At 35.4% G+C, this 57,671-nt stretch carries 55 protein-coding genes and 1 pseudogene (1 of these 56 only partly in view); 38 read left to right on the forward strand and 18 right to left on the reverse strand.

The genetic code is table 11. The annotated features are described in order from the left end of the window. From KI338_RS08240 to cbpA, 3 genes are all read left to right on the forward strand, one after another. Positions 1-664, forward strand: the 3' portion of a protein-coding gene (locus KI338_RS08240; RefSeq protein ID WP_212920520.1) for a DMT family transporter. The gene continues 272 nt to the left of window position 1, outside the view; only the last 664 of its 936 coding nucleotides appear in the window; its start codon lies beyond the left edge, outside the window; it ends in the stop codon at positions 662-664. Between the two features lie 279 nt (positions 665-943). After that, the gene (locus tag KI338_RS08245) at positions 944-1,450 is read left to right on the forward strand and encodes a YiiG family protein (RefSeq protein ID WP_212920521.1); all 507 of its coding nucleotides are present in this window, start codon (positions 944-946) and stop codon (positions 1,448-1,450) included. A 260-nt stretch (positions 1,451-1,710) separates the two neighbouring features. Further along, positions 1,711-2,337: a cyclic di-AMP binding protein CbpA gene (cbpA, locus tag KI338_RS08250; RefSeq protein WP_212920522.1), complete on the forward strand. Its 627-nt coding sequence runs from the start codon at positions 1,711-1,713 to the stop codon at positions 2,335-2,337. Between the two features lie 68 nt (positions 2,338-2,405). On the opposite strand, the gene KI338_RS08255 is transcribed toward cbpA, so the two are convergent. Continuing rightward, positions 2,406-2,786 carry a reverse transcriptase-like protein gene (locus KI338_RS08255; protein WP_212920523.1) on the reverse strand — a complete coding sequence of 127 codons (381 nt, stop codon included), beginning with the start codon at positions 2,784-2,786 and terminating at the stop codon, positions 2,406-2,408. 439 nt (positions 2,787-3,225) lie between these two features. Here KI338_RS08255 and KI338_RS08260 point away from each other — a divergent pair, with 439 nt between their 5' ends. Beyond that, positions 3,226-4,356 carry a M20 peptidase aminoacylase family protein gene (locus tag KI338_RS08260; protein WP_212920524.1) on the forward strand — a complete coding sequence of 377 codons (1,131 nt, stop codon included), beginning with the start codon at positions 3,226-3,228 and terminating at the stop codon, positions 4,354-4,356. Between the two features lie 45 nt (positions 4,357-4,401). Next, positions 4,402-5,511 (forward strand): o-succinylbenzoate synthase, encoded by a 1,110-nt coding sequence (menC, locus tag KI338_RS08265; protein ID WP_212920612.1) that lies wholly within the window; start codon positions 4,402-4,404, stop codon positions 5,509-5,511. 97 nt (positions 5,512-5,608) lie between these two features. On the opposite strand, the gene KI338_RS08270 is transcribed toward menC, so the two are convergent. Continuing rightward, positions 5,609-6,712, reverse strand: a complete 1,104-nt coding sequence (locus tag KI338_RS08270) for an N-acetylmuramoyl-L-alanine amidase (protein WP_212920525.1) — start codon at positions 6,710-6,712, stop codon at positions 5,609-5,611. A 643-nt stretch (positions 6,713-7,355) separates the two neighbouring features. Between KI338_RS08270 and KI338_RS08275 the strand changes: the two genes are divergently transcribed. The 7 genes from KI338_RS08275 to KI338_RS08305 all read left to right on the forward strand — a co-directional run bounded on the left by KI338_RS08275 (position 7,356) and on the right by KI338_RS08305 (position 12,273). Further along, positions 7,356-7,799, forward strand: a complete 444-nt coding sequence (locus tag KI338_RS08275) for a hypothetical protein (RefSeq protein ID WP_212920526.1) — start codon at positions 7,356-7,358, stop codon at positions 7,797-7,799. Positions 7,800-7,814: 15 nt separating this feature from the next. After that, entirely contained in the window at positions 7,815-8,591 is a 777-nt protein-coding gene (locus tag KI338_RS08280) for a hypothetical protein (RefSeq protein WP_244853474.1), read from the forward strand. 74 nt (positions 8,592-8,665) lie between these two features. Continuing rightward, the gene (locus tag KI338_RS08285) at positions 8,666-9,124 is read left to right on the forward strand and encodes a hypothetical protein (RefSeq protein ID WP_212920527.1); all 459 of its coding nucleotides are present in this window, start codon (positions 8,666-8,668) and stop codon (positions 9,122-9,124) included. A 97-nt stretch (positions 9,125-9,221) separates the two neighbouring features. Further along, the gene (gene lepB / locus KI338_RS08290) at positions 9,222-9,758 is read left to right on the forward strand and encodes a signal peptidase I (RefSeq protein ID WP_212920528.1); all 537 of its coding nucleotides are present in this window, start codon (positions 9,222-9,224) and stop codon (positions 9,756-9,758) included. 187 nt (positions 9,759-9,945) lie between these two features. Continuing rightward, the gene (locus KI338_RS08295) at positions 9,946-10,728 is read left to right on the forward strand and encodes a basic amino acid ABC transporter substrate-binding protein (RefSeq protein ID WP_212920529.1); all 783 of its coding nucleotides are present in this window, start codon (positions 9,946-9,948) and stop codon (positions 10,726-10,728) included. A 119-nt stretch (positions 10,729-10,847) separates the two neighbouring features. Then, on the forward strand, positions 10,848-11,546 hold the full coding sequence (locus KI338_RS08300; protein WP_212920530.1) for an amino acid ABC transporter permease: 699 nt from the start codon (positions 10,848-10,850) through the stop codon (positions 11,544-11,546). Positions 11,547-11,550: 4 nt separating this feature from the next. Continuing rightward, complete coding sequence (locus tag KI338_RS08305) at positions 11,551-12,273, forward strand: amino acid ABC transporter ATP-binding protein (RefSeq protein WP_212920531.1); 723 nt, start codon at positions 11,551-11,553, stop codon at positions 12,271-12,273. A 39-nt stretch (positions 12,274-12,312) separates the two neighbouring features. Here the strand turns inward: KI338_RS08305 and KI338_RS08310 are convergent, their stop codons facing one another. From KI338_RS08310 to KI338_RS08325, 4 genes are all read right to left on the reverse strand, one after another. Then, the gene (locus KI338_RS08310; RefSeq protein ID WP_212920532.1) at positions 12,313-13,290 is read right to left on the reverse strand and encodes a proline dehydrogenase family protein; all 978 of its coding nucleotides are present in this window, start codon (positions 13,288-13,290) and stop codon (positions 12,313-12,315) included. Positions 13,291-13,375: 85 nt separating this feature from the next. Next, on the reverse strand, positions 13,376-14,167 hold the full coding sequence (locus KI338_RS08315; protein WP_212920533.1) for an SDR family oxidoreductase: 792 nt from the start codon (positions 14,165-14,167) through the stop codon (positions 13,376-13,378). A 78-nt stretch (positions 14,168-14,245) separates the two neighbouring features. Then, the gene (locus tag KI338_RS08320) at positions 14,246-14,506 is read right to left on the reverse strand and encodes a DUF3006 domain-containing protein (protein ID WP_212920534.1); all 261 of its coding nucleotides are present in this window, start codon (positions 14,504-14,506) and stop codon (positions 14,246-14,248) included. 16 nt (positions 14,507-14,522) lie between these two features. Continuing rightward, positions 14,523-15,731: an MBL fold metallo-hydrolase gene (locus tag KI338_RS08325; RefSeq protein ID WP_212920535.1), complete on the reverse strand. Its 1,209-nt coding sequence runs from the start codon at positions 15,729-15,731 to the stop codon at positions 14,523-14,525. Between the two features lie 292 nt (positions 15,732-16,023). On the opposite strand from KI338_RS08325, the gene KI338_RS08330 reads away from it, so the two are divergent. Continuing rightward, complete coding sequence (locus KI338_RS08330) at positions 16,024-16,401, forward strand: DUF3006 family protein (protein ID WP_212920536.1); 378 nt, start codon at positions 16,024-16,026, stop codon at positions 16,399-16,401. Positions 16,402-16,478: 77 nt separating this feature from the next. Here KI338_RS08330 and KI338_RS08335 read toward each other — a convergent pair whose 3' ends face one another. From KI338_RS08335 to KI338_RS08355, 5 genes are all read right to left on the reverse strand, one after another. Then, positions 16,479-17,345 carry a YitT family protein gene (locus KI338_RS08335; RefSeq protein ID WP_212920537.1) on the reverse strand — a complete coding sequence of 289 codons (867 nt, stop codon included), beginning with the start codon at positions 17,343-17,345 and terminating at the stop codon, positions 16,479-16,481. 437 nt (positions 17,346-17,782) lie between these two features. Further along, complete coding sequence (locus tag KI338_RS08340) at positions 17,783-19,384, reverse strand: esterase/lipase family protein (RefSeq protein WP_212920538.1); 1,602 nt, start codon at positions 19,382-19,384, stop codon at positions 17,783-17,785. 85 nt (positions 19,385-19,469) lie between these two features. Continuing rightward, positions 19,470-20,420: a magnesium/cobalt transporter CorA gene (gene corA, locus KI338_RS08345; RefSeq protein ID WP_212920539.1), complete on the reverse strand. Its 951-nt coding sequence runs from the start codon at positions 20,418-20,420 to the stop codon at positions 19,470-19,472. A gap of 259 nt (positions 20,421-20,679) precedes the next feature. Then, the gene (locus KI338_RS08350) at positions 20,680-22,416 is read right to left on the reverse strand and encodes a sensor histidine kinase (RefSeq protein ID WP_212920540.1); all 1,737 of its coding nucleotides are present in this window, start codon (positions 22,414-22,416) and stop codon (positions 20,680-20,682) included. Further along, positions 22,413-23,123, reverse strand: coding sequence for a response regulator transcription factor (locus KI338_RS08355; RefSeq protein WP_212920541.1), 711 nt, complete (start codon positions 23,121-23,123; stop codon positions 22,413-22,415). Before KI338_RS08355 ends, KI338_RS08350 begins: the two co-directional genes overlap by 4 nt. A gap of 230 nt (positions 23,124-23,353) precedes the next feature. Here KI338_RS08355 and KI338_RS17735 point away from each other — a divergent pair, with 230 nt between their 5' ends. The 4 genes from KI338_RS17735 (at position 23,354) to KI338_RS08370 (ending at position 26,490) form a co-directional block, all read left to right on the forward strand. Beyond that, positions 23,354-23,578 carry a hypothetical protein gene (locus KI338_RS17735; protein ID WP_244853476.1) on the forward strand — a complete coding sequence of 75 codons (225 nt, stop codon included), beginning with the start codon at positions 23,354-23,356 and terminating at the stop codon, positions 23,576-23,578. A gap of 140 nt (positions 23,579-23,718) precedes the next feature. Beyond that, entirely contained in the window at positions 23,719-24,546 is an 828-nt protein-coding gene (locus KI338_RS08360) for a DUF418 domain-containing protein (RefSeq protein WP_244853478.1), read from the forward strand. A gap of 71 nt (positions 24,547-24,617) precedes the next feature. After that, on the forward strand, positions 24,618-25,544 hold the full coding sequence (locus KI338_RS08365; protein WP_212920614.1) for an ABC transporter ATP-binding protein: 927 nt from the start codon (positions 24,618-24,620) through the stop codon (positions 25,542-25,544). Next, on the forward strand, positions 25,537-26,490 hold the full coding sequence (locus KI338_RS08370) for an ABC transporter permease (RefSeq protein ID WP_212920542.1): 954 nt from the start codon (positions 25,537-25,539) through the stop codon (positions 26,488-26,490). Before KI338_RS08365 ends, KI338_RS08370 begins: the two co-directional genes overlap by 8 nt. 152 nt (positions 26,491-26,642) lie before the next feature. Here KI338_RS08370 and KI338_RS08375 read toward each other — a convergent pair whose 3' ends face one another. Then, on the reverse strand, positions 26,643-27,107 hold the full coding sequence (locus KI338_RS08375; RefSeq protein WP_212920543.1) for a YndM family protein: 465 nt from the start codon (positions 27,105-27,107) through the stop codon (positions 26,643-26,645). Between the two features lie 144 nt (positions 27,108-27,251). Between KI338_RS08375 and KI338_RS08380 the strand changes: the two genes are divergently transcribed. After that, on the forward strand, positions 27,252-27,515 hold the full coding sequence (locus tag KI338_RS08380) for a YciI family protein (RefSeq protein WP_212920544.1): 264 nt from the start codon (positions 27,252-27,254) through the stop codon (positions 27,513-27,515). 45 nt (positions 27,516-27,560) lie between these two features. Here KI338_RS08380 and KI338_RS08385 read toward each other — a convergent pair whose 3' ends face one another. After that, entirely contained in the window at positions 27,561-28,022 is a 462-nt protein-coding gene (locus tag KI338_RS08385; RefSeq protein WP_212920545.1) for an SRPBCC family protein, read from the reverse strand. Positions 28,023-28,452: 430 nt separating this feature from the next. Between KI338_RS08385 and KI338_RS17840 the strand changes: the two genes are divergently transcribed. From KI338_RS17840 to KI338_RS08395, 3 genes are all read left to right on the forward strand, one after another. Beyond that, on the forward strand, positions 28,453-28,584 hold the full coding sequence (locus KI338_RS17840) for a hypothetical protein (protein WP_280530740.1): 132 nt from the start codon (positions 28,453-28,455) through the stop codon (positions 28,582-28,584). A gap of 322 nt (positions 28,585-28,906) precedes the next feature. Continuing rightward, positions 28,907-30,760, forward strand: a complete 1,854-nt coding sequence (gene asnB, locus KI338_RS08390; RefSeq protein ID WP_212920546.1) for an asparagine synthase (glutamine-hydrolyzing) — start codon at positions 28,907-28,909, stop codon at positions 30,758-30,760. Between the two features lie 329 nt (positions 30,761-31,089). After that, on the forward strand, positions 31,090-32,130 hold the full coding sequence (locus KI338_RS08395; protein ID WP_212920547.1) for a C39 family peptidase: 1,041 nt from the start codon (positions 31,090-31,092) through the stop codon (positions 32,128-32,130). 143 nt (positions 32,131-32,273) lie between these two features. Here the strand turns inward: KI338_RS08395 and KI338_RS08400 are convergent, their stop codons facing one another. Then, positions 32,274-33,137: a Cof-type HAD-IIB family hydrolase gene (locus KI338_RS08400; protein WP_212920548.1), complete on the reverse strand. Its 864-nt coding sequence runs from the start codon at positions 33,135-33,137 to the stop codon at positions 32,274-32,276. A gap of 328 nt (positions 33,138-33,465) precedes the next feature. On the opposite strand from KI338_RS08400, the gene KI338_RS08405 reads away from it, so the two are divergent. The 4 genes from KI338_RS08405 to KI338_RS08420 all read left to right on the forward strand — a co-directional run bounded on the left by KI338_RS08405 (position 33,466) and on the right by KI338_RS08420 (position 37,860). Continuing rightward, positions 33,466-33,732, forward strand: a complete 267-nt coding sequence (locus KI338_RS08405; RefSeq protein WP_212920549.1) for a DUF4190 domain-containing protein — start codon at positions 33,466-33,468, stop codon at positions 33,730-33,732. A gap of 939 nt (positions 33,733-34,671) precedes the next feature. Next, on the forward strand, positions 34,672-35,172 hold the full coding sequence (locus KI338_RS08410; protein ID WP_212920550.1) for a hypothetical protein: 501 nt from the start codon (positions 34,672-34,674) through the stop codon (positions 35,170-35,172). Positions 35,173-35,259: 87 nt separating this feature from the next. Beyond that, entirely contained in the window at positions 35,260-36,135 is an 876-nt protein-coding gene (locus tag KI338_RS08415) for a chemotaxis protein (protein WP_212920551.1), read from the forward strand. Positions 36,136-36,516: 381 nt separating this feature from the next. Beyond that, a complete protein-coding gene (locus KI338_RS08420) occupies positions 36,517-37,860 on the forward strand; it encodes an FAD-binding oxidoreductase (RefSeq protein WP_212920552.1) in 1,344 nt (447 codons plus the stop codon). A gap of 54 nt (positions 37,861-37,914) precedes the next feature. Here KI338_RS08420 and KI338_RS08425 read toward each other — a convergent pair whose 3' ends face one another. Beyond that, positions 37,915-39,948 (reverse strand): LuxR family transcriptional regulator, encoded by a 2,034-nt coding sequence (locus KI338_RS08425; RefSeq protein WP_212920553.1) that lies wholly within the window; start codon positions 39,946-39,948, stop codon positions 37,915-37,917. Positions 39,949-40,123: 175 nt separating this feature from the next. Between KI338_RS08425 and KI338_RS08430 the strand changes: the two genes are divergently transcribed. The 13 genes and pseudogenes from KI338_RS08430 to KI338_RS08495 all read left to right on the forward strand — a co-directional run bounded on the left by KI338_RS08430 (position 40,124) and on the right by KI338_RS08495 (position 54,088). Continuing rightward, complete coding sequence (locus KI338_RS08430; protein WP_212920554.1) at positions 40,124-40,318, forward strand: alpha/beta-type small acid-soluble spore protein; 195 nt, start codon at positions 40,124-40,126, stop codon at positions 40,316-40,318. 220 nt (positions 40,319-40,538) lie between these two features. After that, positions 40,539-41,249: a gamma-glutamyl-gamma-aminobutyrate hydrolase family protein gene (locus KI338_RS08435; protein WP_212920555.1), complete on the forward strand. Its 711-nt coding sequence runs from the start codon at positions 40,539-40,541 to the stop codon at positions 41,247-41,249. 17 nt (positions 41,250-41,266) lie between these two features. Further along, a complete protein-coding gene (locus tag KI338_RS08440; protein WP_212920556.1) occupies positions 41,267-42,211 on the forward strand; it encodes a dipeptidase in 945 nt (314 codons plus the stop codon). 203 nt (positions 42,212-42,414) lie between these two features. Continuing rightward, a complete protein-coding gene (locus tag KI338_RS08445) occupies positions 42,415-44,331 on the forward strand; it encodes a beta-N-acetylhexosaminidase (protein WP_212920557.1) in 1,917 nt (638 codons plus the stop codon). A 19-nt stretch (positions 44,332-44,350) separates the two neighbouring features. After that, a pseudogene (locus tag KI338_RS08455) lies at positions 44,351-45,384 on the forward strand (lactonase family protein). A gap of 313 nt (positions 45,385-45,697) precedes the next feature. Further along, the gene (locus KI338_RS08460) at positions 45,698-47,311 is read left to right on the forward strand and encodes an extracellular solute-binding protein (protein ID WP_244853481.1); all 1,614 of its coding nucleotides are present in this window, start codon (positions 45,698-45,700) and stop codon (positions 47,309-47,311) included. A 218-nt stretch (positions 47,312-47,529) separates the two neighbouring features. Beyond that, the gene (locus KI338_RS08465; protein WP_212920560.1) at positions 47,530-48,453 is read left to right on the forward strand and encodes an ABC transporter permease; all 924 of its coding nucleotides are present in this window, start codon (positions 47,530-47,532) and stop codon (positions 48,451-48,453) included. Between the two features lie 12 nt (positions 48,454-48,465). Continuing rightward, complete coding sequence (locus KI338_RS08470) at positions 48,466-49,362, forward strand: carbohydrate ABC transporter permease (protein ID WP_212920561.1); 897 nt, start codon at positions 48,466-48,468, stop codon at positions 49,360-49,362. Positions 49,363-49,397: 35 nt separating this feature from the next. Continuing rightward, a complete protein-coding gene (locus KI338_RS08475; RefSeq protein ID WP_212920562.1) occupies positions 49,398-50,015 on the forward strand; it encodes a YesL family protein in 618 nt (205 codons plus the stop codon). Between the two features lie 89 nt (positions 50,016-50,104). Continuing rightward, positions 50,105-51,202, forward strand: a complete 1,098-nt coding sequence (locus KI338_RS08480; RefSeq protein WP_212920563.1) for an amidohydrolase/deacetylase family metallohydrolase — start codon at positions 50,105-50,107, stop codon at positions 51,200-51,202. Continuing rightward, positions 51,189-52,316, forward strand: a complete 1,128-nt coding sequence (locus KI338_RS08485) for a DgaE family pyridoxal phosphate-dependent ammonia lyase (RefSeq protein ID WP_212920564.1) — start codon at positions 51,189-51,191, stop codon at positions 52,314-52,316. The genes KI338_RS08480 and KI338_RS08485 overlap by 14 nt, the downstream gene beginning before the upstream one ends. Before the next feature lie 38 nt (positions 52,317-52,354). Continuing rightward, on the forward strand, positions 52,355-53,371 hold the full coding sequence (locus KI338_RS08490; protein ID WP_212920565.1) for a sugar kinase: 1,017 nt from the start codon (positions 52,355-52,357) through the stop codon (positions 53,369-53,371). Positions 53,372-53,377: 6 nt separating this feature from the next. After that, positions 53,378-54,088: a GntR family transcriptional regulator gene (locus KI338_RS08495; protein WP_212920566.1), complete on the forward strand. Its 711-nt coding sequence runs from the start codon at positions 53,378-53,380 to the stop codon at positions 54,086-54,088. Positions 54,089-54,486: 398 nt separating this feature from the next. On the opposite strand, the gene KI338_RS08500 is transcribed toward KI338_RS08495, so the two are convergent. The 3 genes from KI338_RS08500 to KI338_RS08510 form a co-directional block, all read right to left on the reverse strand. Continuing rightward, positions 54,487-54,906, reverse strand: coding sequence for a peptidase M56 BlaR1 (locus KI338_RS08500; RefSeq protein WP_212920567.1), 420 nt, complete (start codon positions 54,904-54,906; stop codon positions 54,487-54,489). A gap of 15 nt (positions 54,907-54,921) precedes the next feature. After that, positions 54,922-55,398 (reverse strand): hypothetical protein, encoded by a 477-nt coding sequence (locus KI338_RS08505; RefSeq protein ID WP_212920568.1) that lies wholly within the window; start codon positions 55,396-55,398, stop codon positions 54,922-54,924. Between the two features lie 239 nt (positions 55,399-55,637). Further along, positions 55,638-57,035, reverse strand: coding sequence for an MATE family efflux transporter (locus KI338_RS08510; protein WP_212920569.1), 1,398 nt, complete (start codon positions 57,033-57,035; stop codon positions 55,638-55,640). Between the last annotated feature and the right edge of the window lie 636 nt (positions 57,036-57,671).

Genomic DNA, 57,671 nt, shown 5'->3' on the forward strand with positions numbered 1-57,671 from the left:
CTCCTTACAATATTTCTTTTTTTATAATGGTTTAGCGAATGTATCTGGAATGAAAGGAGCAATATTAAATTCAGCAGGCACGTTTTTTACCGTAATTCTGGCACATTTTTATTATCGTAGTGATCGGATGAATTGGCAAAAAACCGTGGGGCTTCTTACGGGATTTATGGGAATAATTGTTGCGAATTGGGGGAAGGATTTTGGAACTACCTTCCAGTGGGACGGGGAAGGCTATATGATTTTATCTGGTCTAACCGCTGCCATTGCAACAATTATGGCAAAAGAACTAGCTTCTGGCATTCACCCATTCGCGATTACTGGATGGCAATTATCGTTAGGTGGCCTTATCATGTTAATGGTTGGCGTACCCGTTATGTCTAAGGGTGCTATTATTTTTACGCAGTTTGGCTTTGGATTGTTTATCTATTCGGCACTACTATCCTCTGTAGCATTTACGCTTTGGTATTCATTACTAAAATACAATCCTGCGGGTGAACTAAGCATGTATAAATTTATCGTTCCTGTGTCAGGAGCAGTGATGTCTGCTATGACTATCCCAGGAGAAGAGCTAAACTTTTTCATAATCGCTTCTATCGTATTAGTTGCTATCGGAATAATTGTTGTCAATTATCATGGAAAGAATAATATAGGGCGAGCATCTTAAAAATAGTTATATAAGAGTGAGAATTTTTTCTAATGTCACTTAATGTTGAAAAAACACTAAAAATAATTCTTTTGGACTATTTTTCTGACATTTATTGTTAGTTTATTGATTCTAAATACCCCTATTTATAGTGATATTTCCATTTAATGGAATGGTACAATCTGGTAAAAATAAGACTTATTTACTATTAATGTTGGTATAGGAACTTTTACCCAATTGACACATTATTTTTTTCATTTAAAATACTAAAGAGTACATAAATAAAGGGGAATTGACAAGATGAAAAAAATACTTGGAGTTATTGGAATTATTTTTATCATGGTGCTTGCAGCGTGTAGCTCACCTGAAGCGGATGAAGTTTTAGAGTACCATAATGCTATGGCAGAAAATATTAATCCGAAGATAGACAAAATTGATGAACTTTATACAAAGGTTGCAGCAGCTGCATCTGACGAAGAGGCACTAGAAGTTTTTGATAATGAATTAGTTCCACTTATTGGTGAGATAAGAGATTACTATGATTCACAGAAGGTAGAAAGTGATGTTGCAAAGGAATATCATAAGTTGCATTTAGAATTAGTAGATGCGATGGATAATGTTGTTCAAAAAGAAAAGGAATATTTGTCTGCATTTCTAGATGAAAATTCTACGGAAGAGGATATTCTTGCACTTGAGGAAGAATTAGATGAATTAACGGAAGTTGCAGCAGAAAAAGACAAGGCTGTATCAGATCACTGGGATTCATTAATTGAAAAATATGACTTTATTGAGGAAGAAGAAGAATAAACAATTTATTTAAGAGACTGTTAGTCTGGGAGATACATAGGTAGCTCCTAGCTAATGGTCTTTTTTTAGTTGAGCAACCATAATATAATACCTATGGATAAAAAGAAAATTGAAGCTATAGTTCTTTGCAGGCTATCAAGCATTTGAGGCATGACGATATGACCATCAATATTTCTGAGTATTGATATTTTACTGAAAATGTGGGAAAATATGGTTGTAGTCTTTACCTTTTGCTTACGATGATGAAGAGGGGGAATAAAATGTTAGTAAAAAATGATTATGTTAATAAAAAGGATGTCGTTTTTGTAAGGGAAAATGACAGTTTAGAAGTAGTCACGAAGACACTGGAAGACTCTGGTTACCGCTGCATACCTGTGTTGGATGAAGCAGGTGAGAAGTATGTTGGAAATATCTATAAAGTGGATTTACTAGAGTTTGAGATTGACCACTCATTGGTAGGTACACTTCAACAATTAGTAACAGATAAAGAAGGCTACATAAAGGAAGATGACCCTTTCTTCAAAGTTTTTTCTTCCATCAAGAAATTACCATACCTTGCTGTCGTAAATGAATCGATGGAGTTCTTAGGAATTCTAACGAATGGAAATGTCCTTCAAGTACTGGAAAATGCCTGGGGAGTTCATAATGGAAGCTATTCGTTTACCATAGGAACTATTGAGTATGCAGGTGCACTTCAGAAGATGCTGAGGATAGTAAATAAATACTGTAACGTTCAGAGTGTAATCTCCTTAAATAATAACTCCCAATATGTTCGAAGGGTATGTATTGTACTCCCTATAGAAGTGGATGAGGAATTAATGGAAAAAGTAAAGGATGACCTGGAAAAGAATAATTTTACAGTAACAGATGTTGAGAAGCTAAACTAGGAATGCCCGAGGCTGTTGGAATAGACTCCAGCAGCCTATATTTATTCCTATATGGAATTTCACAGACTTCATATTGCTTTTCGGGCTAACTGATCGGCATGACTATTTTCTTTTTCTGGTATCCATTTAATAAAAAAATAAGGAAATTTAGCTGTCAACTCGCGAATTTTCTCAAGGAAGGGAAGAAATGTTTTATTCTTGGTAAAATCGTTATCGATGACACGAACAACAGTTTCTGAATCCGAACGAAAAGATAAGATTTCCCCTGGGAATTCCTGTAGACAAATTTCAAGTGCTTTTAATACTGCATAAAACTCAGCTTCATGATTGGACATTTCCCCAAGTGGAATGCTATATTCAAATGTTTTGTTTTGAGCTTTAATGTAAATACCTGCACCACTAGCACCTGGATTACCTCTCGATGCACCATCCGTGTATACCTCTATCAATATATACCATTCCTTTAAAATATCTTGATTTTTACAATGCAGTCTAATTCTAGCAAGTATTCAAGTCGTAGTCCAGTATACATGGTGGTCCTCATTTTAAGTGGAATAGTGGAAGTAAAAACACTTTTGTCTTTTTGTAAATATACTGAAAGTTAGGTTGATTAGGTTACACATTCAGAAGAAGCGGCTAATTATCGAAATCGCTTAATGATGGGAAAGTGGAACAGCCCTTATTCGTTTGATTATAGATGTGAGGGGTACTGGTATAATAAATACCAGTACCTTTTTTCTGAAAAATTATTTGACATTGATCCTAATACTTTTTTATAAAGTTTGTATGCAGGTATGCTTTTCGTGGTATTGATTTGCAGCTATTAACGATATTAGAAAAAAAATTAATTTTGCATAAGATAATATCGAAGGGAGCTTTTGTTACATCATGAATAGGACATATAAAACGATTAAACCAATGCTTCAAAAGATATATAGACATTTACATCAGCATCCAGAAATTAGCTGGAAGGAATATAAAACAACAGAGTATTTAAAAGTTTTGTTAAAAGAATTGAATTGTAGGATTAGGACGTTTGAAGACATGACAGGTCTAGTTGCTGAGATAGGTAGTGGGAGACCAGTTATTGCAGTTCGGGCAGATATGGACGCATTGTGGCAGGAGGTAGATGGAGAATTTAGAGCGAATCATTCCTGTGGACATGATGCCCATATGACTATCGTACTTGGCGTTTTGTTCACTTTGCTCCAAAATGGAGCTCCTTCCCAAGGTACATTACGTTTTATTTTTCAGCCTGCGGAGGAGAAGGGAGAAGGGGCACTTGCTATAGTGAAAAAGGGTATAATTGATGATGTAGATTATTTATATGGGTTACATTTACGACCAATTCAAGAACTGGCCCATGGTCAGTTTTCCCCAGCAATACAGCACGGTGCATCACGTTCACTTGAAGGGGTAATTACTGGAGAGGATGCTCATGGTGCGAGACCACATCTAAACGCGAATGCTATTCAAGTAGGGTGTGAGTTTTTTCAACACCTAAATAACATATATATTGACCCAATCATTCCTCATTCTGTAAAGATGACAAGCTTTCATGCTGGTGGTGAAAGTATGAATATCATTCCAGGAAATGCCACATTTTCTATAGACATGCGTGCCCAAACCAATGAGGGGATGGAAGCATTGATGGATAAGGTAAACCGCGTGGCAAGGATGCTTTCCGAATACCATGGGGTCGAGATTGATATATCAATTACTTCCGATGTAGTAGCTGCAGTAATCAATGAAGAGGCTAGTCAAATTATGCAGGAGGCGATTATTGAAACAGTAGGCAAGGAGCATCTTGTACCTATGATACGAACGACTGGTGGGGATGATTTCCACTTTTATTCGATAAAAAAGCCATCGATGAAGGCAACCATGCTAGCAGTTGGCTGTGACCTAGAACCGGGTTTACATCATCCAAAAATGACATTCAATTATGAGGCTATTGAGCCAAGTGTTAAAATAATGGTACAGGTTTTGTTAAAAACCCTAGAAAGATATCAGGCATAGGATTTTGATATAAACAGCATTAAAGTGAGGTTATAAGAATTGGTTATCCCGTTAAAGAAAATTATTATGCATAAGCTAAGGATGCGCCTAAAGGAACCATTTGCAACTAGCTTTGGAGTAATGCAGGAGAAGGAATTTTATATTATTGAAGTAGTAGATTCTGATGGGAACAAGGGATATGGGGAAACAGTTGCATTTTCTGTACCGTGGTATACAGAAGAAACCGTGAAATCGAATCGGGATATTATTGTAGATTGCTTAATTCCAATACTACGCGAACACGAGCTTTATCATCCCGATGAGGTTTTCCCTCTTTTTGAAAAACTAAGAGGAAATAACATGGCAAAGGCTGCTGTAGAAGGTGCAATATGGGATCTATATGCCAAGCGGAAGGGCATTTCCTTAGCGACTGCACTTGGAGGAGAAAAGACAGAAATTGGTGTAGGTATTAGTATTGGTATACAACGGACAGTGGGAGAACTCATCTCTAAGATAGAGCAGTCATTAGAGGAAGGCTACAAACGTATTAAGCTTAAAATTAAGCCTGGACTAGATGTAGAAATTCTTCGTGAAGTACGAAGGCATTTTCCGGATACACCTATTATGGCGGATGCGAATTCGGCCTATTCACTAAAGGATATCTCTCTCTTAAAGGAGTTAGACGATCTGGACTTAATGATGATTGAACAGCCACTGCAGCATTACGATATTATTGACCATGCTAAGCTTCAGAATCAATTAAAAACACCAATTTGTTTAGATGAAAGTATTCATTCCTTATATGATGTAGAAAAGGCAATTGAACTTGGAAGTTCCAAAGTTATTAATATTAAAATTGGGCGTGTTGGAGGACTTTCCGAGTCAAAGCGGATTCATAATTATTGTAAGAAACAGGGGATTCCTGTATGGTGTGGGGGAATGCTAGAAGCAGGGATTGGACGAGCCCACAATATTGCATTGTCAGCGCTAGCTAATTTTATACTACCAGGGGACACCTCTGGTTCATCCAGATATTGGGAAGAGGATATCATTCATCCAGAGGTTATAGCTGAAAAAGGTATCATTAAAGTTCCAACCTCCCCTGGCATTGGATACGAGATAAACGAAGATGCTTTAAGAAAATTCCGTGTTGAACGACAGGAATACCAAATATAGTAACAGTCATGACGTTCATGAAAGAAATAAAAGGAGCACCTGAATCAATTGATTCAGGTGCATATAAATATGGGAGGGCCTATGTCTTGATAGTGTGCTAATTCTGATTAAAATAGTTTACTAAGCCATCAGTTATTGCTTTTGCAACCTTATCTTGGTATTCTTCGGTTTGAATTTTTTCAAAATCAGTAGGACTTGTCATAAAGCCTAACTCGAGTAATACAGATGGCTTCAGATTATTCACTAATACATAGTAATCTGCTGTCCGTACACCTCTGTCGGCCATAGGAATACCATCCATAAGTGCTGAGTGTATTTCGTTTGCAAGTGCTTTACTAGTTCCGTGATTATAAAAATAGGTACTTACACCGTTTGCCTCAGGATCATTAAAGTAATCAAAATGGAGACTAATAAAGGCATCTGTTTGATGGCTATTACTCTTTCTTACCCGATTTTCTAATGAAATAAACGTATCATTTTCCCTTGTATAATGTACACTGGCACCAGCCTGTGATAGTTTTTCCGCTACTTTTTTCGCAGTGGATAATGCTAGATTCTTCTCGAATATTTTATCTTTTGTTGCCCCTGAATCCTTCCCGCCATGACCCGGATCTAGTAAAATCTCAACACCTTCTAGTTCCTGTTTTGTTATCATAATCGTATTTTCCGAGATTTTCATTTCTTTAGCTTCTAAATAGCCGGTCGGAATATCGGCATATTCATTATTTTCCTGTTTAATTGAAAATGGATTAGTAAAATTCTCTTGTGCATTTTCTGACACTTCTTTTTTATCGAAACTATTACTCTTCTGATGACTCTCTGCAGTAGACTTCTTATCCTCCACTTCTTTTGTAGCAGCTTGCTCTTCATCAAATTCTGGCTCTATTTCTTCAACATGTACTTGCTCTTCAATTAATGATATGTGCTCTTTCATAACCCATACAGGCTGTCCAGCGTAAAAAGTCTTTACCCAGCCATTGAATTCTTCAAATGTACGGAGCTTATTTCCTACCACAAGATGGCCGACAATTTCTGCGCCTTCATCAGGTGCTGTTCGCATCGTTAGAAATTTTGTTTTTACCTCAAATAATTGGTGATCCTCATGCCCGTTTGCCTCAGCATGAACAGATTTGTTTGGAGTAACAAAGAACAGAGCAAATACTGTTCCAATTAGTAAAAACATCAGTAAAATTTTTCTCATATTCTATCAATCCTTCTCTTACAAATTATGAAACTAGTAGAAAGGATGACCACAAATTAATAGATTTATACTATTAAAATGAAAAAAATTATATAAGTACTGATGCTAGCTTATATATAGGACTTATTAAGGGTTTATTAGGAGTAAACCCTACTTTAGTAGGGGGAAATCTATTAAAAAGAATTAATTGGTCTTTGTTATTAGTTCTTTTTATATAATGCTGAAATGGTAGAACTGTCGAACTTCGATATATCTTATTTACCTATATTCGTGTAGTTGTCAAATAGTTACTTATTATTAGTTCTTTAGACAATAATTGGTAGCTGACTAACGATAAAGTTAGGGAAGATAGACTAGTCGATTCGAACTAGTAGTGTATCTAATACTGACTAAGTATACAAATAAGTCATATCAATTATCCAGATTTAATTCTTTTCTCGACGATAAAGAACAGTTATCAAAGGAACAACGGAAAATTTCTACAGGATATACTGATTTATTCGGAAGGAATTAAATCTATCATCCTATTCAATAAATGGTAGATTAATAGGATTTGCAATTCGGACTTTTCTGTTAATATGGGTATACTGAGTCAACATGATGTGAAATGTTGGAAATTTTATGATAGAAAGGTCGGGTGATAATGAGGAAAATACTAGCCGTCATTCTCATATCAATCACAATCCTAATATTTGGAGTCATAACTGTTCAAGCAGAAAAATTCTTCCATAAGGAAAAGCTAGAGAGCTTAATAGATGCGATTGAAACTATGTTAATGGATCCTAAGGCAGCAGTGTCAGAATTTCTAAAGGGTCGTCGTCAGGAAAAACACTTCAAACGTATGGAGGAGGAACTAGCTGCTGTGATTAGCAATACAAGAGAGAATACGACTAGCGGTGTCATCCAGTATAAGGGAAATTACGAAATGAGCCTTAAACAATTGGAAGAAGATATTCTTATGAGCACACAATATGAAGAATATATCAATCAGAAAACGAGAGAAATACAGTTGGAGATAGAAGAGGATATGGAAGATTACCTAAGTGAATTACTTGGAGGAGAAGGAAGCAACAATATTATTAAATAGAAAGGAAGAAGAAAATTGGAAAAAGGTAAAAAGCTGAAGATGAAGCTGGCAGCGGGAGTTATTGCAGTTGGGGTTATAACTGGTTCAGGAATAGCGTTTGCAAATACTGATGCAGGCACAAAGCTTCGTGAGTGGTACCAAGCGATGTTTGGAGAGACAGTTTCATCCATTGAAGAACAAGTAAACGCATATGGAGAGAGTAAAATCCCAGGCTTAGAGCAAGAATACGAGAGATTAAAGTCAGAAGCTCAGATTGACATTGATCTGTCAAGGGAGTTAGCAACTGGCCAGTCACTAGAAGAAATTATTAACGCTAAGTTAAGTCACTTGGATTCTTTAAGTGAAGAAGAACGTGCCATTTTAGAGGGGATAGGGCAAGAATTCTACAACGTATTCCTCGATGGCTATTTCGAAATTATCCGTCTGAAAGATGAGGGAATACAATTTGCTACCAATGATCTCACGAATTATACTGGTCAATTAGGTCAAGCAGCTATAAATGAAATGACAGCAGATATTAATACAGCTAGAGATCGAGCTGTTCAAGAACTGGAAGACGCAATTCGTCAAGCACAAGAGAGACTTGCCATGGAGCTAAATAATCAAGAGGAAATAACGGTTAGAAATTTAAAAAACCAAATTGATTGGCGCATCCAGGAGTTGAGAGAGGATGTAACAGCATTATTAGACACGCTTGTTGAAGAGCAGCAAGCCATTATTGTGGCAAAAGCACAGGAGCTTGAAGATAATGCAAAGGCTGTTTTAGATGAGGTTGTAAATAATATTAATTAATTAAAAAGAGGATGTCCCAAACTAGTTACCCCCTTAACTAACGGGACATCTCTCTTCTTTTAGGAGGTGCATTCATGAAAAAAAATAAAAAATTATTTCTACGATTAGCAGGAATGTCCCTAATCCTAATGATTATTTTTAGTGGGGTGAAAATTGCCTTTGCCGATCAGGATATTGGCTATATGATATCCAATTGGCTGGATAGAAAGAGAATAGAATCCTTAAAAGAAATAGACAATACTATTTCTGAAGAACAAGCAACTCAGACAAGCCGCTTAAAGAGTGAAATAAATAAAAAAATAAAGGCTGCAGAAGAACAATATCATTCGTTTATTGAAAGCGAAAAGTTAAAACGAGTTCAAGGCTTGGAAAAATATACCACACAGCTCATTGAAAAATATGAAGCCCCTGAAATATCAAGGGAGGAAACGATTAAGAAGCTAGAATGTATAAAACAAAAAGCAGAAATAGAAATGGATATTGTTCTGGGGAAAAAGGGGGAGAATGAGTTAATTAGTTGTAGCAATAATTGAGAAAGAAGGGAATAAATTCGGCTTAAGAAATCTGATTGTCAAGAAGTAGAAAATTGACAACCGAACATAAGAATCGGTATTTGTTCTAGGACGAGAGGTGGTTAATATAGCTTCAGAGGTGTTGGTTTTAAAAAAGGACACAAGGGATAGAGAAAAAGAAAAATTAGGATGGTTAAGCTGGATAGTTTTTCTTCTATTATTAGTAATCGTATTCATAGTTTTTCGTTTCGTTATTGGTTTTACTGTTATTGCAGGTGACTCGATGAATCCAACGCTAGAAGAAGGGAATGTCATTGTAACTAGTAATATATTCTTCAATATTGAACGTAATGACATTATGGTATACCGTGACCAAGACGGTTTTAATGTAATTAAGAGAGTTATAGGCTTACCAAATGATACAATTGCCATTCAAGATGGAGCAGTAATTGTTAATGGGAAAGTCTTACAGGAAACTTCTATTATCGGGGTTCCAAATGATTTTCAAGAAGTGATTGTCCCAAGAAATTCTTATTTTGTAATAGGTGACAATCGTACACCTGGTGAGAGTTTGGATAGCAGGAGTGAGAATGTTGGTGCCATTCAACAAGAAAATATATTAGGTAAAGTTATGTTCACCCTATTTCCGTTTTAGGAAGGATTTTATTTTTGATCACATCTCATAGGTGCGTGTAGTAAGGGAAATTGATATTTCCATACTACTCGCACCTTAATTGTTATTGATTTCTACTTGCTTGTTCGTTTATAATTATGATAATCATCCGAATTGTTGGATAATTCCAATTAAATAGATGGTACATGAATGGAGAGGGGAAAATGGAATGAAGTTCGGACGTAAATTTCTATTGCTTGGTATTTTGATTCTTTCTTTTAGTATATGGTTGCAAGCTTGTGGGACAGGGAATAGTAGTAATGGCTCGTCAGGCTCTAAGGACAAGCTAATTGTTGCAACAGATGCTACATATGCACCAATGGAATACATGGATGATGAAGGTAAGATTGTTGGGATAGATATTGATATAGTAAAAGCAATTGCAGAAGCGGCTGGATTTGAAGTGGAGTTTAAAAATTATGGTTGGGAGCCTTTATTTGCTGCAGTGGAGAATGGTGAGGTTGATTTTGCGGTATCCTCTATTACTATCGATCCTGACCGTGAGAAGACCTTCGATTTTTCAGATCCATACTTTGTAGCAAATCAGTTAATTCTAGTACCTGAAGATACGGATATTGAGAGTTTTGAGGATTTAAAAGATAAAAAGGTATCGGTGCAAATTAATACAACTGGTCATAAGGTAGTAAAAGGTCTTTTAGGAAATACAAGTTTAGACATCGTTGCAACAGAAACGATGCCACTTGCTATTACAGAGATGCTAAATGGTAATGCAGATGCTGCAGTAGGGGATAACTCTGTTGTGCTAGAATACGTGAAAAATAATCCGAATGTTGAGTTGAAAACCATTGAGGATGCAAGTTTCGAGAAGGAGTATTACGGATTAATGGTACAAAAAGGAAATAATGAAGTGGTAGACCTCTTAAATGAAGGAATTAAAAAGATTAAAGAGGATGGAACGTTAAAAGAAATCACTGGGTTAGACATTGAATAAGTATAGCTAGTTCCATACAAAGATACCTTTATTTCAAAAGATATATAGCTAAGGGCGTCTGGGCTATACTTCTAAACATACTGGAGGTGATTTCCATCGAATTCGATATTAGACTTGATATGATATGGAATTATAAGGAGCTCTTTATCACAGGGCTCTGGGTTACACTAGCTTTAACTGCAATCGGATATATTGGTGGTGTGATATTAGGACTGTTCCTTGGATTGGGTAAGCTCTCAAAAAAGAAATGGGTCTATTATCCTTGTAAGTATTATGTTGATTTTTTCCGAGGAACACCTTTACTGGTCCAAATATTACTTATTCATCTGGCTCTAATTCCATCAATCTTTGGTCATTCCTTAGGATTCTTTGTATCTGGATCGTTAGCATTAATACTAAATTGTGCAGCCTATAATGCAGAAATAATTCGTGCTGGAATTCAATCTATTGAAAAAGGACAAATGGAAGCCGCTAGATCCTTAGGTATGCCGAAAAGGGAAGCAATGAAGCATATCATTTTGCCACAGGCTTTTAGACGAATGATTCCTCCACTTGGAAATGAGCTAATAGCCTTACTGAAGGATTCTTCATTGGTCAACGTAATTGCAGCAACGGACCTTTTGTATGCAGGTAAAGTCGTTGCAGGTGCCTATGCACGCTTTTGGGAGCCTTATATTACTGTTGCAATTCTTTACTTACTTCTAACCTGGATATTTACAAAAATTATTGCCTATGTGGAAAATCGATACAGTAATAGCTATGTTCCTCCACAAAGACGACGGGTCTTTTCGTTTGGACGCACTTCAGTGGGTAGGTGATTAAATGATAAAAGTTGAAGGTCTTTATAAATCATTTGGCAGCCTAGAGGTTTTAAAGGGCATAGATTGTGAGATTCAAGAGAAAGAGGTTGTTTGTGTTATTGGGCCAAGTGGGTCAGGGAAGAGTACTTTTTTGCGTTGTATTAACTTGCTTGAAGATATCACCAATGGATCGGTTTTTATTGATGGAGTTCAGGTTAATGCAAAAGAAACAGACATAAACGAAATTCGCAAAGAGGTAGGGATGGTATTTCAACAGTTCAATCTTTTCCCACATATGAGAGTGTTAGAAAATATCACGATTGCACCAATCAAAATACGGAAAATGGATCAAATCGAAGCGAATGATTTAGCGCTTCAATTGTTAGAAAAGGTAGGATTACGTGATAAGGCAGATGCTTACCCTGAGCAGTTATCAGGTGGGCAAATGCAGCGTGTCGCAATTGCTAGAGCCCTTGCGATGCGACCAAAGATTATGTTGTTTGATGAGCCAACATCAGCTCTAGACCCGGAAATGGTAAAAGAAGTACTTGATGTGATGAAACAACTTGCAGAGGAAGGTATGACCATGGTCGTCGTTACGCATGAGATGGGATTTGCTAGAGAAGTGGGAGACCGAGTCTTCTTTATGGATGGTGGTATTATCGTTGAGGAAGGTACACCTGAAGAGGTTTATGGACAGCCGAAGAGTGCAAGAACACAAGATTTTTTAAGTAAAGTACTATAAATAGAAAAAAGATGCGAGAAAATCGCATCTTTTTTCTATCTATTTCTTTTTACGTTTTGTAAGTCTACCTAATAGGAATGCACCAGCCGCCACCCCGATTACCGTGTTCGTTTTCTTATTGAATACTTGTTTGACTACTAGATTCATATTTTGTGGGCGCTCTGCTAGGCGACGCATATAATATCCATACCAGTCATCACCAAAAGGAACATATGTACAGAAGTTGTATCCTTCTTTTGCAAGCTCGATTTGCATTTCTTTACGGAATCCGTAAAGCATTTGAAACTCAAATTTGTCTAATGGAATATTGTTTTCTTGTACGAATTGCTTTACATGATTAATAATGCGATGGTCATGCGTTGCAATCGAAGTGAATTTGCCACTTAGTAAATGATATTCTATTAGTTTTAGGAAATTTTGATCAATATCCTTTTTATCCTGAAAGGCAACGGTTTCAGGTTCTTTATAGGCGCCTTTTACAATACGTAAGCGATAGTCCTTATACTTTTCAATATTTTTAATGGACTCATAGAAATAGGCCTGAATAACTGTTCCAATATTGTCATAGTCCTTAGAAAGTTCGTCTAACAAGTCAAAGGATGGTTTTAAATGGCCATAGTCTTCCATATCAAAGTTAATGAATATGCCATATTCATATGCTTTTGAAACGATTTCTCTCAAATTCTTCCTACAGAATTCATAGTCTATATCCAGTCCCAATTGTGTAGGCTTTAATGAAATATGGGCATCAATATCATTTATTTTGATAGCTTCAATTACCTCAAGAATTTGGTTTTTAGCCTTTAAGGCTTCCTCTTCCTCATAAACAAATTCTCCAAGATTATCGATGGTAGCGGAAATTCCCTGCGCATTTAATTCTTTAACCGATTGAATCATTTCTTGTATATTCGTACCCGCAACAACAGATTGTGCTCCTAATTTTAGACCATATTTTTTTGCAGCACTATTTAAAAATTGATTTTGAGACATTCCAATGAAAAAATCCTTTAATGACATCTCTTCATACCTCATTTATATTTTTTCTTTTATTATATCGGAAAATGTGGGTTTCTGTCACTTTTGATTTCAGATGCATCGCTTTTTATAATGCTTTTACTAGTCCACCGTCAACGAGGAGGGTTTGTCCTGTAACATATGTGTTAGCAGCAGAACATAGAAAGACAACATGCTTTGCAAATTCCTCTGGTAGCCCATAACGACCAATAGGAATACTGTTTTCGGTTTCTTTTCTCACTTCGTCATAGGACTTTCCAAGATTATTTGCACGGATTTGGTCAAGTTCTGCTACGCGATCAGTAGCTATTCTGCCAGGACCTATTGTATTAATTAAAATATTATCATGTGCAAGCTCTTGAGAAAGCCCTTTTGCTAATCCCACAACTCCTGCACGAAAAGTGTTAGAAAGGATAAGATTATCTAATGTTTGTTTGATAGAAGAGGATGTGAAATTGATAATATGACCACTTTTTTGCTCTTTCATGTATGGGATGACTTCTCGTATGGCTCTTACAAAGCTTAATAGGTTAAGTTCAAAAGCATGCTGCCACTCCTCATCACTAAACTTCAAAAATTCACCCGCTGGTGGACCACCGGCATTATTAACAAGCACATCCACTCTACTATTCTTTTCTATTGCAAATTGAACCAGTTCTTTAATATCAGTAGGATTAGTGACATCACAAGTCTTAAAGTAAACATTACGGTTATTCGTCTTGTCCTGAATCGCTAATGCGACTGTTTTAAGTTCCTCTTCATTACGACTGGAGATAATAATTGATGCTCCTTCTTCTGCAAATGCTTCAGCTGTAGCTCTTCCAAGTCCTTTACTAGCCGCCAGTACAATGACAGATTTATCCTTTAATCCAAGATCCATTCTACCAACCTCCTATGTTAAAAATCATCCAAAGTCCAATATCCATTAGAAAAATCTAATGTAGGGAATCATTTATCGTTAGTCATTCTTAAATTTGCTACCAGTGCTTTTGGCACGAAGCTTTGCTAATAGATTTGATGTTTTTTCTTTCGCCTCCTGTTCTGCTATTTGATCAATGCCAATGATATGATATTTTTCATCAACTTTATCTATGGAGAAGATGGTGTTCACTTTGCTCCCGTTCGGAAGTTCATTCACAGGTACAACAAGCTCTGCTTTTTCTTCTTCTATTAGAATGACAGCACTGTTTCCCTCTATACGATCGAATACGCCTTTCATAATTACCTCCAAATAATTATTTTACACAGGCAAGTCCTTCTTCCTCGATATCCTTTATTCTTGCCGGTCCAATTCCTTTAATTCTAGTAAGATCACTAACAGAACTAAAAGGACGAAGATTAATTAAGTCCTGAGCTAGTTCTGGACCAATATGTTTAATACGCTCTACCTCTTCATTAGAAGCCGTATTAATATCAATACAGCTCCCACTCGATGTGGATTGCTTATTATTACTGCTAGAGCCTCCGCTTTTTTTCCTACTAGAGCTTGAAACTGAAGTAGACGGGGAACTTGCCCTATGTTCGGTGCTTTTTGGTTTAATGGTTCCCTGTTTTTTTGTATCAATCTTGTAATTAATACCATCTGTTGTGACGACAATCGTTCCATGAACATCTGTCCCATATAAGTCAATTCCCGCTTTTTGGATACGAGAAACTACTTCTGCATGTGGATGTCCATAACTGTTTTCCGCTCCGGCACTATAGATGGCGACCTCTGGACTTACAGCTTGTATAAAGGAGGGACTACTTGACGTATTGGAGCCATGGTGCCCTAATTTCATTATATCGGCATCTAAATCGATTCCTAATTTCATCATCTGTTGCTCTGCGTTTTGGTCAGCATCTCCAGTTAGGATGAATTTAATATTTCCATAGGTTAAAAGCATGGCAATGGATTCCTCATTGGAAGCCCCCGTTATTGATTTGGGATTCAGTATCTTAATATCCATCGAGCCAATCCTATAATGTTCTCCAGATCTAGGTTCAGCATATTCTGCATCACTAGCTAATATCGCTTCAAGTCCTCGTTGGAAGGTTTGTGAAGTACTTTCGTTTCCTGATAGCCATACTTCCTCCACCTTAAAGGATTGCATTACATTCGCTAATTGACCAATATGATCAGCATCAGGGTGGCTACCAATAACTAAATCGATTTTAGAAACACCTAGTGAGGTTATGTAATCTACTACTTCATTTCCGCTCCAATCCCCTGTGTCAAAGAGAATAGCGTGTGTACCAAATTGAAAAAATGTGGCATCTGCTTGACCGACATCTAAGAAATGGACCTTTAATTCAGAGAGGTTATCCTTTTCCATCTCCTCTTCTTGCTTTGTAGTTCCCGTATTACTATGGGAATCATCTGCATTAATTTCTTGATCCATGCTCTGACCACAGGCTACTAATAAGATTGTCATAAGCACAGGAAGTATGAGCCTTTTATACATATATAATTTCCCCCAATAAAAATAAAATCCTTATTAATCGTAGCAAAAATACACAGGTAAATCTATATGAAGTAATCATAGCTAATGTAAGGAGAATTAGATATAGCTTCGAAAAAATTTTTAAAAATGATTGTTTCAACTGTTTAGTTAATTTTTGAAGGTGAAAATGCACATTAATATTAAGAAAATCAGTCATTTTGAACTGCATACTCCGATAAATTAGTTTTTTACCAAGATGAGATTTTTCTATCCAACTGCCATACTAATCTAAAAAGGATAAGGAAGAATGGCGATGCGATATTTCATTGAAAATAAATGTCGAGACACATGCATAACCACCTTAGTACTTCTTTACATACTTAGTGGATTCGTTAATATTTGTACCGGGAAGACGGTAGAAGTAAATAGGGAAAAATCGTTCAAACGGGAACATCAGGGAGTGGTTGATCGAATAGAAGAAAAGTTTTACATCATTCTTCTCGAGAATGATAATAGAGAAATCGTAGTTCCAATAGATAAAGTAGAGGAAGAAATTAATCCAAGTACGTGGGTATCCATATATTTCGAGGATAACCGTGTAAGAGGAATATCTGTTGATGATAATAAAACACGAAAGGAAAGAAGGCGGTTAACAGTATTACGACAACAACTAAACGAAAAAAGAAAATAAAAAAATATGCCTACTAAATTAAAAGGCATATTTTCCTATATACTGATTACCGTTACAAGCTTCGATGCTAATAATTCTTAGTGGATTGCAGATTTAAATTTTCCACCATGAGCTTCCTGGGCATCCACGATGGTGATGAATGCTTTCGGATCGGTTTCGTGTACAATTGACTTCAGTTTTGCAATTTCTAGACGGGTTAAGACAACAAAGATAACTTCCTTGTCATTTTCGATATACCCACCTTTTCCATACAATTTCGTAATCATACGTCCAAGACGATGCTGAATGGCCTCACCAACCTCTTCATGCTCATCCGAAACAATAATTGCTGCTTTTGTATCGCCTGTAAAGCCTTGTCCAACAATATCTATTGCTTTTGATGCAATAAAGTAGGTGATAATGGATAACATTGCTTGATCCCAGCCAAGTACAAAGCCTGCCCAACCAAAGATGAAAAGGTTAAAGAACATAATAAATTCTCCAACCGAGAAGGGGAACTTTTTAGATAGAAGAATTCCTAAGATGTCTGTTCCATCTAGGGCGCCGGCATTACGAATAACAATACCTACTCCGGTTCCTAAAATAATTCCTCCAAATACAGTAGATAATAACGGTTCATCCGTAACCGGTGGGATAGCGTGAAGTGCTGGTTCAATAAGTGCAAGTGCAATAATACTAAATAGAGAAGAGAATACGAAGTTTTTTCCAATATGTCGATAACCAGCAAATAAAAATGGAATATTGAAAAGTAAGATTAAAATACCAAAATTAAGGCCAGTTAGATGGTTGGTTATTAGCGAAATACCGATGACACCACCGTCAATAATTGAATTCGGTACTAAAAATAATTCCAGTGAGATGGCAGCAAGTAAAGCCCCAATTAACATCATAAAGTACCGAGCAATCAGCCTGGGAAAATTTTCCTTTCTATGCTGTTTCCCCATATATACACCCTCTTTATAAAAATATGAAATAAATGGTACTTTTAAAGTATACTAAAAAATGTCATTTTATGTTGTGCTAAACTCTCCATAATCATACTTTTTCTGTTGATTATGTAGAACTTTTCGTAGTTAGGGTTGGGGGGATAGATTCAATAATTGCTCATTTTATCGACAAATTTCTAGTTACATCCTTATAGTTATTTTTGAATTTTTATCTCCTTTGATTAATAGGCTCCCTCCATTATTGATGCAATAGGGAAATGTAAATGATTCCAAGCGTAGTTTAAAGAACTTGTGCTATCTACAATTTGATTGAAGTGGCTTCGGTTCCTTCCAAGTATTTTGAAAGGAACGAATTGCCCGATTCTAAATTATTATAAAATCTAATAGATAATCTGCCATCAGCCTTATAGGGGTGATGGCAGATTTAATGTCTATTATTCTACGTAAACCGAATCAATGAGGGTTCGTTTAAAGGGGATTCCATTTTTAGTGATTCCGTCTATTTCAATGGTAATATTATATACTTCATCTCGGTTTGGAAAGGTTATTGATTGCGAAAGTGAATTGTTCTTTCCCGAAGTAGTGACTGATTGAGAAATAGTAGGATCGCTTGATTGGGTAATTTTGTAGGTAGCCTGTAGAGAACCTTCTCGCACGGCTTTCGGATTTCCGTCTATTTGATAAAGGAGGGAGGATTTATTTAGGGTGAACTTTTTACTTTGAACGAGTTTAGGTTGTAACTCATCATATGTTGCAACGAATAGGTAAGCATCCTCTTGTTCTGCTGTTACGTATAAGTTCCACTTCCCGTCTTGTGGAACCTTTAAAGTAATTTTGGTCTGAATAGCACCCTTGAATACTCCTTCTTCCACTTTGTTTACTTGGAATTTTGGAGCAACTTCATCTCCTGTAGGGGAAACAAGTTTTAACTTCATCCGTTCTGTAGAGGTCATCATATTTAGGTTAAGCTCCTGGACACCGTCTTCTACTACAAATGATATAGCAGCCTGTTTGTTAGCTGTTAAAGGTCCCCCGTCAACCCATTGATTAAAGGATGGGGAAACTTTGCTGTGAATCGGTTCTTGGAAGGAAGAATGAAAATAATCGTTATCAGATAAATAGTTTTGAAAGATAGGGAAGGTTGTACCTGTACGCACAGATGTATGGTTCCAATTATCTATAGCTAGTACTTGCCCATGTGGTAACTGACTACTCACAGTAGTCACAACCCCATCATTTGGACCATATTGGGATAAGTAAATGCCTCCAAACCATGTGGAAGAAAACACACTCCCCCAGCTTGTTCCGCCTAGCGTGTAATAATTATTGTAGTAAGCTTTCGGTTGAATATCAGTTTGGTTACGGTAATCGGCCATATATCCCATTTGCATTGAGAAGGTTCCATCCCCTGTTGCCCCTATTAAGCGAGCCAACCATCCTGCAGAGGAACTATAAGCTAGGTCTGCTAACTGGGAGCCATGATGTGGACTCGACAATGTAATAACATTATCCACATATTGCCATGCCCCATAATAGGTAAGGGCTGTTTGTGTATCTACACCACCTTTACTATAAGCGACGACAGTAATCGGTCTTCCTCCAAAGTGATTCGATATTTCCTTAATTTTATCTGCTAGAAGCTGTCCATTTTCCCACATATCAGCACTTGCTCCTCCAGCATCATAAAGCTGAACAAAGGTAGTTTGATAACCAGCATTATATGCTGTTTGATACATATCGTTATCTTCCCAAAAAATCTGTGCGACATTATTTAGTCCAGGAACAAATAGAAGAATAGGGGAATTTGTAATCAAATTTGGTGGTGTTTCCCCTATATACCATTCACCAGGAACCTCATTATTTCCATTATTCGCCTTACCAGATACCATGAAGTTCGGTTCAGCTTGTTTAACTGGAGTAGGATCAGCAAGTTCTGTAGTTAATATGTTTTTTTCTAAAGCGGATATAGAGCCTGGTATAGTAAAGAAAATGCTAAAAAAAACGAACAAAGCACAAATAGAAAAACGTCTGGTCATTATATTCCTCCTCATGAAATAGTCCTTCCATTTTATTCAATTGAAAGGGCTTTCATGAGGGGTTAAGGTTGGGAAAGTAGAAAAGTTAGTCAAACCAGCCTTTTTTCTTAAACCAAATAATCATGAAAATAGTGATTATAGCCATTACAGCAAGAATAATAAAGTAGCCATATTGCCATTTAAGCTCTGGCATATGGATAAAGTTCATTCCATATATACCAGCAATAAAGGTTAATGGTGCAAATATTGAAGTAATCACGGTTAAAATTTGTATTACTTTATTTTGTTGGTAGGAGTTTAAGGAGATAAAATTATCCCGAATATCATTTGTTATTTCACGATTGGACTCTATCATTTCCGAAAGTTTTAATAAATGGTCATAGATGTCACGAAAGTATTCCTTTCGTTCCTCAATTCCAACGAGATGATGTGAATTTAATATACGATAAAGTAAATCCCGGATAGGGTGAATCGCATGACGTAGTTTTAATAATTGATGACGGAGCTCAAATAAATAATCGAGAAGAATGTCCATCGATAAATCGTGTGGATTTTGCTCAACCTCGTTAATTTTATCCTCTAGCTCATAAATTATTGGAAAAAAGTTATCGACTATCTTGTCAAATAGTTCATAAAAAATACGGTATTCATCCCATTCACTTAGATCCTCTATTAATAAGAAGTTATTCCATACTTGATTAACCTCATTAAGATCTGACAGATGAAAGGTAACGATATAATTTGGACCGATAAAGAAGTTAAGCTCATATTGATCAAAATCCGTTGGACCGAGTGTATGGGTGACGATTAATGAATAATCATCATAATAATCTAGCTTCGCTCGTTGTTGGCCAAAAATGCAGTCCTCAATCGCTAATTGGTGGAAATGTAGCACAGAATCAAGCTTCTTGATTTCGTCTTCTGTTGGATTATTAAAATCAATCCACCACCATTTGAACCTATCAAAGTCAACACTCTCAATCGTTAAATCTGTTATTCGTTCATTTTTATTTGAGATAGCAATTACTTGAATCAATGGATTTTCCCCTTCAAACTAAAGTTACTTCATCCTCTAAGTTTGTGCATTTAGCAGTCTAATTATGTATAAATGCTATTGGCTTTAATTTTTACATTACTGAGCGGTTCTATTATTCAATTGTCATTAGGAAGTTCATGGGTGAATGTAAAACACCATATTTAGAAACCATGTACAGGCAAATAGGTGAATTATCATCCTGAGACTTAGAAAAAAGACAAAAAGGAATTTCGTAAATGAAATTCCTTTTTGCATATTGTCATTCAATTGGTAATGATACAGAAATGGTCGTGCCTTCATTTTCTTCTGATTCCACCTGAAAATCTCCTTTATGGAGCTTTGCAATCTGTAAAGCAATGCTCATGCCAAGTCCGGTTCCTTCCACTCTTTCATCTGTATTGGTGCCACGATAGAAACGATCAAATAAATGCTGTTTCGTGCTCTCATCCATACCAACACCATTATCACTAATAGTTATCATTATTTGGTCACTCTCCGTAACATCCACAACATGTATATCAATCGTCGTATTTTTTGGATTATGTTTGATTGCATTATAAATGAGATTATCCATCATTCTCTCGAAAAGTCTTTTATTCATAGACAAATAGACTTCATAATTCAATAAGTGGACATTAATTGCATAGTCCTCAATGGTTCGATCGTTAAAGTATTTTTCCGTGATCGCCTTCAGGAATGCGTTTAGTTCTACAGATTCAAACAAGAAATGGTTGTTATCATTTTTTAAATGAAAACTTAGAGTAAAATCTTCAATTAGCCTAACCATATATTCACTTTTATCATTAATCGTTTTACCGATTTCAGTTAGTTCTTCCTTCGTCCAATCGTATCCTTCATTTTCTAATAGTTTTCCGTACCCTTGCATTGTGGTTAGCGGAGTACGTAAATCATGAGATATTCCTACCATCCATTCTTCTCTCGATTTTTCTAACAGTTCCCTTTCCTTTTTCGAGCTATTTAATTTTTCGGCCATAGTATAAAAAGCTTGAAAAACTTCTTTATATAATCGATAGCGAAATTTAACTTTTCCATTACGTTTAAAAATTTGTTTCTTTTCACGAGATGTAAGTACTTCTTCATATTGCTCATCTCCAAGCCTACTCAGGAAATTAGTGAAGATAAACAAAGGGTTCCCATATCGAAAACCATTCCAAATGGATACTAGGATCGTGATGAAAAGAACAATAAATGCAGTAACTGCAAAGGCAATTAAAACATTACGAGCTTCGTTAAACTCAATTTCCTTATTATTCTCATTTGGTGTGTAAAGTACCCATAATACTCCAGAATCTGGATCTTGATAGGTAGTTTCTTTAGTAGAAAAAGTATCTGGATATTCATCCCTTACAAAAACGTCTATCGGCTTTCCACTATCAATATCTTCGCCGATTGTTAGCTGTAATGTGTCACTTGAATCATAAATTTCTAGTTTTCCTTCGTTTTTTTCTAGTATAGCCTGTACGTAGGGGACATCCTTATCTGAAATATATCCCGCTCTACCATAGTTCTGTACAATTTGATGTAATAATTGATTCGCTCTATCCTCGTAGCCTAAAATAAATAGGTAATTATCTTTATATGTAGTTTCCAAATAAAAAACTAGTGAATATCCATAAAGCTCCTTCGACTCTTTTAAAGTGATTAAATCATTATGGCTATAAAATTTTGGAATATTGCTTGGCACATTTCCTGAATCAATGACATGTCCATCCTCATTAATTATTTGCACCCATACATTATCTTTGGAAAGGTTTTTGTCCCAGCCGTCAGTCATTTCTAATTCGGTGAAAGAATTCCCTGTATCCATGGAAATGGCTTCAATCATTGCTTGATAGTAATTATGTTGCGAATAATTTTGTGTAAAAAACAATACTGCAAATATTAAGGTGAATAAGATAACAAGCAGCATTGAAGCAGCAATTAGAATAAATTGCAGTAAAAAATTTAAAAATAAACGCCATCTTAACTTTTTCATGATATATTTCCTTTTACTAGTTTATAGCCAAGTCCACGAACTGTAACAAGATACTCAGGATTACTAGGGTCTTTCTCAATTTTTTCTCGAATTCTTCTAATATGTACAGAAACGGTATTATCATCTACATAGCTATCAAATCCCCATACTGCTTCCAGGAGGGTAGATTTGGATAATACAATATTTGGATGTTTACAAAAATAAAGTAATAGTAAATAGACCTGTGAAGGACAACTGACCACCTTTCCCGCTACGATCAATTCTCCAGCTGCTTCATCTAATACAAATCTTCCATATTCATATCGCTTCTGTGGAATAGAGGTATTTTGAATCTGACTTTCAGCCCTTCTGATATACGCTTTAATTCTAGCAGCAATCTCTAAAGGGTTAAATGGTTTGGTAACATAATCATCGCCCCCTGTTGCAAAGCCAGTCAGAACATCTAAGTCAGAGACCCTAGCAGTCAAAAACAGGATATAAGCGTTCGAAAGCTGTTTTATTTGTGGACAAAATTCAAACCCATTTCCATCAGGAAGCATGACATCAAGAATAATAATATCAACGGTATTTCCCTCTAAGAACTTCAATGCATCCTTTCCCGTGTGGGCTTTGTATACATAATGAAACCCCTCTTTATGCAACATTGTTTCTAGCATCGTTACGATTGATTTTTCGTCATCAACAATCAGTATAGATATATCTTTCAACTTCCTCACCCCAATTTATCATACCATTTGAAGTTTACGAGAAGTTGAACAAAAAATTATTACAGTAAGTAAGAATTCCATTAAGAATATGCCAACAACCCATAGAAAAGCAAAGGATCTCTCAATGGCACAGAATTATTAATAATTTATCTATTGGTAAACTTTTGTTCAATTTGTAGAAAACTGGAATTGCTACGATAACTTTAGAGATGAAGAAGGAGTAAAGAGAGATGAGAAGATTACAAATTATTGATGGGTTAAGAGGTCTTAGTTTAATAGGTATATTGATTGCAAACATGCTTATCTTTCAATATGGGATGTTTGGCAAGGATAGTATAGCTAGCTTTCAGCTAACAGCATTTGATATGCCTGCATATGTGTGGGTAAAGATATTTGTAGAATCTAGCTTTATGCCTATTTTTTGTTTTTATTTGGTTATTCTATTATTCTACTGAAAAATAAACTTGAATATCACAATAAAAGAACGATATGGCATCTAGTCCGTCGGTTCTTTCTATTATTGGTTATTGGATTACTGCATAGTACGTTTATTTGGGAGGGAGATATTTTATTTGCTTATGGGATGCTAGGTTTTGTGACTTTGTTCTTCTTAAATCGAAAGAAAAGGACACTTTTCATTTGGGCGATTGTTTTATTTACCCTAACATCTATCTTAGGACTAGGAGAATTTGAAAAATCAGCTAAGGAAATAACAAGTGCTGAAGCATATGTTCAGAAGGAAACGACAATTTATTCATCTGGAGGATATTGGGAAACCGTTGATTTTCGCTTGAATGCAGATCTTCCTTTAGGTATTCCAGATTATGCTTACTTATTTATTCTATTGTTGGCACCGATGATGTATTGTCCAATGCTTTTATTCGGGATGTATGCCGCTAAAAGTGGCTGGTTTACAGATCCTAGTCAGGAAAGAAAAAGGTATATCCGTTTTGCAGTAATCTTTTTAGTGACTGGGCTTATCTTAAAATCAATCAAATTCGTTTTCCTAGATTTTGCATTAGGTGAGAGTCTATATATGATTGGGGCACCACTTCTTGCAATTGGATATATCTTTCTATTCAGTATTCTATATACCGAAAAAAGGTGGAGCTTTTTATTGTTTTTTGAAAAAGTTGGGCGCCTATCGATGACCAATTATTTACTTCAAAGCATCATTTGTACCTCTATTTTTTATGGATATGGTATAGGTCTATTTGGCAAGATCGGTGTATTTTATGGAATTATATTAGCTATCGGGATATATAGCCTCCAATTTATAGCTAGTTATTATTATTTAAGACTTTGGAAAATGGGGCCATTTGAAAAGCTGTTGAGGGTTTTCACCTATTTAACATGGAAAGGAAGGGTAAAGACCACTCTAAAGAAAAAGCAACATACGGGACAGAAAGCTGTGGGTAGTTAAAAAAGTATGGAGGGAGGATGGTAGTCCTCTCACAGTCTAACTTTAATAATCGATTTAAGGGGCGATATCTATTGGATAATACAGCAATGAAACTAATAAATCTGAAGAAATCAATAGGAAAGAAACAAATCATTAAAGGATTAGAATTTGAAATTAAATCTGGTGAAGTTTTTGGCTTTCTTGGACCAAACGGGGCAGGGAAAACAACAACAATCCGTATGATGGTAGGTCTAATGAGAATTACAGAAGGGGATGTGGTTATACAAGGTAAAAGTATAAAACATCATTATAAAGAGGCAATACGTGAGGTTGGTGCTATTGTAGAGAATCCGGAAATGTATCCGTTTATGACAGGCTTACAAAATTTAAACCACTTTGCTAGGATGATTCCTGGTATTAGTAAGGAGAGAGTTCAAGAGGTTATTTCCTTAGTAGGCCTGGAAAAAGCGATTAAGCAAAAGGTGAACAAGTACTCTTTAGGAATGCGTCAACGATTAGGAATTGCTCAAGCATTGTTACATAAGCCTTCTGTTCTTATTTTAGATGAACCGACTAATGGGCTTGATCCAGCAGGGATAAGAGAAATTCGTCAATATATTCGCAGGCTAGCGACAGAGGAAAATGTGGCTGTGATTATCTCTAGTCATCTGTTATCCGAAATAGAATTGATGTGTGATCGGATTGCAGTTATAAAGAATGGGGAGCTAGTCGCCATTCAATCGGTGAGTCCTATAGCAGATGACATAGAAGAACTGGTTTGTCGGGTCCAATTAGAAGCAAAACCAGCTAACAAAGCTATTAGCATTATGAAAGAAGAATTTGGAATGGATGGGGACTTCGATCGTGGATTGATTCATTTTCATTGTCAACGGGAACTCATACCAAACGTCATTCAAAGCTTTGTGAAAAACGATATCTCCATTTATCGTGTAGAGGTATCAAAGGCAACCTTAGAAGATAAATTTTTTGATTTGATAGGAGAGAACACAATTGGTTAATTTTTGGCAGCTTACACAAAATGAATTAAAAAAGATTTACATCCAAAAGGCTACTTGGGTGATGTATATCCTTCTTATTGTCATTCTATTTGGGGCAGCATTAATTACAATTACTAGTGACTTCATAACGAGGGACTACAATGAAGACACTTGGCGTGAAGAGCTACAGGAGGAAAACAATAAATTAACGAAGGAGATGCAAGAAGAGGCAATTTTTCAGGAGTACAATACCGGTTTAATTGAACAAAACAATTATTATTTAGAACATGATATCATGCCACCAGGCTATGGTGCTTGGCAATATGTACACGAAAACATCATTCTAGTATCACTTATCAGCTTGTTCACTATTATTGTAGCGGCTGGGATAGTTGCTAATGAATTTAAGTGGGGAACAATCAAGCTATTGCTGATACGTCCTAGTTCTAGAGTAAAGATACTCTTATCAAAATATGTTGCAGTAATATTGTTTGCTTTGCTGACACTTCTTTTTTTAATAGCTTTTTCATGGTTGATTGGTGCTTTATTCTTCGGTGTTGATGGATTAAATCCCCATATGGTAATGGAGAAGAATAATGGATTAGCGTATGTATCAATAATAAAAGAAGTTTTAGTCGGATATGGTTTCAAGATGGTTAATCTAATTATGATGGCTACCTTTGCGTTTATGATTTCGAGTATTTTTAGGAGTAGTGCTCTTGCTATTGGTATAGCTGTATTTTTAATGTTAGCAGGAAACTCAATTGTCATGTTTTTTGCAGAACATAGCTGGGCAAAATTTATTTTGTTTGCGAATACAGATTTAAGCCAATATGTAAATGGTAACGAACCTTTCATGGAAGGAATGAGTCTAACATTTTCTATCATCATCCTATTGATTTATTATGCCTTTTTCGCAATCTCATCTTGGATTGTATTCGTTAAGCGTGATGTAGCTGGTTCGTAAAAAGCTTATTTTAATCATAAAAAACCCTTTTACCCTTATTTACTATGGTAAAGGATAAAAGGATTCTAGTTTAGAAAGATTTAACTAGAATCCTTTTGAAAATGTAAGGGGGATAATAAACACAGTAAAATTGTAATCGAGGTACATGTTCGCTAATCTGTCTGATCTCGTCTTGGATCTTTTTTACGTAGCAAGGTTTCCTCGTCCGTCTCTTCGGCAAATTCCGTTTGTAAATTTCTTCCTGGTACATAACGCATATTATCCCTTTCCTTTTCCTCTCCGTCCTGTATATACGCATGTAGCAAAGGCTCTGTTAGGGCTAGGAAAAATGCAGCGAATAAGGAAGCTAATATAACAGGCATATCTGTGACGATTAAAAAGCTTCCAAGTACGGCAAGTGTTGCGAATGCCAAAACAAAATCGGCCAGTGTTGCCATTAGATTATTTGTTCTTGGTAGAATATACTGATCCACAACGAAGTAAGAGACACCTGCTGTTAGGATACTGACGACTATTAAATTCATGATATTGGCATGATAAAATATCCCAAAGATAGAGAAAACAACAATTGTACTAATGATTAGCTTAATCCCAATTACCTTCCAGTTCAGATTCAAAGCGAAACACATCCTTTAGATAAGTTTTAAAACAATAACTTGTCCACACTAAAATTAGGCTGGTATTTCTCTTATTATTTGGCAAATCACTTAAAAATATGATATCAATACGATGGAAAATAAAATTAGAAAAGAGGAGTTTACATGAAATATTTTGCTGTATTCTTACCTATGAAGGACGAGGAGAAAAGTAAGATTCACAGGCCAGAGCATTTACGTTTTTTAGAGAAGAAACAACAAGAGGGTCATATTTTTGCGAAAGGCCCCTTTACCGACGGAGCGGGTGGTCTAGTCATTTATAAGGCACAAAATCGGAATGCTGTCGAGGTGATAGTCAAAGAGGATCCCTATATTCAAACTGGTGCAAGAGGCTATGAAATCCATGAATGGGATATGAAACAGGCATAAATAGGAAGGACTGTCCCTTTAGATGGGTGCAGTCCTTCACGTTTATTAGCCTCTAGCAGCAATTCGCTGATTTTCAATTATTTTAATTGCGACAGATTCTGTAAGCCGCTTTGTTGTTTTGGGAATTAACGATTTTAATACGGGATTAACCATTGGCCCCATTAGTCCTTTTGCAGACATCGTAAGATAACCAGTCATTTTCGTTTTATAAGCTGTTATGCTCTCTGCCTCGAAATAACCATTTCCTGTCACATTTTCACTGATTCCAGTTAACGTAAATCGGACACTCGTTGGTTTTTTCCACTCGGTAATATCAATTCGCATATTAACAGTTTTTTGGATTTTTCCGATATCTCCTTTAAACTTCCAAGTCGACTGTTTTTCATTAAGTATTTGATGGTCAATATACCCGGGTACTAAAGGTGCCCACTTATTCATATCGCTAACAAACTCCCAGATTTTTTCAATTGGTAAATCCAATTCCTTGGAATAGGTGCCTCCAGGCATAGCACAACCTCCTTTATTCTCTTATAACAACCCATATAGTAACGAAAGTCTGACATAAACTCCTTCTATTAGCCGCTTTGTTCAACTTAGGGTTTTGAAGAAATTGTTTGTATCCATTGGACAAAAATACAACCTTCACTTTAATTCATGTTACAAAGTATATTAGGATTATGGTTAATTATTCACGAAAGTTTTGCTACAAATGAATGAAGTTTAGATATTGTCGAAAAATGTAGAACGAATGCAAATAATTAATTTTCTTTGGAATTATTTTATCTAAAATGCCATTATGCAAAAATATTTCCAAGCAAACTTTATTTATTGTGTATTTTACCAGTCGATTTAGGTCGCAAATTTAAAAAATGAGTATTAGTCACGGTGTTTAAAATATGGTATTTATAATACAAGGGTATGAGAAGGAGGTATGATAATGAACCAAACAGAATTTCTTGAATTAAAAAGGATAGTAGAAAGACATGAAGAAACAATTGTACAGCTAATGGAAATTATTGCCGCAACAAATAGAAGATTGTCTGAAATTAGTCTAGCTAGATTTACATAATATAGCACTTCTAATCTTATTTCTGCAATAATCCTCTTATAGCCTTTTATGGCCCCTCTCTCCAAGGTTAACCTAAAGGAGTAGTCCATCCTCGGACTACTCCTTTCCTCTTTTTTACCATTGTTATAAGAAAATAGTAAATATACGATAAATACTATTTGTAGAAATATAAGGGGATTTGTCGTACTTTCTCTTGAGAATAAAGCTTGAAATTGATAAAATTATTAGGTATGAATTGATATAGGCTTACTCATACATTATATATAGATAAATAATCTTATAGAAAAATGTTTTTCAATCCGAATAAGAGGAGATTATGTTTATGTGCGGTATTGTAGGATTTGCAACTAATTCAAATGATATAGATAAAGCAAGTGTTATTCAAGAGATGATGAATACCATCGGTCATCGTGGACCAGACAGTGACGGATATTTCGTAGATGGGAATATTACATTAGGTTTTCGTAGACTACAAATTATTGACCTGACAACAGATGCTAGTCAGCCCATGTTTAATGAAGATGACTCCATTTCAATAATTTTCAATGGAGAGATCTACAATTACCAAACTTTAATGGATGATTTAAAGGAAAAGGGCCACATTTTCAAAAGTCAAAGTGATACAGAAGTCATTATTCATGGATATGAGGAGTACGGAATTGATATTCTTCAAAAGCTACGTGGGATGTTCGCTTTTGCACTTTGGGATAAGAAGAAGGAATCACTAGTTATTGCTCGTGACTTTTTTGGTATTAAACCACTTTATTATACACAAAATACTACCGATAATTCTTTACTTTTTGGTTCTGAAATTAAGTCATTCTTGAAGTTTCCAGGCTTCCAAAAAGAATTGAACAAACAAGCATTAAAGCCATATTTAACTTTCCAATACTCTGTTCTTGATGAAACCTTTTTTAAAGGAGTATATAAATTAAGACCGGGTCACTATATGATTTACAAGAATGGTCAAATTGATATTAAGCAATATTGGGATATTCCATTTGATACGGAAGAAAATTCATTGGAATATTATGTGGAAAAAATTAAAGAAACGATGGAAGAGTCGGTTAAATACCATCGTATTAGTGATGTGAAGGTTGGTTCCTTCCTTTCTGGTGGAGTTGACTCAAGCTATGTTACAGCACTCCTAAAGCCAGATAAGACTTTCTCCGTAGGATTTAAAGATTATGAGGGAATATTTAATGAGACGAACATCGCAGCAGATTTATCAAAACAGCTTGGGATTGAAAATCATCAAAAGCTTATTAGTGCTGATGAATTCTTTGATGTTATTCCAACTGTACAATACCATATGGATGAGCCACAATCTAACCTATCCTCAGTTCCGCTATATTTCTTAGCAGAATTAGCAAGCAAGCATGCAACTGTACTCCTATCTGGTGAAGGTGCGGATGAAATTTTCGGTGGATATGCATGGTACGAGACATCTAAAGAAATGCGTGCCTATGAAAAGCTTCCATTCTTCTTAAGAAGAGCAGTTTCTAATATAGCGAAGAAGTTACCTGAAAATAGGATTACAACCTTCTTTACTAAAGGTGGTCAAAGGGTAGAGGAGAAGTTTATTGGCCAAGCTAAAGTATTTGATGAAAAGGATGCAATACATGTTTTAAAAGATGATTACAAAAATGCACCATCACCAGCAGAAATTGTCCGCGAATCATATGAAAAGGTTTCAGGAAAAGATAATGTGACAAAGATGCAATATGTCGATATGAAGCGTTGGCTACCTGGAGATATTCTCTTAAAAGCAGATAAAATGAGCTCTGCTCATTCTATCGAGCTTCGCGTTCCTTTTTTAGATAAAGAAGTAATGGAGATGGCTGGAAAGATTCCTGCACATTTAAAAGTTAATGATATTGATACAAAATATGTACTACGGAAAGCTGCAAATGAGGTACTTCCTGACGAATGGGCAAACCGTCCAAAGGTTGGATTTCCTGTACCATTCCGTGACTGGATGAAGCAATCCAAATATTATAACCTTGTAAAAGAAACCTTTGAATCCGATATAGCAAAACAGTTTTTCCATACAGAAGAACTTGTGAAATATTTAGATGAGCATTATAACGGTCAAGTAAACCGTGCTCGTTATATTTGGACAGTGTATGTATTCCTCGTATGGTATAAGCGATTTTTTGTAGATATAGAAGATTAAATGGTGTATCAGAAATTTATAAAAGTGCATTCGCCGAATTTTTTGGCGAATGCTTTCAGTACACCTATGTAGATAGTAATTTTTTACTACTCTGTACAAATGGAAAAGTGTGACTTACCTACTAATTCCACATATTGCTTTCAAGATGCCTGCGAGATTACCAAGGAAGGTAAGTTGGTGATTCACCGCAAGCAAATAAACATTAGATCACTAACTTTCAGTGGGAGAAACCCCTTATTGAATGTTTGTTAATTTGCGGAGAAACTAGTGTTTTTGACCTATAAAGTGGTTATTATTTTTTAACAATGGACTAAAGGGAGTAGTTCACAATGAAGTTAATTTTGCGAAACTCATTCCTATTATTTATTGCATTCACAGGCACAATCCTCCTGATTACTCAGGGGGATAAATTATATGCGTTTGTGCATGATATTTTTGATGAATCTAAGGGAGTTATTACCATTGTAAATGTCGATTCTCATAATGGCTACCCGATAAATGGAGCAACATTTCAAATAATTGACCCAGAGACAAAGCAGAAAATAACAGAGCTTATTACATCTAGTGATGGGATAGCAGAATCAGAAAAGTTACCACTAAATAGGCAATATCAAGTAATACAGTCAAATGTCGTCCTGCCTTACCAAGTGAATGACGAAACCCTAATGGTGGAATTGAAAACAGAAAAAGAGACCATTGAATTTCAAAATGAGATATCCTCTGTAGTTACTGCATTTAAACGAAATGACAACAATGAATTAATACCAACAGAAATGAAACTTCCAGTTGAAGCAACACTTCAGCAGCCTGAATTGCCTAATGGCTGTGAGGTAACATCTTTAGCAGCTATTTTAACTTATTATGGGTATGAAGCTGATAAAACTGAACTTGCCGATGATTATCTTCCAAAGGTACCATTTGAGGTTATAAATGGTAAATTATATGGGGCAAACCCTATGGAAGCTTATGCTGGTGATCCAAGAAGTAAAAACCAAGGCTTTTATAGCTATGTCCAGCCTATTATTGAAACCGCGAATCAATATTTCAAGTCAGTAAAAGGTGCTCATCAACCAATGGATATTAGTGGGAGTACTGAGAAAGAATTGCTAAGCTATATTTTAGAAGGTATACCTGTAATCATTTGGACAACCATTGATCAAAGAGATCCATTATTTAATTATTCTTGGTATATCCGCGATACTGATAAACGTATAGATGTACTTCGAAACTCTCATACTGTAGTTTTAACTGGCTTTAGTGAGAATCAAGTATTTGTAATGGATCCACTCAAGGGAAACATAGCATACCCTAAAAAGAGATTCTTTGAAATATATGAGATGGCTGGTAGCCATGCAATGATAATACAATAATGCTTGCAATAGCTGAATAACCGTAAGAGTCTTGGACAATTTTATTACCTATACAATAGTCCTAATTATTGAGAGACCAAAATAAGCATACCACGATACTCTATGCTTATTTTGGTTATTTTTAATACAAAAAAATAAGTATATTAATCTGATTCACTCAATAGCTTTTCGATAGCATACCCGACGCCATGCTCAGTATTTTTCTTTGTAACCATATCACATTGTTTTTTAATGTCCTCTTCAGCGTTTTCCATTGCGATACCAATACCAGCATCAAGTAGCATACTTAAATCGTTATAATTGTCTCCAAATGCAACGACGTCTTTCATATTAATTTTTAATGAATCTGCAAAAAACTTTAGAGCAATTCCTTTTTGTGCATGCACATGATTAAATTCAAGATTTATACTCCCAGAGGAAGTGATAGCAATTTGATTCTGATCCCTTAAGGATTGCTTCACTCTATTTAAGGCTGCCTCATCTAGTGAAAAAGCAAGAATCTTATATACTTCAATGGCAGGATCGTGAAATAATGTATGATAATCCTCGGTAAATTTTACCCTTTCGTCTTGAAAGCGTTGCTCAACAGCAATTTGAATTTCTTCTTTTGTAAATGTTGGGTGGGCGGTGACCATTATATCTACTAATACATCCCGAAAATGCCCTCGACTTACGGAAAATATCCCTTTGTTTGTAAAAACTTCAAAATACATGTTTTCATTATGACATGCCTGTTGAATGGATAGACAAGAGGTTGGATCCATTGGAGTACTTTGAAGTAAATTTTCATGGAGATCGTGGATGTTTGCACCATTAAGGCTAATAATTGGCAGATTTAAACCTACTTCCTGAAGAGGTTTGTATGCTGCTTCATATGAACGGCCTGTTGCTACAACTACCTGAACTCCTTTATTTAAAGCGTGTTTAATAGCGGTACAATTTTCTTCGCTTATTTTCCCATATTCATTTAATAATGTCCCATCCATATCAGTTGCTATTAATTTCATGTTTTATATCTCCTATATATTTTTGATGTACATCTATATTATAGCTGAAAAATAAAAAAGACCCAAAGATAGCTGCTGTACATAACCCTAGCCTAATAAAACGCAATTAATAATGTTCTGTCCAAGAGTACACTTAGAGAAAAGTGAACTTTAATTAATAGGCATTCAGATAACTAATTTCTAAAATGGTTAAAGAGCGTGGTGCTTAGTGAATTAAGTAATTAATAATGATTCATTATTAATGGTAAATATAATAAAAGGTATTTACTCAGTTATTAATTTCATATATAATTCTTATGGACTAGTTCAAAAGAAGGGGGGGATAATTATGGAGACTAATCAAAATGTAACTGTTTCGAATCAGTCTAATGGTTTAGGAATTACTTCTATGGTACTAGGTATAGTTGGTCTTGTTTTAGTATTTGTTCCGGGATTACCATATCCACTTGGAATATTAGCTATTATTTTTGGTTTAATTGCAATGAAAAACCCTGTGAAAAAGGGGTTTGCAATAACAGGATTAATTACTGGAATCATTACTATTATTTTAAAAGTTCTTTTCTGGGCTGCATTAGCTTCAATATTTACATACTAATAATATTTAAACAAAAAAGTTCTTCCCATTTTAATATGGGAAGAGCTTTTTTAATTATGGGTTACAAACTTACAATTCCTAGTTCATATCATACCATTAATAAAATAATATATTTATTTTCGGTCTAGGTTTATTCACCTATTCACATCCGATAATGAAAAGAATCAATAAGGGTACAACTTCCACCACCTGAATTTCAGTAACAGGTGCATTATTTATTATTCAGAAAAATCCAATAGTTTTATTATCAAAATCCTTAAGAATACTTTTAATATCTTTTTCATAAAGTATAGAATCAATTTCTTCTGCGATTAAAAGGTATTTTCCTATACTATCATCTGTTATATAGCTATTTTCTTGTTTTACTAGCATTATTTCTTGATCAGCTACTTTTTGGTGCTAAAGACATTAATTCACTTCATAAATGTGACTTTATCTTTATTTTTTGCTAGTACTGTAGTTGGCAACGTAGTACTTAGTGATAATAATATAATTATGATATTGAATAGTTTTTTCTTCATGTAAATATCTCCCTTTTTTGCAAAGAAATTGTATTATAAGGCGCCGCCAGTTACATATTAATTAATTCTCGGATAAGTGGAAAAAGACTTTCTGTTGGGAAATATAGCAATTGAGAAGCAAAAACTATTATTAAAATGATAGTTTTTGAATAATAAGTTGTGTTCATTTTCTCATATACTCAAACTATTTATTTAAAAAAATATCAATAACTTTTTTAATAAATAGAATGGTTTCTTAATCTATATACATTTTTAGCTATAAGAATAGATATTACTTTGGAACTATAGTTGTGATGCGCACTTGCGATTCTTATTGTATGCTAACTTAGCAACTGCTAACATTTACAATTTTATAGTAGTAATATTATAGATTTTCAAATAGACAGTTATATAGTAGCTCAACAGTGGGGGGTACAATATGGTGATAAGAAATTATCAAAAGAGATTCCTTATTCTTTTCCTTATTGTGATGATTATAGGTGTGTTAGCGGTTGTTCTGTTCTTCACTTTTGTTAAATCTCCCTCCAGTAAAGCAAAAGCCGCAGTTGAGGAATTCTACGCTTATGAACAGGATGGGAACTTTGCAGAGTCATGGAAAATGTTCCATCCATTTATGAAGGAACGTCTGGAGAAGAATCAGTATATAGAAGATCGTGTCCAGGCTTTATTTAATGACAATGGTGTACATACATTTTCATTTACAGTGGACGATCCAGAATTAATTAAAAATTGGCAGGTAGATGAAGACAGTGAGCCAATCGAAGAAGTATATAAAACAGAAGTGAGGCAATTTTTTGAGGGCATCTTTGGAAACTTTGAGATTGTTCAATCGGTTTATGTTACGAGTCTTGATGGAGAGTGGACAGTACTTTGGGATTATAATGAATCAGAAGATTTCTTGAAAATGGATGAAAATTAGGTAATTTTCATCTTAACTTTTTAATGACTTTCTCATATGATAGAACAATAACTTGTCTATATTAAAAACGAATAGGAGGAAGGATTCATGAGTCAAAAAATTGCTATCTTGATTCTTCATGGTGCTGGTACTCCTGAGACAAATTTTGCAGATAAGTTAGTCAAGCGGATTAAGGAAACATTTGCAAGAAAGCTTCCTAAACAAAATGCAGAGGCTGAACTCATTTTTCAACCTGTTTATTGGTCCCAAATTTTTGCACCAGAGCAAGAGAAGTTGTGGGAACTTCTCCGAAACTATCGAGATTTGGATTTTGCTCGGCTTAGGAAGTTTGTTATTGAGTTCTTAGCAGATGCTGTAGCATATCAACCTACCAAACAAGGTGGACAAAATTATGATAAAGTACATGCCTTAGTAGCAAAATCAATTCAGCAACTACGAGAAAGAGCAGGGAAAAAGGCTCCTCTATGTGTCATTAGTCATAGTCTAGGTACGGTTATTGCTAGTAATTATTTTTATGATCTGCAGTATAAAAATCGTTATATTGGCCAAGAGACAAAGGAATGTATTGGCATCGAACCAATCGAACAATGTCAAACATTAACTTTGTTTTATACATTGGGTAGCCCAATGGCTCTATGGTCTCTTCGTTATATTGAATTTGGCTCCCCGTTAGTAGTACCTTCCCCTACACTAAAAAATTATTACCCTAATTTACAAGGAGAATGGCTAAACTTTTACGATAAGGACGATGTATTAGCCTTTCCATTAAAAGCAATAAATGAAGCATATAATCAAGCGGTTACAAAGGATGTTGCAGTTAATGCCGGTGGATTAATAACTAGCTGGAATCCGTTGTCCCATTTAAAGTATGATACCGATCAGGAAGTAATTCAGCCTATTGTTGATGGGCTTATACGGACATGGAAGCACGTAAATAAACAAGTGAATATTCCATTTTCTTAAATACCTTACTACAAACTTATAAATCTATGAATTAATTAAAACATGTATTTACCTATAACGAAAATGGTTATTAATGTAATCCTATTTTGGTAGTAGAATAATTGAATCTGCTACTCTATCGTTCATTATTAGGGCTTTAGATCTATTTGTCCTTATCTCTATATAAATAATTAGGGAATTGAAGTTCACTAAGAATATCGAATAAGGGGAAATATATCCTATTTTTTATATTTTTATAAAAAATATACTAACGTATACATTACAAAACTCCTAGTTATGTGGTAAGCTTTCTCTTAAATTGATGAGGATTACTAGATTCATTATGCATAGATATTAATACGGTCCCCACCGATTAAATATGTTAGTAATGGAGGAATTTTCATGGGTCATGATGTAAGAATGCAGAAGACTGGCCAGAAAATTGAGAGTAATCATCCTTTGTACCATTTCAAGCGGAAAGTTTGGAATGTGCATGTTGACAGGCATCCGGCCATTATTTTTGAATGCAAAAATGAAGCGGATGTGATCGAAGCAGTAAAATATGCACAAGAGAGGAATCTGAAGATTACTGTCCGTGGTGGCGGATTTCATCCTGCTGGTAAGTCTGTTAAAGATGAGGCTGTTTTAATAGATTTATCCTTAATGAATCATATTCATGTAGATGAAGTGACTAAGGTTGCGACAGTTGGTGCAGGTGCAAAGATTTATGAAATTGATGAGCTAACACAGGAATATGGCCTTGCTGTTCCACTTGGCAGTTGTGCCAATCTTGGTGTATCTGGATTAGCGCTTGGTGGAGGATTAGGTTACTTGAGGGCAAAATATGGGCTAACAAGTGATAATGTAATTGCAGTTCATATGGTAACTGCCAAAGGAGAATTAATTTATGTCAATCGCTTTGAACATCCTTCCTTATTTTGGGCTATTCGTGGAGCAGGGGCGAACTTTGGAGTTGTAACGAAATTTGAATTGAAGCTGTACCCTGTAGGTCAATATATTTTAGGAATTGATGTTGTGTATGACTATAGGGATGTACAGCAGATTCTGGAGAAAGTAGAGGAATATCGTAAATTCGCTGTAGATGATATTTCATTTAATGTGGTCATTACAAATATTGCCCCAAATGGAAAGGGGAGCATTTCTACCGTACGCTTAATAGGGATGTACATTGGTGAGTTAAGCCTAGAGGTAGAGGAAAAAATTATTCAACCACTGCTTACATTAGCAGAACCAATTACAGATAATACTGAAGTAATGACTTATACTGACATGCAAAAGAAATTTGATCCTTTTGTTCAGGAAGGCTTTGCGATTGAAGGTATTTCTTTATTTTTTGATGAATTAAATCAAGAAGCAATCAATATTCTTTTAGACGAATTTAATAAAACAGACATTCAAGTGACAATACATTTATTGGAGCTTCATGGTCAAATAAATCGTATATCAACTTATGAATCAGCTTTTACAATCAGGGATGGTAGCTATCTCTTAATAGTAGACGCAGAAATTGGAGCAAACCCAGAACATACATCAAAATGGATCCGTCAAATTTATGAGAAATTACTACCATATTCCTATAACAAGACATCTTATTTAAACAGTTCCCACGAAAATGAGGAAGTATATCGAAATTCTTATAAATGTATTCATAATACCTTAGTAAGGTTGAAAAAAGAGTATGATCCATATAATTTATTCTGTTCTGAACATAAATTAATCGAGTAACAAATAAAGGTAAGCTGGTCGTAGCTTACCTTTTCAATGGTTGAAATGTATACTTTATTTTAATAATTGCATGATTCGCTTCGTAAGTTGAATTCTATTCTTTACATTTGCTTTTTGATAAATACGGCTTAATGCTTTTTTGACAGTAATCTCTGCTATATATAATTCTTTAGCAATATCTAGGATTGTTTTTTCTTCTAGTAGTAGTTTGACAATTTCTTGTTCTCTTTTTGTCAATGAAAATTCCTCAATAATTACGTCTAATTCGTTTTTCTGTTTGTACTCTTTTAAAAATTGGTTGAGATAAGGAGCTAGCCTCGGACCACTGACATCCAATAAAAATGTAGGTGTTGGGTTATGTTCACCATAGTCATAATGTACTGCTTTTGGAACGGTTTGAAAACCAAACTTATATAGAAGATCTTGAAATAGCTTTAAAGGTGTTGATATAATAAGCCTTCCCTTTGAAAATATTAAAGGAAATAAACTATACAACAAGTGAGCACGAGCAGCACTATCGGATGGATACTTATAATTTTGATAACGAATAAAGTAACCAGCAGGTTTTTCTACTGGCACATTATAGTAACTTTTTTCCGCTTCTGTTAAACTTTTAAAGTAAGCTCTAGACACAGGTTCATTTTCCAAAAGTGGTAGTGTCTCTTTATGTATAGGGACCACAATGGATATTCCAATAACCTCTCCATTAATTCTTTTCAATAAATTAGATCCATCGTAGCCCATCTTTTTTATATATTCAGGTCCTATTAGCTTTAGCTCCTGCTTATTATGTTCTATTGATGCATCAAACTGAAAGGACAGGTTGGTAGTTCTGTTATAATAATTAGTTATACTTTCCGATATGTTTTCCTTTATGTACTTAAAAAAACTCTCCACTTCTTCAAAGTTGTATTCACCTATAGGTTCTAAATACATAGATGTATCTAATGCTGTATCTTGAAAAAATACCGATTGGATAACATCATCACCAATGTGATAAAAAAATGATGCTATATCTTCTTTAGTAGGGTAATTTAAAACTCGATGATAATAATATTGAATAATTTTGTTAGTTAACGTTTCGTAACGCTCTGGATTTTTATGTTTTAATTCAATTCGAATGGTATCTCGGATTAGCTCTTGAATACTCCATCCTTTCTTTGCTTTATGCACAAAGGAAAGTGATATAAGTTCATTAAACTTTTTATTAGAGATTTCTTCTTGAAGAATTGTAGATATGACTTGTTGATCAAACTGATGAAATAATGCTGCAACCTCTATTAAACTTATTATTCGCTCGTTCGTTGCTTCACTTAACCATCTTTTAGTTAAAGCACCTAATAACTCGGAATCGGATTCATATTTTAAGCTAACCTTTGATGAAATATTGCTCATCGTTGCTAAAGAAAGTAGTAATGGATTGCCGCTTGTATATTTCCATATTGCTTGTATATCACTACTTTCAGTTATCTCATTTTTCGTGAGGAATAGGAGTGTGTCATCATAGGTGAATGGATTTAATTGAATTTGCTTTGTAATTTTACGCCACGCAGGAGACTCTACCCATTCGCCAGTCAATGGTTTTCTACCCGCTAAGATGATGTAAAAGTTTGGCCTTAAATAGCGTAATAATGTCTCGCGATACCACCTATCTAAAGTAGATAATTGCTCAAAGGAATCAATAACAATAATAATTTTCTCCCCTAGTTGGTTGAGAATCTGTAAGCTGCTTTCTACTTCTGTTGGTGGAGAATAGTCCAATTCATGTGTTGCAATAAATGTTGTCAGGGAGGCTTGAAAATGGCTAAATAGTCCTTCGGCTGTATTGGGAAAATCACGAGCATCTAAATGAAGGAAGGGAATATGTTGCGCTTCAGCAATTCGAGCAAACTTGTTAAGCAAAAAAGTTTTACCAATTCCAGCACTACCGTAAAAATGTATGATCCTCTGTTTAGGGTTTTGTGCTGTTAAAAAATCACAAAAGAACTTCAACTCCTCATTTCTACCAACAAAATAAGCATCTTCTACTTCCTGAATAATTTCATTTATTCCTTTGAAAGATGTTGAAGAACCTTCATGTATGTTCAATTATATTCCCCCTCTTAGGGCAATTTTGAAGAGTTGGATAATTTAAATGTATTACAGGGGTAGGATAGTGTCAAGACAAGTGTATGACTTAGTAAGTATAGATTACATAATTAGTCGTACCTTAATAGAGGAACAGGTAAAACTTCTGTTCAATACCCACAAGGAGTGATCAGTTTTGGCAAGAAACAATAGTAAATTGTTAGTGCCAGGTGCAAGAAATGCAATGGAACAAATGAAAGAAGAAATTGCTAACGAGCTTGGTGTGAGGCCAGGAGCGGATACTACTGCACGAGAAAACGGATCTGTGGGGGGCGAAATGGTCAAACGAATGATCCAAATCGCCGAACAGAGTATGCAGAATCGAAGATAGTAGCATACTCGGATAGAAAGGAGTCCAATGGGCTCCTTTTTACTTTTTTGAGCTGCATTATAGATTCCTGCTAACAGAAACATTCTGTAGCTGGTTTAACCCCGGTAAAAAGAAATTAAACCATTGAATTTCTAAAAATTCAAACTACTAATATAATATCTTCATTGGTACAATATAGGAAAACATTTTAGCATACGCTAGAGTAAAGGAGGTTTGAAGATTGAAACCAATTATCGGTATTATTACCTCAACAGAGCTTGATGAGCGCACTTTTTATACAGCTAAGGATAATACTTCAGCAATTTCGAATGCGGGAGGAATACCAGTTCTATTGCCGTATTATCAACATCGAGATGATCTTTATCAAATGGCTACTTTGCTAGATGGGCTTTATGCGACTGGTGGCTATGATATTGACCCGACCTTATTTGGTGAAGAGCCACACCCAAATTTAGGCTCGGTTATCCCAGCGAGAGATGCTTTTGAAATTCAGCTTATTCGAATCATGATGGATATGGATAAACCGATCTTAGGGGTGTGTCGAGGGTGTCAAACGCTAAATATTGCTGCTGGTGGAGATATGTACCAGGATATTTACTCGCAATTGGCTGGGGAATTATTGCAGCATCAGCAAAATGCCCCAAAGGAACATGGGTCCCATTATGTCGATGTACGCAAAAACTCTCTTTTGTACCGAATTACTGGGGAAACGAAGCTAAGAGTTAATAGTAGACATCATCAAGCAAATCGGAATGTAGTAAACCCGTTACAAATATCTGGTAAAGCGAGTGATGGTGTGATTGAAGCGATAGAAAGCAAAGAGCACAACTTTATACTAGGTTTACAATGGCATCCAGAGAGCATGATTGAATCGGGGGATATAGCATCTAAAGCTATTTTTAAGGCGTTTCTCGAGTCGTGTAGAAAGTAAAAAGAAAGGAGTTTTACATGAAAATTATTGATTTACATTGTGATGCATTGTTTAGGATGCAAGAATCTAGAAGAAACACCTTGATGGAAGATTTAAGATTTAGAGATTCTAACGCACTGAATACGAACCTACAATATTTAAAGAAAGGTAGGGTCAAGGTACAGTTTTTTGCTATTTTTATCATGCCAAATGTTCCTGTTGAAGAGAAATGGCAGCGTGCACTTGAGCAAATTGATTTATTTTATACAGAAATTCTCCTAAATCCTGAGATCAAGCATATTAAAAAATGGCAGGATATCCTCCAATTGAATGAAGGAGAGATTGGCGTTGTTTTAACACTTGAGGGTGCCGATGCATTTGGAAATGATTTAGCAAAACTACGTATGCTTTATCGACTAGGGGTGCTTTTGCTTGGATTGACCTGGAATAATGCGAATCTCTGTGCTGATGGGGTTGGTGAGATAAGAGGTGCAGGACTCACGACATTTGGCAAAGAGGTTATTGCATTAAATAATGCGAATCATGTACTTACAGATGTATCACATTTATCGGTAAAGGCCTTTTGGGATACTTTAGAATTGGCAGATTACCCAATTGCTAGCCATTCCAATGTATTTACTCTATGTCCACACCCACGCAATCTCCATGATGAACAAATTATAGCCATGATTAAACGGAATGCTATGATCCATGTAGTGTTTTGGCCACCGTTTATTAATCATGAAAAAGCACATGCAACCTTAGACGATTTGGTCAGACATATTGAGTATATTTGTGAACTTGGTGGTGTGAAAAATATCGGCTTCGGCTCTGATTTTGATGGAATTTCTTCATTTGTTACTGATCTAGAAGATGCCTCTAAGTATCAAAACCTGATTAGCTATTTGTTGAAGTATTATCGGGAAGATGAGGTAAAAGGTTTTGCTTATCAAAACTTTATTCATCATCTTCCTAGAAATTAAGGGTAAACATTAGAATAATTAGAAATATCTTCCATCTGTGTTTTGAATAGGTGAAAATATTTTTTGGTATAGTATTTTGACTTTTTTGATAATAGAGATTAGGATGTAATTGATTGAAAGGCAATAATTTTAAAGGGGGGCATGCCTATGAGGAAGATGCTTAATATATGATTAAAAAAATTAAAATAAGGAAGGTGTAGTGGATGAAGATTCAATTTACAGGGGATGTAAATCAATTGTTATCAGGTATTACTGAACTACAAAATGATTATGATTTTGTTGTTTCTAATCATGCTGATATTATTTTACATTGCAAGGAAAATAGATATGAAAAAAATCTTCACATTTCGTATCAGGATGGTAGGGGAACTATTACTTATCAAAAGCCTAGTCACTTTTTTAGAGCATTTGGATTGCTCCTTGAACACCTGCAAAAAGGGGAAATAGCGTTTTTTATTGAGGAGATACCACAATTTGAAACAATTGGTCCGATGTTCGATTTATCTAGAAATGCAGTATTAAAAACCGAAACATTTAAGGACTTAATCCGTAAATTAGCCGTCATGGGATTTGATTCCGCAATGCTTTATATGGAAGATATATATGAGGTAAGGAATGAGCCATATTTTGGATACATGCGTGGGAGATATTCGCAAGTGGAATTAAAGTCCTTAGATGATTACGCCCATAACTTAGGGATAGAACTAATACCATGTATTCAGACACTTGCCCATTTGGAAGAATTTTTAAAATGGAATGCAGCTTATCGTTATAAAGATACAAGAGGTGCTTTATTACTGGAAAGTGATGATACTTATGACTTACTTGATACTATGATTCAATCAGTTACAGCTCCTTTTAGGAGTAAGAGAATTCATATTGGTATGGACGAGGCTGAGGAAGTAGGAAGAGGAAGGTATTTAAATCTGAATGGCTATAAGCCACGATTCGAACTAATGGTTGAACATTTAGAAAAGGTATTAGCGATAACTGAAAAATATGGCCTAAAGGCAATGATGTGGAGTGATATGTTTTTAAAGCTTGCATCAAAAACTGGGGATCAATACAGTAAAAATACTGAAATGCCAGCGTATATTATCGAGAAAACGCCTAAAAATGTTCAATTAATGTACTGGCAATATAATCAAACTGATGGAAATCATTATGAGCAAATCATCGAGCAACATAAACGATTTAGTAAAACACCTGCCTTTGCCGGAGGGATGTGGATTTGGAATACTTTTGCACCTAATTACAATCTATCACTACCAGCAAGTAAGGCGGCACTTACCGCTTGTAAAAAGCACGGTGTGAAGGATGTCTTTGTTACCTTATGGGGTGATGATGGATTTGAGAATAATGTTTACACAGCGTTATTTGGTCTACAATATTATGCAGAGCATGCATTTGCAAAGGAAATTGATGAAGAGAAACTAAAGGACAGGGTGAAATTCTGCACAGGGATTGATCCAGAGATGTTTTTTGTCCTAAATGAATTAGATACTCCTCCTGGAGTGAGTGAAGGGAATCTACAGCAAACAAATCCGTCGAAGTTTCTACTCTGGCAGGATGTTCTACTTGGACTATTTGACAAGCATGTAGAAGGATTAGAAATGCAACCACATTACGAAAAAATCGAGAAGAGAATAAATAACTATAGAATAAACCATCATGGAAATTTGGACTATATTTTTTCTGTACCAGAGAAGCTAAGTAGGGTGTTAGCACTCAAAGCAACAATTGGTGTCCAATTAAAACAAGCCTACGATACTAAGAATATGGATATACTAACAAACCTTGCTAATGTCCTTCTTCCAGAATTGATTGTAAGAGTCAAGGCTCTACGCGTTGCACATCGCGAACAATGGCTTAAACTGAATAAACCGTTTGGCTGGGAAGTAATTGATATTCGTTATGGTGGGCTAATAAACCGAATTGATACTGCTATTAAGAGGTTAAATGACTATTTAAATCATTCGATTGATTCGATTGAGGAATTAGAGCAGGAGCGGTTATTTTTTTCGCCAGATGTCCAAAACTCTACTAGCTTAGGATGGTGCAGTTATTATTATAGAATAGCTTCACCAAACGTGTTTTTCCATGTTCTACCAATCTATTGAGTGAAGAGGTGGTCAAGGAATGAAAAAGTTACGACATGACCTTTTTGTTGGTTGCTATGGAAGTCCTCAAGACTCAACCATTCATTGGCTAGAATTCGATAAAACAGATGGTAGGCTTTATGAGGTTGCAACATTTTCAGGGATAGAGAATCCATCTTTTTTAACGATAGATAGAAACAACGGATTCTTATATGGCATAGTGAAGTGGAACATGGCCAAGTAATTAGCTTTAAGATAGATTTTGCTGATAAAGAATTACAGGAGATAAGCAGACTTCCAACGAAAGGATCTCCATGCTATGTAGAGCTTGGCAAAGCAAATGATTTTCTTTTCACTGCTAATTATGGTGGTGGGAGTGTTATTGTTCATAAATTAAATCAAAGTGGAATGATTGTTGAGGAAATGGATATTATCTCTTATCAAGAACCGAATCAGCAAAGGTTATCTCACCTGCATACGATTCGTAATATTCCTGGAACGAATTATTTTGTTGCAACAGATCTAGGGCTTGATAAACTATATTTCTATCAGTTTGTAAAAGAAAGTGGTGCTTTGAGACAAATCCAAGAGCTGATTCTTCCCAAGGGAACCGGGCCACGCCATCTTGCTTTTCACCCATACCTAAAAAAAATCTATGTTGTCACAGAATTGCAATCAACCATTTTAGCTATTTCTTATAATCATCCGTTATCAACTATACGAATTGAACAGGAAATAAGTATGCTGCCAAAGGATTATCATGGTAAGAGCTATGGAGCTGAAATACAACTGGCACAATCGGGGCACTATTTATATGCATCTAATAGAGGACACCATTCGATTGCTATCTTTCATGTAAACCAAGATGGGTGTTTACAGTTTTTATCATGTACGCAAACCATAGGGGAATGGCCAAGGCATTTTACCATTTCTCCACAAGGTAAATTTCTCATACTAGCAAATGAACATTCCAATAGTCTTCATGTCATGAACATACAATCTAGCGGAAAACTACAATCAATTAATGAAGGAGTGTTATCAATTAATAGGCCAGTTTGTGTATGCTTTGCATAGGAAATTAGGATAACGTATTGAGTCAGTTAGAAGATTAGGGAGAGCTTAGAAAAGCAATCTGTCAGCATAAAAGTGGGACTTTAGAGGTTCCATTTTAAAATTTTTCCATAAACATTATAATGTTATATTGACCTAATGTTATAATAGTGTTATTATTTTGAATAACGAGAAAGCGCTTACTACAGGATGTTAAAAGTTAGTACATATCATTAAAGAGGTGATGATAGACAATATTTCAATTAGAATTACATTTTTGAGTGCTTTTGGGGGAAAACGAATACTTGATAATTAGTAGATTACGAGGAGGTATAGTGTGAAGTTTAAAAAGTTATTATTGTTCATGATGATTTTCATAGTTGGAATTGTACTAGTTGCTTGTAAGAGTGATGAAGCAGCAAACAATACAGATAACGGTTCTAGTAAAGTAAATGAGACTGGAATGCCAATTGTAGATGAAGATTTAGAATTGAAAATTTTTGCTAATAAGCCAGCACAAAATGAAGATAATGATTGGAATGATATTCTAATTTGGAATCATTATCGTGATCAAACTAATATTAACGTTAAATGGAATCTAATAAATCCTGATGCACTCCAAGAAAAACGTAATTTAGCTCTTGGTGGTGGTGATTTACCTGATGCATTTTTCCTTGCGCAAATTCCAAATACTGATTTATTACGATATGGCGCCCAGGGGACACTTCTTCCATTAAATGATTTGATTGACAAGTATGCACCAAATCTAACAAAGCTAATGGGAAATGACCCAAGTATACGAAGTGCAATCACTTTTCCGGATGGAAATATTTACTCTATGCCATCCCTAATTGAGGAGGATTTCTTGTCCTTACGATTAAGTGCAAGACCTTGGATTAATGAAGATTGGTTAAAAGAATTAAATATGGATATACCCGAAACTACCGGGGATTTCTATGAATACTTAAAAGCAGTGAAGGAATTGGACCCAGCTGGCGGTGGAAAGACAATCCCTTATGGAGGAACAACAATTGTAGAATTAATTCAATGGCTAGCAGGATCCTTTGGTGTGATGAATCATGGACCATCAAATGCGAATATCGATTTAGACCCTAGTGATAATAGCTCAATAAGATATTATGCGACTACGGATGAGTATAAGCAGTTATTGGAATATATTCACCAATTATATAAAGAAGGGTTAATTGATCAAAGTATATTTACAATTGAATGGGGACAGTTCCTTGCCAATGCATCTGAGAATCTATATGGTAGTATGATTTTCTATGACCCTATTGAATTGTTTGGTGAGGAAATAGGATCACAATATAATAGTTTAGCTGCTTTAGAAGGACCAGAAGGACATAAAAGCTATAATAAGCTTTCGTCATCTGTTTGGGATCCTGCGAACTTAGTCCTAACAAATAAAAATCCAAATCCAGCTGCAACGGTAAGATGGATGGATTATTTCTATAGTGATGAAGGTGCACAGTTATACTACATGGGTGTAGAGAATGAAACTTTTGAAGTAAAGGATGGAAAAGCTGTTTATATGGATCATATTTTAAATCCAGAAGGAGATATGACATTTGAACAAGCTATCGCCAAACAATTAACATGGCTTGGTTCAATTAATGGGATTATCAAAGCTGACTTCTTCCAAGGTGGAGAATCTGCACCACAATCTATGGCAGCAGCTGAGAAAATAGAGCCTTTTGTACCAGAAGAAATTTGGCCAAGATTTACTTTCACGGAAGAGGAAAATAAGGTTTTACAGTCTGTTGGTCAAGATGTAACGAAATATGTTGAAGAAATGCGTGACAAATTTATAACTGGTGACGCAGATTTCTCAGAGTGGGACAATTACGTTGAGACGGTTAAGAAAAATGGTTTAGAAGATGTAGTTAAAGTATACCAGGATGCGTATGATCGATATAAGGATAATCAATAAGTTTATTAGGTTGCAAAAAGGGTTGTAAATAACTTACCACCCATTCATATGGCTGGATTGGCTGAAATTATTGTGAAAAAATGGATTTCTACTAATCCAGCCTATTCTATTCTAGCAGGTAAACAAAAATACTCCATTGGTATAAGGTGAAATTAAGCCATTCACCATATGGAATGTGAATACCAAGTTTTTTAAAAAAAGAAGGTAGAGATGGTAGGATGGAACAAAGAGTAAATAATGGTTATAAGATTAAAAAGAGTTTCATAAGAAATTGGCAATTATACCTATTCCTTTTACCTGTAGTAACCTATTTTATTATTTTTCATTACATCCCTATGTATGGTGTGCAGATTGCATTTAAGGATTTCTTTTATAATTTAGGGATTATGGGTAGCCCGTGGGTAGGATTTGAGCATTTTGAGAGATTTTTTAATTCGTATTATTTTTGGAGATTATTGAAGAATACAATCATATTGAATGCATATGGCCTGCTGTTGTTCCCACTTCCCATCATTTTTGCGCTTGCTTTAAACGAGCTAAGAAATGGATCTTTTAAAAAATGGTCGCAGACACTCACTTATGCACCACATTTTATATCAGTTGTCGTAGTGGTTGGGATGCTTGTTGCATTTTTAGATCCGAATACTGGGATAGTCAATCATGCACTTCGGGCACTGGGAATGGAGCCGGTTTCCTTTTTAACTAGTCCCGAATGGTTTCGACATATCTATGTATGGTCAGGGCAATGGCAGTCATTAGGCTGGGGAACTATAATCTATTTAGCTGCACTAGCTGGTGTTAATCCAGAACTTCATGAAGCAGCTAAAGTGGATGGTGCAACAAGATTTCAACGTATTTTACATATCAACATACCCACAATAATGCCTACAATAATCATACTATTCATTTTAAACATAGGTAACTTTATGCAAATTGGTTTTGAAAAGGTTCTATTAATGCAAAACAATTTGAACGCTGAAACATCCGATATCATCCAAACATTTGTTTATGAAACTGGTCTTTTAGAAGGGCAATATAGTTTTGCAGCGGCAATTGGATTATTTGAGTCGATGATTAATATTGTTCTTTTAATTACAGTTAATCAAATCGCGAGGAAGGTTAGCGAAAATAGCTTATGGTGAGGGGGAATCAGGATGTCAAGATTTAGTTTATCAGACCGAGCATTTGAACGAATTAACTTTTTCTTTGTATTAATCATTACAATTATTATTCTATATCCACTAATCTTTGTTATTAGTGCATCAATTAGTGACCCTCAAGCAGTAAATTCAGGAAAAATGTGGCTTTGGCCAGTGGATATAACATTTGATGGATTTGTAAGGGTATTCCAAAATAAAGCGATTTGGGTCGGATATAGAAATACAATTATATACACGATTATCGGTGTCTGTTTCCATCTATTTATGCTACTTCCAGCTGCTTACGCTTTATCTAGGAAAGAATTAATGGCAAAGAAGTTCTTCCTCTGGTTTATCCTGATTACCATGCTTTTTAATGGTGGATTAATCCCAACTTATTTAGTCGTGAAAAGCTTGGGAATGGTTGATACCATGTGGGCAATTGTAATTCCAGGTGCTATTGGGGCTTGGTCATTACTTGTTGCACGTACTTTCTTTCAGCAAACAATTCCTGACCAACTAGTAGAAGCGTCAAAAATAGATGGTGCAAGTGATTTTTACTTGTTTATTAAAGTAGTCCTGCCCCTCTCACTACCAATTATTGCGGTAATGGCATTATTTCATGCGGTCGCATTGTGGAACCAATATTTCAATGCATTGATTTATTTATCAAACGAGAATCTATATCCATTACAGTTAATACTTCGGCAAATATTAATCCTAAATGAGGTAAGTGCTAGCAGTGCTGCATCATTAGCCGGCGGTGCTCAGTCATTTGCTGAACAGGTCAAGACAGCTTCTCTTGTTAAATACGCAGTTATTATCGTTTCAGCATTACCACTTTTAATAGTTTATCCTTTTTTACAGCGTTTTTTTGTAAAAGGGGTATTAATTGGATCGGTGAAGGAATAACCGGAGAAAGGTAAAAAAGAAGAAGGTTGAAAAAAATGAATGGTATTGTAAATGGATATTACCGTTTTTCGGTATGGATAATGCGGTTTGCTTTATTAAATTTATATTGGCTAGCTTTTACAGCTCTTGGTTTAGTTGTATTAGGTTTTATGCCGGCAACAACAGCTATGTTTGCGGTTGTCAGGAAGTGGGTTAAGGGCGAGGAAGATGTACCTATATTGGCGACTTTTTGGAAAACATTTCATACGGAATTTTGGAAAACGAATGGTTTAGGACTGATTTTGTTCTTGATAGGTTACTTTTTAGTCATTGAATTAAATATTCTACGTGCCCAGGAAAGTATCGTTTATCTTATTGTAAGTTTTACTGTAATAGTGACACTTATTTTATATGTTATCGTCCTAACATTTTTCTTTCCAATCTTTGTCCATTTTCGACTTCGAATAGTAGATTATTTGATGTGGCCATTTATTGTTGGTGTAAAACACCCGATATTAACCGTTTTTATTTTTGTAGTTATAGGAATTGCATATCAAATAACATGGACGTCTATTCCAGCTCTTTTCTTTTTCTTTGGAGGGAGTTTAACGTCATTTTTTATTATGTGGGCGGTATCCAAGACATTTCCCTATTATGAAAAACAAGAGGCTTAGATATTCTAAGTGAACATTAAATATAGAGTCAAAGTATGGCTAAATGGTAAAGAATAGATCCTAATTTAGGGATAGTAGGAGCAAAGTATATGGTGATCATCGAAGGAGCAACACTAGTAAATGGTACGCAATGTAATATTGTTGTGAAGGATGGCTTAATTGAAGAAATAACGATAGATAATGTAGTGGGTGGTGATGTGATTTCAATCCCTAAGGGGGTATACGTTAGCCCAGGGTGGATTGATTTACATTCACATGCCTTTCCTAATTTCGAGCCATACTGTTCTCACCCTGATAATATTGGCTATACTTCAGGGGTTACAACTGTTGTGGATGCGGGAAGTTGTGGGGCAGATGACATTACAGACTTTTATGAGCTTGCTAAAGAGTGTCATACAAGAGTATTAGCTTTTTTAAATGTTTCAAGTATAGGACTTCGGGTTAGAAATGAATTGACCGATTTGTCTAACCTCTCATTTGAAAAAATTGAACATTCCTTTCAAAGATTTCCTGACTTTCTAGTAGGGCTAAAGGCTAGAATGAGTGCAAGTGTGATTGGCGAAAATGACATTAAACCTTTGAAGCTTACAATGGATTATGCGAGTAAACTAAAAAAGCCTGTAATGGTACATGTAGGAAGTGCCCCTCCATTACTAAGTGAAATTGCAGAACAATTAAGAAAAGGTGATATTATAACCCATTGTTTTAATGGCAAAGAAGGGAATACCATTATTGACGATGATTTGTCTATCAAGAAAGCAATTAGAGATGCAACAAATCGTGGAGTTTATCTTGATGTAGGACATGGAACATCTAGTTTTTCATTCGAGATTGCTAAGCAGGCTATGAAAGGGAGATTACCTTTACATAGTATAAGTACTGACATCTATGAACAAAATCGTCTTTATGGCCCGGTCTATAGTTTGGCAACAACCATGACGAAATTTTTAGCATTAGGCTATTCATTAGAAGATGTAGTAAAAAGCGTAACTGAGACTCCTGCAAAGATTCTAAAGAAACCTTTATTAGGAGTATTAAAAAGAGGGGCAGTTGCAGATTTAACTTTTTTTACTATAGAAGATAAGAACGTGACTTTAATAGATTCGTTGGGAAACAAATTAGACTCCCCAATTCAAATTAAGCCTTTTGCAGTAATTCTAGGGGGAAAATATTATGAGTGTATCTAAATTAAATCTCCGAAGAGTTGTTAATGCTAGTGGTAAAATGAGCATTTTAGGTGTATCCACCCTTTCAGATGAAGTAGTAGAAGCAATAAAAGAAGGTGCGCAGCGTTACTATGAGATGGAAGAGCTTCACCATAAAGCGGGTCAATATATTGCGGAGCAGTTGAAGACGGAGGGAGCGCTGATAACTAACTCAGCATCGTCAGCCATTGCGCTAGCAATAGCAGGACTTATTACAAAGGGAGATTCTTACTTTGTAGAACACTTATATGAAATCAATCAATCGCTTCATCGAGAGGTCTTAATTATGATGGGTCACCTCATTAATTATGGAGCACCTATTAGTACCATGATTCAACTAGGTGGAGGAGAAGTTAAATCAGTAGGTTATGCAAATGGCTGTACGATGAATCAGATTGAAGCTGCAATAACAAATCGTACAGTGGCAATAGTGTATGTACAGTCCCATCATACTGTACAAAAGAGTATGCCACCACTAAAGGAGATTAGTTCACTAGCACAAAAACATAATATCCCATTAATTGTTGATGCAGCCGCTGAAACAAATATAATGGTATATTCAAACTATGCGGATCTAATAATTTGGAGTGGATCTAAAGCGTTAGAAGGACCAACATCAGGTATATTAGCTGGTAAAAAGAATTATGTCGATTTTGCCAGAATGCATAATCAAGGAATAGGAAGGGCCATGAAAATTGGAAAGGAATCTATTTTTGGATTATTACAGGCAATTGACCAATATAATTGGCAAGAAATTAGTAAGGAGCAACAACTAGAGAGGTTAAGTCATTTTGAATGCTTAAATGATTTAAATGGTATTACTGTATCCATCCATCAGGATGAGTCAAAAAGAGAAATATATCGGGCACGAATCCTAGTAGATGAAAAAAGTGTGTCCACACCTGCAACACATATCGTCCAAGCACTAAAAGAGGGCGAAATAGCTATTTATACGAGAGACTACCATGCAAACAACGGCTATTTTGAAATAGATCCGAGAACAATAGATGATCAAGACATACCTTTAATTATAAATAAATTTAAAGAAACGTTGGAGGCAAGGTCTCCCATAATCACCGATGAAGATTTCACATAAATTATACGATGAAAATAATAAAGTAGGGTGAACAAGAGATGGGGATGAAGGGAACAATTAAAGCATTTGGAGAGGTCATGATGAGGTTAGAAGCTCCTCATTATTTGAAATTAGAACAAACCCGTGAACTTAAGGTGCTTTATTCAGGTACAGGACTGAATGTATTAAGTGCATTAAATAAATATGGTTATGATACTTCACTTATTACAAAATTACCATCGAATAGTTTGGGAGATGCTGCACTTAGCTATATTGGCTCATTAGGAGTTGGTATCTCTGATATCCTTCGCGGTGGTGAATATCTTGGAATGTATTTCCTTGAAAACGGTTTTGATATTAGACCTTCAAGAGTTACCTATTCGAATAGGAAGGAAAGTAGTTTCTGTACATCCAGCATAATGGAATATGATCTAAATAATATATTAAAGGATACTGCTTTAATTCATCTGTGTGGAATTACACTTTCTATATCTGATCAAACCAGAAGTAATGTGCAGTACCTTGTCAAAAAAGCTAAGGAATTCGGAATAACTGTAGTTTTTGATTTTAACTACCGTCCAAAGCTCTGGAAAAACAATGTTCAAGCTAGAGGCTATTATCAATCAATATTACAGCATACTGATATTTGTTTTATGACAGAAAGAGATGCACAATATATACTGGAAATGGAAACAAATCAAGTGGAACAGGAAAAGCAAATTGAAGATTTGATTCCTAAGGTGGCAGATGCATACGATATACAGGTCATTGCAGGAACAATAAGAAATAAGCTTAAGGAAGGAAAACATACTATTCGTGGGTATATGTTCCATCAGCATTCATTTTACTTCTCTAGGGATTATAGCTTTTCATCACTTGAACGTATTGGTGCTGGTGATGCATTTTCCAGTGGAATTTTGCATGGGGTGCTTTCACAGTATCTACCTAAAGACTCCATTGAATTTGCAACAGCTGCATGTGCATTAGCCCATACGACGTATGGAGATTCGCCTGTATGTTTAGAGGAAGAGATTTGGTCATTAGTTAACCGAGATGAAGTACAGATAGAAAGGTAGAATGATATGAAATTAACATTAAAGAAAGGTCCACTATATATACAGGTACAGGAAATATTAAAGGAACGGATTATAAATGGTATCTATCCCAAGCATACGCTTATCCCATCAGAACCTGAACTAAAAGAGGAATTTAATGTTAGTCTAATTACAATACGAAAGGCCGTAGAACAGTTGGCGCTTCAGGGCTATGTTGAAAAAAGAAGCGGTATTGGTACGACTGTATTGGATAATCATGCTGTGTCGAAGCTATCAAAAGGACAAAGGTTCTCTGAGTACCTAATAAATAATGGTTATGACTTAAAGAAAGAATCGGCCGCATTATCCTTAATTAATACAGAGCAGGACACTTTATTAGCAGAGTATTTTGGCGAGGAATGCTATTGCATTGAACGAATTTATACCTTAAATAGTAAGCCATATATTCATTTTAGGCATTATATACACAAAACTGTAAAACTACCGAACGATACAACAAGTCTTTTAGACTCACTCTACGAGATACTATTCCAGCAAGGAATAAAATTTAATCGCTTTAAGGATGAGTTTGGTGTGGAGGTCCCTGCAAAATATATTGCAGACATTTTAAAAATAGAACAAAAGCCTTTAATGCAACGTATTAGACATTCTTTCGATATAGATGATCGATTAATAGAGTATTCAATTGCATATTATAATACTGACATTCATAAATATGTTGTTAACTTTGATGTATAGGTCATATTACACCCTTTAAGGGCAGCGGGGATTCGTTGGAATCCTTGCTGCTCTATTTATCATTATGTTAATAAAATAAGTTGACCACGAACAGCTACTAAGTAATAATTTATAGTAGACTTTTAATTTTGTGCCATTGGTCAAAAAAGAAAACCTGGTTGTTTAAAACTAAGTTGTTTCCCAGGATAGCCATGGAACTCTACAGAGGAAGCAATTGTATAAAAATTTAAGAGTAAGTATGACTCTAATGCAACAGAAAAATAATACTTAGCAACTCTCGTCTTTTAATCTGTTCATATCAGAAACCTTATATTGTTGTATCCATAAAACCCCAAAAGCCAGTTTATACGCTAACTATTGGGGCTAATTTATAATGCTTTACATTTCTTTAAGTATAATCATTTATCTTTGTAACGGTCGGGGTTAGATACATTAATTATGTCAAATTCATCAATAACAGTTACACCATCGACATCATACAGAGGTATAGTGCGAACAACAACGGGAGTACCTGCTGCAACAAGAGCCATTTTCTTCTCAGTTTGCTTTTGGATCGCTAGGGCTTCTTCGGGTGTACTTGGCATTTCTCCATCCAGATCTTCACGGTATACATATCCTTCCTCACCGTTAACTCCAATTGCAGCAATCAAGTCGGGCTCTTCTTGAGGAGACTTAGCCATCGCTGCTGAGCCATAAGTTTGCCCTGCTTGATTTTTAGGAAAGTTGTTGTTTTGGGTGGCAAATGCGGTTATCGCAGAGAAACTTAACAGTAGTCCTAGAACCAATGTTAATAAAAAGATTCTTTTATTACTCTTCATATAATCATCACCTTTCTATTGGGCTGTTTGTGACGGGCTAGCGAACGTTGTATAGGTAGTATATCCGTTCCCGTTATATGCTTGAGTGGCACCTTGGGAATAGTAAGAAGAGCCTTTTGTTGGAGTATAACTTGCAAAGTCACTATTCAAAATATTTGTTTTAGTTGAACTGTAAATAAAGGAAGTAGAAGCGACCAAAGTACCGCTACTATTGTACATTCTGGCACGAGCACCTAAGTAGCCAGCTGGTACTTCATTGGTAATAGGATTGGTCTGTGCCCTTGTCCAAGCGTTAGCGTAAAGTCTCCCAGATGTGGAACCGGTTGTAATACCACTGTAGTTTGAATAGTTATGCCCATAAGCTGAATAATATCCCGTCGGACTTGTGGACGTTCCAGCCCATACAGGGGTTGTTAAAACCAGACCTAAGGCTAGACCTAAAGCCAATCCTAAAAAAGCTATCCCAGTCTTTTTGATAATCCTTTTTATCATCAGAAATATCACCCTTTTCTTAATTTTTAGTATATTCAACACTAAACTAACATTATTTTCTAATCCTGACAAGTATTAGTCGTAAAAATACGCATTTTTACCTATGTTAGGGTAATGACAGCAAAATACAACGTTAAGTACATTCTAATAATAGAAATCCACAGTTCCCTTGTTTGAAAATAGAGAAACTGTGGATTTTTCGTTATTTCATCAAAAATGCTCGATTGTAAAAAATTAGTTTACTTGACACTCATCTTGGAGCTAATAATAGTCTTTTTAACGGATCCTTTGAGGAGATGTTTTATTTTGAATCCAAATAAAATACAACAGGTTAGAACGGAACAGAAATCTGCAATAGGCTCCGCAATAATTACGGCACTTGTTTTTGAAGAAATAACCATCGGAAGTATGTACACCAATGGTATAAGCAAAATGATTTTACGAAGTACCGCAATGAAAATGGAAACTTTCGCTTGGCCTAAAGCGATAAAAACCTGCTGAAATGCTAATTGTATCCCATAAATAATAGTCCCTAAAAAGAATATTTTCATAAGCTCCATAGTAAGTGTAATTAATTCGGGATCATTAGTGAAAATCATAATCGGAAGCTGTGGCAGAAAAGTAAATACGCTCCAAATAATCAAACCGAAAATCCCACAGAAGACGCTACTATATTTTATCGTGGACTTTACTCGCTCATGGTCACCAGCTCCGTAGTTATACCCAATAATCGGCTGTGCCCCCTGCGCAAAACTATTCAATAACAATGTAAATAGTTGCATGAGGACGCTCATGATCCCCATTGCAGCAACGTAAAGATCTCCACCATAATTGCCAATAGAAGTATTGAATACAATTTGAATAAGGCTTTCAGTTGATTGCATAATGAACGGAGAAAGTCCTAATGCCAACACACCGCCAGCTATTTTAAAATTGATTCGTATGTGTTCAAAACGCAGCCGTAGATGTGCTCTTTTGGAAGTAAGAAACCATATTACCCATACAGCCGATATTGTTTGCGAAATAACAGTGGCTAATGCCGCGCCTTTTACTCCCATATTCATTCCAAAAATAAAAATAGGATCAAGAATAATATTAACTGCTGCGCCTATACATATAGTTATCATAGCAGTTTTAGCAAATCCCTGTGCAGCAATAAATTGATTTAAGCCTAGTGATATAAGTACAGGAACCGACCCAATTAAGTATATGCCCATGTAATCTTCAGCAAATGGCAAAGTATCAGGGCTTGCTCCAAATAGGACTAATAGTGGGGATTTAAAGATTAGAAACGTTATGGTCAATACTGCGGAAGCAATCAATAACATGAAAAGACAACTTCCCAATAGTTCTTCTGCTTTTTTATTTTTTCCTTCTCCCATTTTAATAGAAGCTAGAGGTGCAGCGCCAAAGCCGATTAGCGCTGAAAATGATTGAATTATCATCATGATAGGGAAGACGATCCCAATACCAGTCAAGGCAAGGGTACCTGTTTCAGGTATTCTTCCGATAAACATTCGATCGACCACATTGTACAGTGCATTTATTAACTGTGCTACGATTGCTGGAGTAGCAAGTGAAAAAATAAGCTTCGGAATTTTCTCATTAGCAAAACGTTCATTCATATGATTGCCCAACCAGCCTTCCTCCTAGTTTTGAGTGTTTTAGTAGTTATTGAGTAATTAGTAGTGCTGAGATAGTAGAAGAAATTTAAAAAAGAATCACAGGTTCTAAATATCATGCTTTTACCTTTATAATTGTAACACAATTCAAATCAAAGGAGTATGTATTTAAATGTTAAGAACCACTTTAAATAACATGCCTAACATTCGATTTAAGGTGGTTTAAATGATAATTTAATGGTGTAGTACATGAAGTTGACTAATGGACCTTATATTGTGTTTATGGAAGTTTTGGAGGGGGGTCTTAGGCTGGATTCTTCAAGTACACTAAAAATCGCTTAAACGATGTTAAAACCGGGGGTGTCATCTTGAGAACGGGATCAGCGTTGTATATTCGTATTTTACTGACGCCTCCCTATGTTAAATAATTTTCAATGATTGCATCCTCTATACAATTAGTTGATTTGAATTTGAAAGCCTATTTTTGATATTAGCTGATCCGATAGAATACGTATTATTATTTTTTTGTTCGAGTAAGCAAAATGGTTTCTATTTTCCTCTGCACTGTGATAATAATCCTTGAATTACGTAGGAACCTCACTTCCTAGTATGAAAGTGCCATTAATGTGCCCACTACCGATAGACCACCCA

It is taken from the genome of Ornithinibacillus bavariensis (genome assembly GCF_018333235.1).
Taxonomy (GTDB): Bacteria; Bacillota; Bacilli; order Bacillales; family Amphibacillaceae; genus Ornithinibacillus; species Ornithinibacillus bavariensis.

What these genes read in the sequence shown, in the direction of transcription:
- KI338_RS08245 (WP_212920521.1), top strand. Translation starts at nt 944, where the DNA reads ATGAAAAAAATACTTGGAGTTATTGGAATTATTTTTATCATGGTGCTT.
- cbpA (WP_212920522.1), top strand. Translation starts at nt 1,711, where the DNA reads ATGTTAGTAAAAAATGATTATGTTAATAAAAAGGATGTCGTTTTTGTA.
- KI338_RS08260 (WP_212920524.1), top strand. Translation starts at nt 3,226, where the DNA reads ATGAATAGGACATATAAAACGATTAAACCAATGCTTCAAAAGATATAT.
- KI338_RS08270 (WP_212920525.1), bottom strand. Translation starts at nt 6,712, where the DNA reads ATGAGAAAAATTTTACTGATGTTTTTACTAATTGGAACAGTATTTGCT.
- KI338_RS08275 (WP_212920526.1), top strand. Translation starts at nt 7,356, where the DNA reads ATGAGGAAAATACTAGCCGTCATTCTCATATCAATCACAATCCTAATA.
- KI338_RS08285 (WP_212920527.1), top strand. Translation starts at nt 8,666, where the DNA reads ATGAAAAAAAATAAAAAATTATTTCTACGATTAGCAGGAATGTCCCTA.
- KI338_RS08295 (WP_212920529.1), top strand. Translation starts at nt 9,946, where the DNA reads ATGAAGTTCGGACGTAAATTTCTATTGCTTGGTATTTTGATTCTTTCT.
- KI338_RS08300 (WP_212920530.1), top strand. Translation starts at nt 10,848, where the DNA reads ATGATATGGAATTATAAGGAGCTCTTTATCACAGGGCTCTGGGTTACA.
- KI338_RS08305 (WP_212920531.1), top strand. Translation starts at nt 11,551, where the DNA reads ATGATAAAAGTTGAAGGTCTTTATAAATCATTTGGCAGCCTAGAGGTT.
- KI338_RS08310 (WP_212920532.1), bottom strand. Translation starts at nt 13,290, where the DNA reads ATGTCATTAAAGGATTTTTTCATTGGAATGTCTCAAAATCAATTTTTA.
- KI338_RS08315 (WP_212920533.1), bottom strand. Translation starts at nt 14,167, where the DNA reads ATGGATCTTGGATTAAAGGATAAATCTGTCATTGTACTGGCGGCTAGT.
- KI338_RS08320 (WP_212920534.1), bottom strand. Translation starts at nt 14,506, where the DNA reads ATGAAAGGCGTATTCGATCGTATAGAGGGAAACAGTGCTGTCATTCTA.
- KI338_RS08325 (WP_212920535.1), bottom strand. Translation starts at nt 15,731, where the DNA reads ATGTATAAAAGGCTCATACTTCCTGTGCTTATGACAATCTTATTAGTA.
- KI338_RS08330 (WP_212920536.1), top strand. Translation starts at nt 16,024, where the DNA reads ATGCGATATTTCATTGAAAATAAATGTCGAGACACATGCATAACCACC.
- KI338_RS08335 (WP_212920537.1), bottom strand. Translation starts at nt 17,345, where the DNA reads ATGGGGAAACAGCATAGAAAGGAAAATTTTCCCAGGCTGATTGCTCGG.
- KI338_RS08340 (WP_212920538.1), bottom strand. Translation starts at nt 19,384, where the DNA reads ATGACCAGACGTTTTTCTATTTGTGCTTTGTTCGTTTTTTTTAGCATT.
- KI338_RS08350 (WP_212920540.1), bottom strand. Translation starts at nt 22,416, where the DNA reads ATGAAAAAGTTAAGATGGCGTTTATTTTTAAATTTTTTACTGCAATTT.
- KI338_RS17735 (WP_244853476.1), top strand. Translation starts at nt 23,354, where the DNA reads ATGAGAAGATTACAAATTATTGATGGGTTAAGAGGTCTTAGTTTAATA.
- KI338_RS08380 (WP_212920544.1), top strand. Translation starts at nt 27,252, where the DNA reads ATGAAATATTTTGCTGTATTCTTACCTATGAAGGACGAGGAGAAAAGT.
- KI338_RS08385 (WP_212920545.1), bottom strand. Translation starts at nt 28,022, where the DNA reads ATGCCTGGAGGCACCTATTCCAAGGAATTGGATTTACCAATTGAAAAA.
- KI338_RS17840 (WP_280530740.1), top strand. Translation starts at nt 28,453, where the DNA reads ATGAACCAAACAGAATTTCTTGAATTAAAAAGGATAGTAGAAAGACAT.
- asnB (WP_212920546.1), top strand. Translation starts at nt 28,907, where the DNA reads ATGTGCGGTATTGTAGGATTTGCAACTAATTCAAATGATATAGATAAA.
- KI338_RS08395 (WP_212920547.1), top strand. Translation starts at nt 31,090, where the DNA reads ATGAAGTTAATTTTGCGAAACTCATTCCTATTATTTATTGCATTCACA.
- KI338_RS08400 (WP_212920548.1), bottom strand. Translation starts at nt 33,137, where the DNA reads ATGAAATTAATAGCAACTGATATGGATGGGACATTATTAAATGAATAT.
- KI338_RS08405 (WP_212920549.1), top strand. Translation starts at nt 33,466, where the DNA reads ATGGAGACTAATCAAAATGTAACTGTTTCGAATCAGTCTAATGGTTTA.
- KI338_RS08410 (WP_212920550.1), top strand. Translation starts at nt 34,672, where the DNA reads ATGGTGATAAGAAATTATCAAAAGAGATTCCTTATTCTTTTCCTTATT.
- KI338_RS08415 (WP_212920551.1), top strand. Translation starts at nt 35,260, where the DNA reads ATGAGTCAAAAAATTGCTATCTTGATTCTTCATGGTGCTGGTACTCCT.
- KI338_RS08420 (WP_212920552.1), top strand. Translation starts at nt 36,517, where the DNA reads ATGGGTCATGATGTAAGAATGCAGAAGACTGGCCAGAAAATTGAGAGT.
- KI338_RS08440 (WP_212920556.1), top strand. Translation starts at nt 41,267, where the DNA reads ATGAAAATTATTGATTTACATTGTGATGCATTGTTTAGGATGCAAGAA.
- KI338_RS08445 (WP_212920557.1), top strand. Translation starts at nt 42,415, where the DNA reads ATGAAGATTCAATTTACAGGGGATGTAAATCAATTGTTATCAGGTATT.
- KI338_RS08465 (WP_212920560.1), top strand. Translation starts at nt 47,530, where the DNA reads ATGGAACAAAGAGTAAATAATGGTTATAAGATTAAAAAGAGTTTCATA.
- KI338_RS08470 (WP_212920561.1), top strand. Translation starts at nt 48,466, where the DNA reads ATGTCAAGATTTAGTTTATCAGACCGAGCATTTGAACGAATTAACTTT.
- KI338_RS08475 (WP_212920562.1), top strand. Translation starts at nt 49,398, where the DNA reads ATGAATGGTATTGTAAATGGATATTACCGTTTTTCGGTATGGATAATG.
- KI338_RS08480 (WP_212920563.1), top strand. Translation starts at nt 50,105, where the DNA reads ATGGTGATCATCGAAGGAGCAACACTAGTAAATGGTACGCAATGTAAT.
- KI338_RS08485 (WP_212920564.1), top strand. Translation starts at nt 51,189, where the DNA reads ATGAGTGTATCTAAATTAAATCTCCGAAGAGTTGTTAATGCTAGTGGT.
- KI338_RS08490 (WP_212920565.1), top strand. Translation starts at nt 52,355, where the DNA reads ATGGGGATGAAGGGAACAATTAAAGCATTTGGAGAGGTCATGATGAGG.
- KI338_RS08495 (WP_212920566.1), top strand. Translation starts at nt 53,378, where the DNA reads ATGAAATTAACATTAAAGAAAGGTCCACTATATATACAGGTACAGGAA.
- KI338_RS08500 (WP_212920567.1), bottom strand. Translation starts at nt 54,906, where the DNA reads ATGAAGAGTAATAAAAGAATCTTTTTATTAACATTGGTTCTAGGACTA.
- KI338_RS08505 (WP_212920568.1), bottom strand. Translation starts at nt 55,398, where the DNA reads ATGATAAAAAGGATTATCAAAAAGACTGGGATAGCTTTTTTAGGATTG.